This window comes from Variovorax boronicumulans, from assembly GCF_029892485.1.
In the GTDB taxonomy this organism is placed as follows: Bacteria; Pseudomonadota; Gammaproteobacteria; order Burkholderiales; family Burkholderiaceae_C; genus Variovorax; species Variovorax boronicumulans_B.
Window position 1 is genome coordinate 1 of sequence record NZ_JARXVG010000021.1, and the last position, 57671, is coordinate 57671.

The window sequence follows — 57671 nt, forward strand, 5'->3', positions numbered from 1 at the left end:
GAAGAAGGATCACCGGCGCGCCATTGGCCGGACCGGCCTCGAAGTAGCCGATGTTCAGACCGTTGGCCTCGATGCTCTTGAGCGGCTCCAGGCGCTTGAGCGCACCAGCGGACTGGGCGAAGGCCGGCGTGACCGCTGCGAGCTGAGCGGCCGCAGCGCTGAGCGCCGTCGCAGTGAGGAAAGTTCTGCGGGGAAGTTGGAACGACGATGTCATCGGACTCTCCGGAGTGGCGGGTGTGGATGAAAGGACTGGCAGGTGCAAATGTTGCCCCGCGGGATCGGCATTCGACCGATGCTTCGTATCGCTCTGTATCTACTGCTGTCTTTAGGACAATACATTTCGATGTCCAAGCATTGGGTGCGGTGAACGGCCCATCGATATGCTGTCTTGTCGACCTGCCTATCGACGGGCCGCCTCAGGAATCAGCCTATCGGCTCGCGGCTTCAACGATGAGCTTGGTGACCACGTCGGGGTTCGACGTCATCACCACGTGCGACGCGCCCTTGACGACCACCGTCTTCACCGACTTGGCGCGCTCCGCCATGAATGCCTGCGCCGCCGGCGGAATGTTCTTGTCGCCGTCGCCGTAGACGAACCATGAGGGCACCGTCTTCCATGCAGGTTCCCCGGCCGGTTCGCCGAGCGCCGACTCGGCGATGGGGCGCTGGGTTGCAGCCATGAGGCGCGCAGCGGCGGCTGGCACGTCGGCGGCGAATTGGTCGTGGAACCTGTTCTTCAGGATGTACAGGTCCTTGCCACCATCGGGGAGTGCGACCGGTGGTGCCAGCGCCGGCCCGAGCGTGCTACCGGGGAACTTGCCGGTGAGATCGGCTGCCGACTCGCCGGCTTCGGGTGCGAATGCGGCCACAAAGACAAGCGCTTTCACATTGCTCTTGCCGGTCGCGGCGCTGGAGATCACTGAGCCGCCGTACGAGTGACCCACTAGCACCACCGGCCCCTTGACCGCATCGACGATGCCCCCTACATAGGCCGCGTCGGACTTGACGCCGCGCAACGGATTGGCGGCGGCGATCACTGGATAGTGCTGGGCCTCGAGCTTGCGGATGACGCCGTCCCAGCTCGACGATTCAGCGAACGCACCGTGCACGAGCACCACGGTGGGCTTGGCTTGTTGCCCAGTTGTTGCGGTCTGTGCCGAAGCATTGTGCGTGGCGAAGGCGCCAGCCAGTGCCATGAGGCCCACGGCGGCGACTGTACGGGCGAAGCGGCGGCTAAGTGTTTTCATTTCGAATTTTTCCTGCGGTTGAAGTTGAGGGCAAAGAGGAGTGATCGCCCTTTGCAACTCAAGACGAGCGCGGCGGGTGCGAAGCACGGCAGCGTTTATAGGACGCGCCTCCACGCGCACAACAGATGTCTGTATGCCACTGTGTCTGCGGGCTCGCGTGACATGAATGATTACGCGAATGCGTTGCTGGCAAAGACTTCTGCGCTGTCTGCGTCCGAGCACGGCGTGCCGCATGTCAGACGTCGGCGCGCTTGCCAATGGAAACGTAGTGTGATTTCCAGCGGCGCAGATACACGCGCATACGCAGAGCAGCTCAAGCGAGACGATAACGGCGAAAAATTCACGCGCTCAAGTGCTGTGGGCCTTCAACCCCGCAGCGGTTTTCAGTTCACACGGTTTGTCTTATGAATCGATTCGACACGCGACAGGTGCCCACATCGGACACCACGAATAACAATGGCTCTTCGCTCTCCGGCCAAGCGGTACTGACAAAGCTCGGTGGCCTTGGCCTCCTTGCACTCGCGGCGGCATCCGGTATTTTCGTGGTGACCCCAAGCGCTGCGGAGGATGCCAAAACTTCGGATGCTTCGCCCATCTACGGCGTTGTTATTCCCAAGGGCTACCGGCAGTGGCAATTGATAGCGCCTGCCATCGAGGCGGAGCCTTTGAACGAACTCCGCGTGGTGCTTGGCAATGCCAAAGCAATCGATGCGTACGACAAGGGCACGTTGCCGTTCCCGGACGGCACCATCTTCACAAAGCTGGCATGGAAGCACGTTCAGTCACCGGAGTTCGCACCTGCGTCAATCCCTGGTGCGGCAACTACCGTGCAAGTGATGGTGAAAGACTCAAAAAAATACGCCGCTACGGGTGGATGGGGTTTCGGCCGTTTCATCAATGGCAAGCCCGCCGACCTGGCGCAGCACCAGACCTGTTTTGCCTGCCACCAGGCGCTGGTGAAGAACCACGACTACGTGTTCACGCGGCTCGCTCGCTGAACGCATCCCCCAACAAAAAAAGGCGCATGCGCACACGCGCAGTGCCTTCAAAAAAAAGGCGCCTCATGGCGCCGCCCGCGTTGCTCAGGACAGCCCGAGCGCCTTCGCCACTCCCGCGCCGTAGGCTGGATCGGCCTTGGTGCAGTTGTCGATGTGCCGGCGCTTGATGAACTCCGGCGCATCGCCCATGGCGCGCGCGGTGTTCTCGAACAGCACCTGTTGCTGCTCGGGCTTCATCAACCGGAACAGGTCGCCCGGCTGCTTGTAGTAGTCGGCATCGTCCTCGCGGAAGTTCCAGAAGTCCGCATCGCCGCGCAGCTTGAGGGGCGGCTCGCGGTAGTCGGGCTGTTCCTGCCACTGGCCGAAGCTGTTGGGCTCGTAGTGCAGCGTGCCGCCGTAGTTGCCGTCCACGCGCATCGTGCCGTCGCGGTGGTTGCTGTGCACCGGGCAGCGCGCGGCGTTCACCGGAATCTGGTGGTGGTTCACGCCCAGGCGGTAACGCTGCGCATCCGAATACGCGAAGAGGCGCGCCTGCAGCATCTTGTCCGGCGAGACGCTGATGCCCGGCACCAGGTTGTTGGGCGCGAAGGCGCTCTGCTCGACATCGGCAAAGAAGTTCTCGGGGTTGCGGTTCAGTTCCATCACGCCCACCTCGATCAGCGGGTAGTCCTTCTTGGGCCAGACCTTGGTCAGGTCGAAGGGGTGGTAGGGCACCTTTTCCGCATCGGCTTCCGCCATCACCTGCACGTAGAGCGTCCACTTGGGGAAGTCGCCGCGGCCGATCGAATCGAACAGGTCGCGCTGGTGGCTCTCGCGGTCGCCGCCCACGAGCGCCGAGGCTTCGGCATCGGTGAGGTTCTTGATGCCCTGCTGCGTCTTGAAGTGGAACTTGACCCAGAAGCGCTCGTTGGCCGCATTGACGAAGCTGTAGGTGTGCGAGCCGAAGCCATGCATGTGGCGGTAGCTCGCCGGAATGCCGCGGTCGCTCATCACAATGGTGACCTGGTGCAGCGCCTCGGGCAGCAGCGTCCAGAAGTCCCAGTTGTGGGTGGCGCTGCGCATGTTGGTCTTGGGGTCGCGCTTCACGGCCTTGTTGAGGTCCGGAAACTTGCGCGGGTCGCGCAGGAAGAAGACCGGCGTGTTGTTGCCCACCAGGTCCCAGTTGCCTTCCTCCGTGTAGAACTTGAGCGCGAAGCCGCGGATGTCGCGCTCGGCATCGGCCGCGCCGCGTTCGCCGGCCACGGTGGTGAAGCGCGCGAATATTTCGGTCTTCTTGCCCACGGCCGAGAAGAGCTTGGCGCGCGTGTACTTCGTGATGTCGTGCGTGACGGTGAAGGTGCCGAAGGCGCCCGAGCCCTTGGCATGCATGCGGCGCTCGGGAATGATCTCGCGGTTGAGGTTGGCCAGCTTCTCGAGCAGCCACACATCCTGCATCAGGACGGGGCCGCGCGGGCCGGCGGTGAGGCTGTTCTGGTTGTCGACCACGGGCGCGCCGAAGGCGGTGGTCAGCGGGGTGTTTCTGGCAGATTCAGGTGGCTTGCTCATTGGATTTCCTGTCGTCGGTTTTGGAGGCATGGGCACTCTACAAACACTCGGTCAGCGTTTCCATCACCTGTTTGTATGGGTCCGATGCAGACGAAGGAATAGCGCCAAACTGCTGTGCAGGGCGCGGGCTAGGGAAACCTTCGTATAGGACGTTACTCCGGAGTCCAGCATCGGTGGTCACATCCCGATCTGCTGGCTTCTGCCGAATCAACCGCGGAGAAGAAAGCGCTCGCCACGAGCCGCATCGACTACGGCTGGCGCGTCTAGCAGAATGGAATCGAGCGGCGAAGTATCTCCAAGCCACGCGTTAGGCGCGAGAAACCAGAGACACGTCTCCCAGTCGCTGAGCGCCGGAATCAATTCCCGGATTACTGCTGTCACGGATAAGTGCGGAGTCACGGTGAACAAATCGAATTGGAAGAGCGGCAGCAGCGTGCGTGATTGCCATTGAAAGCTGATCACATCGTGGTTAACGATCCATCGCGCCAGTCGCGAAATTGGTTGGTCCGTGCGACTCATAAGGAGGGAGACGATATCGTCGGAACTCACCAGTCCGCCGGTTGCGCGAAAAGCGTGCTCCATCTCGCGGTACTGATGGGTCTGCGCGGCCTGCAACAGCGCGGCGGCGCTGGACCGCGCCGGCAAGCGTCTCTCAAAGCGATGGGGAGAATTGTCGGATGCGAGAACGGCGCTGTCGTGCATGGTGGCTCCTGTTAGGTCAGTGCTCGCGAGCTGAAGCTGGCACGAGCATGGCGATCCACCCGCGATTCAACATTTGTGAGGGTTGAGTTGCTATTAAACAAAGGTGTAGGTGCTCCCGCTCGAGCAAGACGCAATCGAAGACAGCAGCTATGGTGGGTGACAAGTGCTTGCGGCAAACCGCAACGTCCGCATTCGCGAGTGAGGGCAACTGATCGGCCCGCAGGAGGCAAACGATGTGAAGCCCGACGCCAAGAAGTCACTCGCTCGTTCACGTAGTTGGATGAGCGCTTGGCGCCACAGCTCGCGCGGTGCTGGAATGCCGCGCCGGGAACACCACCGGCCTATCCGTGATGCCAGCTTCCTCGAAAAGTACCAGGGCCTTGGACGGAAGCGATCAACGCATCGACGCTTGAAGTGCTCACTGCATCTGCGGACACCAGGTCGCCCTTAATTTAGGAACGTCCTCGCGCACCGGGATTCGCGTGGCGAGGTAGGAATCACACCGGGGCTGCAGTGTGTTCTCAAAAAAAACAGTCTACTTGCCTTGACCCTATACGAACGGCTGATTGAGTCCGTTGATCAGCACCGGTCTACTGGCACCCGCCATCACCCGCAAGACGGAAAACGGTCTGACATCGACTCGTTTCGCGTGCAAAGTCCAGTGCTCGGCATGAAGTTATCTTGCGCTCACATTGCAACATCTACTGGAGCCACTAGTGAATCGACAAATTATTCATACTGACCTTGCCCCTGCAGCCATTGGCAACTACAGCCAAGCGATCCGCTGCGGCAACACCGTGTATTTATCCGGCCAACTGCCGATCGATCCGAAGACTCAAAAGGCCAAAACCGCCAGCGTTGAAGACGAAATTCGCCAGGTGTTCTCCAACTTGCGCGCGGTAGCAGAGGCCGGTGGCGGCGACCTGGCCCATGTGGTCAAGCTCAATCTCTACCTGATCGACTTGGACGATTCGCCCAAGGTCAACAAGATCATGGCCGAATACTTCGCGCGACCTTATCCAGCCCGCGCCGCAGTCGGTATCGCCAGCCTGCCGCAGGGTTGCCGGATCGAGGCAGAGGCCATCATGGTGCTGGACTAAGCCAGCAAGCGGCACAGCGCTCCCCCGCATCAACGGCGTCCGCAGAGCGCGCCAATCATCCCGCTGCCGTGACGCGGCAGTCACCGTCCCGAAGAAAGAAAATTATGCACAAGACTGTCGCGGAACAGTTAGTTGATACTTTGGTCGCCGCCGGCGTCAAGCGCATCTATGGTCTGGTAGGCGACAGTCTCAACGGGCTGACCGATGTGATTCGACGCCGTGGCGATATCGAGTGGGTGCATGTGCGCCACGAGGAAGTGGCCGCCTTTGCTGCCGGCGCCGAAGCCCACCTCACGGGTTCGCTGGCGGTATGCGCTGGCAGTTGCGGACCGGGCAACCTGCACCTGATCAACGGCTTGTTCGACGCGCACCGCTCGCGTGTACCGGTGCTGGCGATTGCCGCGCAGATCCCCTCGGCGGAAATCGGTTCAGGTTACTTCCAGGAGACCCACCCGCAGTCCTACTTCAGCGAATGCAGCCACTACTGCGAGCTGATTTCGAGCAGTGCACAAATGCCAAGAACGCTGCAGATGGCCATCCGTGAGGCCGTCGGCAAGCGCGGCGTCTCGGTGGTGGTGATCCCAGGAGATGTCGCGATGCAGCCTGCCGAAGCCGCGCTCTTAGCAGAAATCGGTAGCTTGCTACCTGCTGCACCTGTCGTGATGCCAACACTCGCACTGCTGCGTCAGCTGGCCGACCTTCTCAACAATGGCCAGCGCATCACTCTGCTCTGCGGTGCGGGATGCGCTGGAGCTCGCGAGCAGATCCTCGCGCTGGCAGAACGGCTGCAGTCACCAGTGGTGCACGCGCTGCGCGGCAAGGAGCACGTCGGCTGGGACAATCCCTATGACGTGGGCATGACCGGTCTCATCGGTGTGTCGTCCGGCTATTACGCAATGCTCGATTGCGACGTGCTGCTGATGCTGGGCACCGACTTCCCTTATCGTCAGTTCTACCCGCAAGGCGATGGTGTGCGTATTGCTCAAGTCGACATCCGCGTCGAGAACATCGGTCGTCGCGCCCATGTCGAGTTGGGCGTCGTCGGCGATGTGTGCGCCACTTTGGATGCACTGTTGCCACTGCTGGACTCGAACCCCAACAGCGATCATCTGGCGCGCGCGCGCGAGCACTACGCCCGCAGCGAGCACGCGCTGGATACGTCGGCCGCGATCACACCCAGCACCCGCCGCATCCATCCGCAACAGATCGTAAAAACCCTCAGTGACCTCGCCGCAGAAGATGCCGTGTTCAGCTGCGACGTAGGCCTGCCAACCGTCTGGGCGGCCCGACACCTGCGCATGAACGGCAAGAGGCGGTTGATGGGCTCGTTCGTGCATGGCTCGATGGCCAACGCCATGGCCCAGGCCATCGGTGCTCAGGCGACCTTCCGCCAGCGGCAAGTCATCTCGCTCTCCGGTGACGGAGGCTTCACCATGCTGATGGGTGACTTCCTCACCCTGGCACAACTCAAGCTGCCGGTGAAAGTGGTGGTGTTCAACAACGGTGCGCTTGGTTTCGTGGAGTTGGAACAGAAAGCCACCGGAATCCTCAGTACCGGCACCGACCTGCATAACCCCAACTTCGCCGCCATGGCCGAAGCGATCGGCATCCGCGGAATTCGCCTGGAACGTCCTGAACAAATTCAAGATGGCATTGCTGAAGCACTCGCCTACCACGGTCCCGTCCTCGTCGACGCCGTCGTCAGCCGAAGCGAGCTGGCCATGCCACCCGCCATTTCCACGGAGATGGCGAAAGGGTTTTCGCTCTACCTGCTGCAGGCGGTGTTCAACGGGCGCACAGATGAGATCGTGGAGCTGGCCGCGAGCAATTTGTGGCGGTAATGCGAGATCTACGTGTTCGTGAGCGTCTGCGTCTGGATCAATGGGTTGGTTGAAAGTTAAGAGAGAACAACATGACTGAATTCTGGAAGATGTCGGCAACCCAGATTGCCGGGCTTGTCCGCGCACGCGAAGTGTCGGCGCTCGAAGTTGCCGAGGACACGTTGCAGCGCCTCGATACCGTCAACCCACAGATCAACGCGATCGTCGAATGTCGGCCTGACCATGTGCGTCTGCAGGCCGAACGCATCGACAGGATGCTCGCGCAAGGCCAGGACCCGGGACCGCTGGCAGGCGTCCCCGTCACAGTGAAGATCAACGCGGACGAAGCGGGATTCGTTACCAGCAACGGCAGCCGCCTGCAGCGCGACCTCCTCGCGGAGCGCAACAGCCCCGCTGTGGACAACCTGTTGCGTGCCGGCGCCTTGCTCGTGGGCCGAAGCAACTCGCCCACGTTTGCGCTGCGCTGGTTCACGGGCAATCTGCTCCATGGCAAGACCATCAACCCTCGAGACCGGCGTTTGACGCCGGGTGGTTCGTCCGGTGGGGGAGCCGCAGGCGTTGCTGCAGGCATCGGCCACATTGCGCTGGGCAGTGATATCGGAGGATCGCTGCGCTATCCCGCCTATGCCTGCGGCATCCAGGGTCTGCGTCCCAGCTTCGGGCGCGTGCCCGCTTACAACCAGTCCTCACCGGAACGCGGCATTGGCCCGCAACTGATGTCCAGTACGGGGCCGATGGCGCGTAGCGTTCAGGATCTGCGTCTTGCGTTGGACGCCATGTCGATGCCGGATCCTCGAGATCCTTGGCATGTTCCCTTGCCGCTGGTCGGCAAGCCAATGCTCAAACGCGCCGCGGTTTGTTTGCGCCCGAGCGGTATCGAGATTGCGTCGGAGGTTGAAGCGGCGCTCAGAGATGCGGCGAATCGCCTGGAGAGTGCTGGATGGAGCGTTGTGGAAGTGGCTGACACACCATCGCTGGAGGAACTTGCAGAGATCCAGCAGCAGCTATGGCTTGGAGACGGCTTCGCAAAGCTGGAGGATGCCGTCAGGCGCGACGGTGACCCGGGCGCTTGGGCCGTGGTCGAGGGCGTGCGTTCCGTTGTTGAAACGATGCCCCTGGACGTTGTGGCAAGTGCCCTGTTGCGCCGCGCAACGGCAGCTCGAATCTGGAGCCTGTTCTTCGAGGACTATGCAGTGCTATTGCTGCCGGTCTCGGCCGAGCTACCGTTTCCGGACGATTTGGACTTGCAGGGCGATGGCGGCTTCCAACGTGTGTGGAATGCACAACTGCCGATGCGTGCTTTTCCCGCTATCGGCCTGCCAGGGCTGGCGGTAACTACAGGCTTCGTGGACGGTACGCCGGTCGGCGTGCAATTGGTCTCAGCTCGATTTCGCGAGGATCTTTGCCTCGACGCCGGGGCAGACATAGAGGCCCGAGGTGAGCCGATTGCTGCGGTGAGTCCCACCCCGGCCGATGCCTTGGGACATCGCTGAAAGCACGCGGGCAACCAGCTTCCGCTCCGACCGGCAAGAAGCCATCTTGAGGCGCGCCGACCTGGTCAGCCCTGCTCGATGCTCCGGATGCCAGTCGATGCGCGTGGTGCACACCTGCTGCCGCCGGTGAACGCGCTCAAGGAGGTCATTTTCGACGCAGCGGCCGGCCATTTACGCAGTCGGCGCGGCGGTCGAATTCGTGCGGGCTACTTTGCGCAAAGGCCAGCAATGAACAAGCCTTCGGCCTCATAACCGTCCACGAGCCGAAACCCTCTCACCATTTGTACGTCCATAGCCTGAGTGCGGTATGCGCCAGAGGTGTCGAGGTCCATCAACTGCCCTTTGAAAAACCCACTCGGTAGCCCGAGACCATGAACCCAGGCAGGCTGTTTGCCTTCTTCACCATGTCGGCGGCTCGCATGTTCATGCGGTGGAGCTCAGCGATCTACCGGCCAGCGGTGGGAACTGCCGCTCAATCCGACGAGGAACGCGTGTGCAGATGCCCTCGAGGAGGTTTGCCGAAATTTGGAGGCGGTGTTCGGCAGGTGCTTCCGCCGACATACAAAGATGCCGCCGCGGTTGAGCGTACCGGCCGCGAAAGCATCAACAACAAGAGAAGGCGGACTTCGAGGCCCGGCGTAACGCCGCCGGCCAGACCTGGCCTACCGCGAGTACGTGGCCTTTACCAAGTCCGGCCACCGCTTTTGGCGCGCTGGCTTGAGCACAAAAGCTACAGCCATGAGATCAAGCTGAGCAGCTTCTATTGCCCGACCATCTGCGTGAGCGACGCCAAGTTGATTGCCGCAGCGCGGAGGAAGAGCCAAACCCAGGCGCGTTGCGTCTTCAAGGTCGGTGAGCCCGGTGGGCTCCCTGCCAACCGCGTGCCGTCGAGCGAACTGACCGAGAAGCAGCATGTCCAGGCCGACGTGGACAGCGAGGCGCGCACAACCGCCGAGCAGGTAAAGATCAAGAGAGAAGCGTAAGGGGCCGGGTGCTCGCGAGGGCCCAGGACGACAAACAGCGCGCCTGGTGCACCACGGAACCCAATCGCCGAGAGTCTTTCTAACGCATCCGGTGTGGTCCCGGACTCACCATGGCCTGCTGAAGGTAGCCGCGAGGCCATCGCAACACACAGGTGGGTGGGGCAGTAGCTTTTTTAACGACAACCGTTGACAAGAGCGACGCGCGCAACCGCGCGTTCAGCAGACAGTAGTGCCCCTCGCCGGAGAGTTCCCACCGGTGCGCTTCATGCACGCGCTTGCGCGCAATGACGCGCGCCGAGATGACATGGAGTCGGCAGGTATGTGTATCCGGCGATTGCCGGATACACGATCGACCCTACTTGCGCAGGGACTTGAAAGCAGACCTCATCTCCTCTGCAAACAGCTGCGGTTGTTCCCACGCCGCAAAGTGGCCACCGCGATCGACTTCGTTGAAGTAGTAGAGCGATGGGTAAGCGCGCTGTGCCCACGACTTCGGTGCCCTATAGATTTCCCCCGGAAAGACCGTGATCGCAACCGGGACCGTGATCTCGGTTGTTCGCTGGGCGGCGGAGCTGAAGTTGTTGTTGTTGTTTTCCCAGTAGAACCTCGACGACGAACTGGCCGTGTTCGTGAGCCAATAGAGCGAGATGTCATCAAGGATCTTCTCCCTGCCCAGCACCGCCTCGGCATTTCCGGAAGGATATGTCCATTCGGTGATCTTCTCGTACATGAAGGCGGCAAGGCCCGCCGGCGAATCGTTGAGGCCGTAACCGACCGTTTGCGGCCGCGTGACCATCATGGCGCCGTAAGCAGCGTTGCGAGCGAAGAACTTGCTCAGTGTTTGATACGCCGTCCGCTCAGCGTCGGACAACCCAGCTGGTGGCTCCTCGCCCGCGTGAATGCCCTTGACGAGCTCGGGCGGCACCGTAGCTGGCATGTTCAGATGGATACCCAGAAGACCCTTTGGTTTTTGCCGGGCCATTGCATCCGAGATCACAGAGCCATGGTCGCCACCTTGGGCCACGTATTGGGTGTATTTCAGGCGATGCATCAACACATCCCATGCCCGGGCCACGCGGTCAGGCCCCCACCCGAGGTCTTTCGGCTTGCCGGAAAAACCATGCCCAGGAATGGCCGGTATCACGACATCGAAGGCATCTTCAGGACGCCCACCAAACGCAGTGGGATCCGTCAAAGGGCCGATCGCGTCGATGAATTCCAGCGGAGACCCTGGCCATCCGTGCGTAAGGATGATTGGCAAGGCGTTCGGATGGCGTGACCGCACGTGAATGAACTGAATATCGACACCGTCGATCGTTGTGACGAACTGGGGCAAGCCGTTGAGTTTTGCTTCAACCTTGCGCCAGTCGTAGTCAGTACCCCAATGCTTCGCCAGCAACTGGAGCTTGGCCAACTGGACGCCCTGGGACGAGTCGTCCACGGTTTCCTTGTCTGGCCATCGCGTTGCTTGCATCCGGACTTTCAGATCCTTCAGCGCCTTGTCCGAGACATGGATCTTGAAAGGACGGATCGCCTCGGACGACGGCGCAGTCTGACTCGCCTTTTGATCGCCAGCTGAAACCCCGGCGCTGGCCTGGCCCGCTGATGCGAGACCCGATGCAATCAAGAGGCTGGCCACGCAGATGGCGGAAGTGATCCGAGCTTTCGGTCGTTGCTGCTGAGCATTTCGATAGTTGTTCACGGGAAGAATCTCCATTGATAAGTGAGCGGGTGGCGGCCTTCAGGCCAGGATGACGAAAATGGATAGCCAGATGCCAATCACGTAGGTCAGCGTTGCGCCCACGGCCCGCAGAGCATTCGGCTGCGACAACGACGAGCAGGTGATCAGTCCAACAGCAAGGAGGACGCGCGCTGCTGTGGCGACTGCGATAAGGCCCAGAGCCAGACGCCCGGGCTGGTGAGCGCCGACGACCAGAAATAGCACGGCCAGGAACGGGACATATTCGGCCGTGTTGCCATGCGCCCGGATGAGGCGATTGAGCAAATGGTCAGGGTAAGGCGCGGTGCCGGTGAAGACCTTGGTCTTGCCACGGACAACCGTCACGGCGAGTCCGAGTCCAAAGAGCAGCAAGCCCAAGATCGCGACACTGATGACTGCGAGAATGCTCATGTTCGACATGTTGGATTCCAAATGGGAGAGACGGTCACTGCGCGTGCGATGAGGGGCACAAGAGCGATCGGAGGGATTGGGCGTCTGACTCCAGGCCGTGCCCTTCATAACTTTTGTCGCCAGGTTCGAGTGATTGCAGAAACTGATTCAGTTCAACTCAAGAAGGCCGTCTACGCGCGGGTCACGTCGATCACGGCCTTCGCAAAAGCCTCGGGTGCTTCCTGCGGCAGGTTGTGGCCGATGCCGCCGCTGGCCAACCGGTGCTCGTAGCGGCCCGAGAACTTCTTCGCGTAGGCGCTGGGTTCGGGGTGCGGTGCGCCGTTGGCGTCGCCTTCCAGCGTGATGGTCGGCACCGTGATCACCGGTGCCTTGGCGAGCCGGCTCTCCAGCGCGTCGTACTTGGCCTCGCCCTCGGCCAGGCCCAAGCGCCAGCGGTAGTTGTGAACCGTGATGGCCACATGGTCGGGGTTCTCGAATGCCACGGCGCTGCGATCGAAGGTGGCCGCATCGAAGTTCCACTTGGGCGATGCGAGCTGCCAGATGAGCTTGGCGAAGTCGTGGCGGTTCTTCTCGTAGCCCGCGCGGCCACGCTCGGTCGCGAAGTAGTACTGGTACCACCACTGCAATTCAGCCTGCGGCGGCAGCGGCGTCTTGCCGGCCTCCTGGCTGCCGATCAGATAGCCGCTGACCGACACCAGCGCCTTCACACGCTCGGGCCACAGCGCGGCCATGATGCACGCGGTGCGCGCGCCCCAGTCGCAACCGGCGACGGTGGCACTCTGGATCTTGAGCGCGTCCATCAGCGCGATGATGTCCACGGCGACCACCGACTGTTGGCCATTGCGCGGCGTGTCGGCCGACAGGAAGCGGGTGGTGCCGTAGCCGCGCAGGTACGGCACGATCACGCGAAAGCCCGCGGCGGCCAGCTGCGGCGCGACGTCCACGAACATGTGGATGTCGTAGGGCCAGCCGTGAAGAAGAATCACCGGCGCGCCGTTCGCCGGGCCTGCCTCGAAGTAGCCGATCCGCAAGCCGTTGGCTTCGATGCTCTTGAGCGGTTCAAGGCGCTTGAGCGCACCAGCGGACTGGGCGAACGCCGGCGTGATCGCTGCGAGCTGAGCCGCTGCAGCGCTCAGCGCCGTCGCAGTGAGGAAAGATCTGCGGGGAAGTTGGAACGACGATGTCATTGAAATATCCTGAGAGATGGACCGTGGCGGAAGTGCTTGCGGGTTCAATGCTGCGCGCAGGAATCTCTCTCTTACCTTGTTGCGTATCGCTCTGTATCTGGGTTTGTTTTTTGAACAATACATTTCAAAATTCCGGATTTCGAAGGCATGCGCTTGGTGACCTTGCCTCCGAAAAACGTATCTCTTGCTGGGCGTGACAATTCAAGCTCAGCGCCGCCGATCGCAAGCGCGAGGACATGACACGCGACATCGTGATCAATGCACTGCACATGGCGTGGGTCAAGCGTCATCCGGGCAAGCACGCCGGACTGATCTTCCACAGCGAGAGGGGCAGTCAACACGCTAGTCACGACCCAGAGCCGTGCTCGCCGAGTGCGGCACTACCAGTTCGATGAGCCGCAAAGGCAACTGTTGGAACAACGCGTGCAGCGAGACGCTGTTCGGGTCATTGAAGGTGGAACGGCTACATGGACGCTGTTATGAAACCAGGCGCGAGGCCGAGGGGAAAATCATCGACTGCACTCGACGCTGGCCTACGTTAGCCCGATGCATTCGGCAAGACTGGCTTTCCAGTCAGCCAAGGCAAGTCAGCTCAAGAGCTCGACTACAAGGTACGGATTCCAGGGGCCAGGTCACCGAACAAGTTAGCGCGAGGACACTCGCGGCTCGTCGAGGTTGCTCGACCTGTGTGAAAGCGACTTCAGTCGTGCTCAAGCGCGCGATTTATCCAAGCTTCCAACTCGCAAGCGTCGATCGGCTTTTCGATCAGACACAGCGCTGTGCTGACCCGTACTCGCTCGCGAACGCGGGTCGATGCGAACGCGGTGATGAACAGCGTGGGAATGCGGATGCCCCGCCGCAAGAGCTGATCCAGCAACTGGATGCCGTCCATCGCCGGCATTTGCACATCGCATACCAGGCAACGTGTACGAGCCGCCATGTCGGAAGCAAGGAATGCCGAGGCCGATGCGAACTCACATGCCTCCCATCCGAGCGAGCGCACCAGACTGCTGGTCGCGGTGCGCACGAATGGATCGTCGTCGACGATAGACACGAGTTCGGTACTGGGGGGATGCAAAGGAAGATTCCGGCTTTTTACCTAGTATGCGGCGGGGCCTGTCCCGTCGTTGCCCGGTGTCCCAGAATACTGCCCCTCGCGGGCAGCGCCATCATATGTAGGTATGGGCGGGCGGCGCCCACCCGATTGGCGGCGTACTCAAGTAAGGTTCTGCACGACGCCTAGCGCTTCCATCTTACGTACCAGTTCCGCGACAGAGCGCGAATTCATTTTTCGCATGGCCTGGCCTCGATGGATTTTGGCGGTGATCTCCGCGATTCCCATGTTGGCGGCGATCTGCTTGTTCATCAGCCCTGTCGCCACGTGCTGCACCACCTCGCGTTCGCGGGGTGTCAGAGAGTTCCAGTTGTCACGCAGTTCACCCAGCATGCGCCTGACCTTAAGGCGCTTCGCGTCGTTGTCCAGCGCGGCGGTGACCGCATCGATCATGTCCTGGTCACGAAAGGGTTTGCTCAGGAAGTCCACGGCGCCGGCCTTCATCGCCTTCACCGTCATGGCGATGTCACCATGGCCGGTCATGAAAATGATGGGAATTGAAGGGAGGTCGAGTTGGAGCAGGCTCTGCTGCAACGCAAGGCCGCTTTGACCACGCAGGCGCACATCAAGCACGAGGCAGGACGGCCCGCCTGCGCGCGGCGCGGCAAGGAATTCTTCGGTAGTAGCGAAGGCACGGACCTCCAAGTCGATGGAGCGCAGGAGACTGCCCAGTGCACCACGCACCAGCTCTTCGTCATCGACGATGTAGACGACCCGGGATTCCTGATCTTCCTGGGATTGTGGCGAGGCGGCCGTGCGCGAAAGCATGGAATTGGGCATTGCAGCGTTTGCAGGTGTCACTCGTGAAGCGGGCCGCATCGCGTCCCTGCTTTAAGTTAACAGAAGCAACGCCATCGCTACATAGCTCGCATACGCAGAGAGGGGGCGACCATACGAACAGATGATGCCGTTTCTGCAGCAGCGAACCAAGGCCATCCGCCCCGCCTCTTCTTCAGACGGACGCGTCGTTCGTCTGGCCCAAAAGCTCTTCCGCGTCTTGTAGATCCGCCGTCTCGAAGCCTTCAGTGTAGTGAGCAAGGACACTTTGTAGCAGGGATTGCGCCTCGCGTTTGCGTCCGCCTGCTTGCCACAGCCGCGCAAGGTCTAGCGCCGTTCGAAGCTCCCACGCGCGCGCGCCTTGATGCCTGCTGCTGGCAAGCGACTGAATGAGACATTCCTCGGCTTCTTCCTTGCGCGACGGCGACACGCGCGACAACGCGCGAGCCTTGGCCCGAAGGAGTTCCGGAAGGTTGTATAGATCGCCCTTTGCATGCACCAACGCCAGGGTGTCGTCCAGAAGTTCAAGTGCGTCGGTTGTCTTCCCCAAGGCGGTAAGTCCCTCGGCGAGCGTGAGGTTGAATGCCGTGGTGAGCAACTCATACCGAGATTCGCGTAGCTCCACCAGGCAGTCCTGAATGGCTTGAACGCCCCGCGTGGCATCGCCTCGCCTGACAGCCAGTTCGCCCTTGACTCCTCGGCCCACAGCCAGGTAGGGCGTGAGGGAATGAGCTTCCGCATAGGCGATAAATCGGTTGATGTCCTGTTCGGCGCGCTCCAGATCGCCGACCCACATGTACACCGATACAGCCCAGATCAATGCGATGCAAAGGGTGACGGGATGGTTCAGTTGCCGCGCTTCGTCGACAGCACGCTGCGCGAGCACGACGGCCTGCGACGGGTAGCCTTGAAGCCACAAGGTCCTGGCCAGCGCAATGCACGCCCGGTTGCGAAGATCGAAACCCGAATAGATGCTGCTGTCCTGTAGCGAGTCGGTCGATCCGGCGATCGCCGCCTCCAGCAGCCGCCTGGCTTGAGGCTGGTCGCCCAACAGATGGTTGCACAGCCCGACCAGAGAGTTGGCGGCCGCGACAGCGGCGGCATCGCCGAGAGTGCTGGCAACCCGGGCACAACGATGCGCATAACTCAACGATTCAACGAAGTCGCCGATTCGTTCGTGAAAAATCTGAAGCCGCCCGAGCAACTGAACTTGGCTGGTTGCGTCGTCGAGCGCCTCGGCCACCTCAAGGCTTCGTTCAAGGGCGGCTCTTACCTCGTCGCTGTTGCCTCGGGTGAACATTTGCGACAGCCCGATGGCTGCCTGCAGGTGCATTTCAATCGCGCTGCAACGCATTGCCGGGGGCAACTGCGCAAGCGCCTGTTTTGACCAGCTGTGGCACTCGGCAAGTAATGACTTTGCCATGAACGCAGGCACCGCCGCCGATGCCAGTGAAACAGCCAACTCCGGCGCGCGGCTGCGCCCAAAGCACCATGTAAGGGCTGCCCGTACGTTTCCCAGGTCGGCCACATCAAATGCATCGCCCGGTGCATGCTGAGCGTTGCGCAAGGACGCTTCGTGGGTAGTTGCCACCTGTTGTAGACGATCGCAAAAGTAGAGTGCATGCCGCAGCGATGCGCCGTCCAAGGTTTCTTCGCCAGCCTTCGAAAGCGCATATGTGCGCGTACTCTCAAGAAGTCGGTACCGGGTAAGGGTGCCCGATTGGTGGATGGCGAGCAGCGACTTCTCCGCCAAGCTTGCGATCGCGTTGACGATCTGTTCCTTGGACAGGTCTTTCGCATCCGCTACGTGACGGGCGGCATCGAGCGAGAAGTAGCCGACAAAGACACACAATCGGCAGAGAACAAGGCGCTCGTGAACATCAAGAAGCTCGTAACTCCAGTCCAGCATCGCCTGTAGCGTCTGGTGCCGAGGCTGTGCACCACGCTGGCCAAGCCATGAGAGCGCGAGCCGCTCGTCCAGGAGCGCAGCCGTCTGGTGCAGTCCATAAGTCGATACGCGGCGCGCTGCAAGTTCGATCGCTAATGCCACACCATCGAGTTTTCTGCAGATGTTCGCGATGACGGGGGCGTCAATACCGTTCAGATCGAGCGTGCTTCCACTTGCCTCAGCCCGGTGCACGAACAGGTGTGTGGCGGGGTACATGAGGATTTCGCGAGCGCCGAGACCGGGGAGGTCGGGCGGGCTGGCAAACGGATTGAGCAGGTGGACATATTCCCCTTGAACCCGCAGAGCCTCCCGGCTCGTTGCCAGAATATGGATGCGGGGTGCTGCCTGAAAGATCCTCTCCACCAGGGAAGCCGCCGCTGCAATCACGTGCTCGCAGTTGTCGAGGATCAGCAGCATTCGGCGCTCGCGCAGGTACGAGATCAGGCTGGGAACCGGATCGGCGGAACGCACTGAGAGCCGCAGCATGGAGGCGATGGCGGTAGGTACCAGAGAAGGGTCGGCGAGTGTCGCGAGATCTACGAAGACGATAGCGCCAGCGAAGTCAGCCAGCAGATCGTGCCCTGCCCGGATCGCGACCGTTGTCTTGCCAACGCCGCCGGTGCCGACCAACGTGACAAAGCGTCCCTTGGTGAGCTGCGCCGTGACTGCGGCCAGATCTTCGGTACGGCCAACCAACAAGCTCGGCTGCGCGGGCAAGCGTGGCTCGAGGTGGGATTCATCCTGTTCCACCTGGACATCCGGCTCACTGGAGGTTCTGGAAATCTTGGCGACGAAGCAGTACCCCCGGCCAACAATATTCGACACATACCGGGCTCCGTCCTGCCCATCGCCGAGCGCCTGCCGCAGCATCGTGATCTGATAGCGCAGGCTGCCGTCCGATATAACCACGCCAGGCCAAGCCTCCGCGAGGAGTTCTTCCTTGCTTACGATGAGATTTGCCTTGGCAATCAGCGCGAGGAGGACATCCATTGCACGACCACCCAGCTCCAATGGCACACCGTTGCGTGTCAGGAGCCGCTCGTTCACACGCAGACTGAACTGGCCAAATGAAACGATCTCATCTGCCTTAACGGGTAGCGCTTTCCTCATGGTTGGTTGATTGTTCTATTCAAGGCTGGACTGAGTTGGCTTTTCTGCGGTTCGACTTGAGCTTGTGCGATGTAGACTTTAGCGCTACCAAAGCACAACCGATGGATAAGGCGCGACGCGTAGGGTGGCTGGCATCACAATCTTGATGGATGGCATGCGGCCAACTTGCATCGGCTTTTGCTCCTATCTTGGTTTAAGAGTTCTGAACGCTTCGTACACGAAAGTTAGCAAAAACTTGTCGATGGCGAAGGCGGCCGCAGTTTACAGCCAGATAAGCGTCCGTTTTGGCGAGAGCACTTGATGGAAGTGGAGCCGGTGCATCGGCGCGAACTCCGGGGAGTTCACGCCTGTTCGAGGGAATGCGGATCGTCAGGAAAGCCGCGTTTTTCCGAACTGTCCATCAACATCTCGGATTCGGATGCCGGCGCTTCACAACTAAAGGCGCAAGACACGCGGCCGGATAGGATGAAGGCAAATTTCAGCCACTAGAGCGGCGCTATCTCGCGCAAGCAATCGGTCTGCGGTGACCACACGGGTGAGCGATCGTAGGGAAAGGCCTGTGCCATTGCCTTCTCGCGCCGACCGCCACCGAGGCCGGATGGTGGCATCGGAAATCGATGTTAATTGAACGGCTGGACTTCGAAGCCATGGCCGACACACGCGGCGCAAAGCACGCGATGCATGGCACCCACTGTGGCTACGCCGCGCCTACGTCACGTGAAATACGCGAAATCCATCCCGCCGAACGAGATGCGGCTCCGGATTGACGTCATGCGACCACGAGCGGGAGCGTCAGCCGTGCCTCGAAGCCGCCGCTGAGGCGGTTCTCCAGATGGAGCTCGCCCTGCATCGACTGCGCCAGACGTCGGGCGATCGCTAGGCCGAGACCGGATCCGGGCTTCTCCTCATGAGACTGCTGCGCCTGAATCCAAGGAGAGAGAACCGCGTCGATCTGCGTCGGCTTGATGCCTGGACCAGAGTCCACCACGGCAAGTACAAGGCACTTTGTATCGACGCGGGCGCATACACGCACGTCAGTGCCGTAGCGCAGTGCGTTGTCGATCAGGTTGGCAAGCACGCGTCGCAGTGCGAGCGGGCACGCGACCACCGGCTGGCCAATGCATCCGTCAAGCGCGATGGCGCGGCCCGAATCGCGGTAGTTGCGTACCAAGTTTCCAATCAAGCCATCAGCGTCGACGCGTTGCAGCGGCTCGTTCATGCTGTGCTGCATTCGCGCACAGGCGATGCTTCCTTCGACCAACTCGCGCATCTCCATGAGATCCCGCTCCATAGCCGTGCGTGCCGCAGAGTCCTCGAGCAGTTCGCAGCGCAATCCCATGCGGGTGAGAGGCGTGCGCAGGTCGTGTGCGTAGGCGGCTTGCACGTCAAGATGCTCCGCCTCGCGCTCAGCCTGTCGGCGACGGACCGTATTGATCGCGCGCGCTAAGCGCCCAATGTCACCTGATCCGGTTTCGTCCAGCGCGGGCATGCGAGCGTCGCCACTGACGCGTTCGAGAGCGCTGGCGAGGCGCCCCGCACCGACACGATGGGCCTGGAATTTGAGTCCCAAGAATGCCGTAACCAGCGTAAATCCCACAAGCATCGACACGGACAGAAGCCAAAGCAGGCCGTCATTTATCGTACAGGGCATCGGCACCAGCATCGAGGCGTGCGTGTTCTGTCCGAGTGTGGCAATGGCGAGAGCGCGCACCGCTGTCAAGGCGATGGCGCGTGAGCGGCGAATCGGCTCAGTGGGACCTGGATCACGGGAGAGCTCTTCGCAAGCGGCCTCCGCATGGCGGGTGCCAATGGACTTCAATGGGCTGTTCGTCATCTCGTGCTCCTGTCACCGACGCAACAGTCGGCATGGGGGAGATGACATCACGGGGGGGAAAAGTGCACCATTGCACCAGCGTTCGGCTGACCCCTACAAACGTTTGTCCTCCCCATGCATCTGTGTGGCGCGGATGGTGCGTGTATCCCCAGGAAAAACCAGATGCAAGGGGTGGCGTAGCACACGCTTTGGCGCTTGAAGCACGCCCGACCCAGGATGCCCTCAGACAGTGAGCAGCTGTGCCCGACGCCAGCTCTCGATGGCTGAGTCTCGATGCGTGCTCAGATTCCGTCCTGCAGGAGCCCAAGCGCGTCCATTTTGCGTACCAGTTCCGCGACAGAGCGCGAATTCATTTTTCGCATGGCCTGGCCTCGATGAATCTTGACGGTGATCTCCGCGATTCCCATGTTGGCGGCGATCTGCTTGTTCATCAGACCCGTTGCCACGTGCAGCACCACTTCGTGTTCACGAGGGGTAAGTGACTCCCAGCGAACGCGACTTTCATGCAGCGAGCGCCTGACCTCAAGGCGCCTCGCGTCGTTGTCCAGCGCGGCGGTGACCGCATCGATCATGTCCTGGTCACGAAAGGGTTTGCTCAGGAAGTCCACGGCACCGGCCTTCATCGCCTTCACCGTCATGGCGATGTCCCCATGGCCGGTCATGAAAATGATGGGAATTGACGGGAGGTCGAGTTGGAGCAAACTCTGCTGCAACGCAAGGCCGCTTTGACCACGCAGGCGCACGTCAAGCACAAGGCAGGACGGCCCACCAGCGCGCGACGCGGCAAGGAATTCCTCGGTTGTGGCGAAGGCACGGACCTCCAGGCCGATGGAGCGCAGCAGGCTGCCCAGTGCACCACGCACCAACTCTTCGTCATCGACGATGTAGACGACTCGGATGTCGCGCGTCGCACGCGTGGCTGTCGAGGGATCGGCGGCAGGATGCATGGGTGGAGCCTTGCAATCGTCTCAGACGGGCGGAGGCACGATCGACGGCAGTTCCGCCGAGTAGGGGCGCGGCAACGTGAACACGGCGCGTGTGCCCGCCGGCTCGCGTGGCAGCAGAGCCAACGTCCCGTCGTGCGCATCGAGGATCGACTTGCAAATCGCCAACCCCATGCCCATGCCGTTGGCTTTGGTGCTGAACAAAGGCTGCAGCAACTTGTCCGTGGTCTCGGCCCCGAGGCCGATACCGATGTCGTCCACCGTCACGCTCACGCGGCTTTCATCGTCGCGCGCGCACGCGAGCAGCAGCCGTCGGGTACTGTGCTCAAGCATCGCCATTGATTCGGCGCCGTTCATCAGTAGATTGACCGCAACCTGCTGCAACTGGACGCGATCGCCATAAACCGGCTCCGGCGAGTCCAAGCCCTGCAATTCGAGAACGATGCCCAGCGATTCGAGTGGACCGGCGACCAGCGTCACCGCTTCGCGCAGCGCTTCATTGAGGTCGAACGTAGCGAATTGCGGCTCGGCCTTGCGCGCCTTGGCCCTGAGGCTCTGGATGATGTTGCGAGCGCGCAATGCGCTCTTGCTGATGTGTATAAGCATCTCGCGCGCTTCGGAAATGTCCGGGGTACTGCGATCGAGCCAGCGCAGTGCTGCACTGGCAGAGGTGTCGACGGCCGCGATAGGCTGGCCGATCTCGTGGACGATGGACGCCACAAGTTCTCCCATAGCTTTCAGGCGGCTTGCACGCTCGAGGTCGGCGAGCGCTCCGCGTAGTTGTTCTTCGGCGAGGGCGCGCTGGTGATTTTGGTCGAGCAATTCTTCGTACAGCCGAGCGTTCTCCAACGCGAAGGCCGCATGCGAGGCGATCACCTCCAGCACTTCGGCCTTGGCCAGCGTGAACACGTGGGCCGCAAGGTTGTTCTCGAGGTACAGCACGCCGACAAGGTTTGCGTGGCGCATCAGGGGCACGCACAACACCGAGCGCGGGCGCCTGCGACGAACGTAGTCGTCCTGCACAAGGGACGGGTCCTCGCGCGCATCGCCCACCACGATGCGCTGCTGAGTGCGCGCGACGGCCTGCACGATTGATACGGGCAGGACCTCGGTGCCGAATACGGTGGGCTCCTGCGCCACCGAGATGGCTCCGTTGAGCACCTGCGCTTGTGCGCGCACCTGCCAAGCACCCTGGCGCAGCAGCGTCAGCGTGCCGCAGTCCGCTCCAGCACTCTCGAGCGCGGTGCGCAGCAGGGTTTCGACCAAACGCGCGGGAACGATGTCGCTCGCAAGCGCGGTCGAAATGCGCAGCACGGCCTGCGCGTCAAGCGCCTGAAGGCGGCTCATTGCGGGTGCCCATGCGTCTTGCTCGAATACCGCGGGATGGTCGGCCTGCAACTGCCGCACCTTCGCCGCAGCGCCCCAACGCTGCCATGCGCCTCGGGCGTAGCGCAAATTGCCATGTGCGGACAGTTCATCGCCACGGCCGGCGTGGAATGCGGCGGCCAGTTCGGCCGCCAGCGCCTCGACCTGGGTAAAGCCGTTTCGGCGGGCGTGCGACACCGCACGGGCGTAGGCCTCACTGGCTTCGAGCGGCTGGCCGCCGACCCGCGCCAGCTCGGCGCGCACCAGGTCGAAGCGGGCCAAGAAATTGTCGGGGCAGGCATCGGCCCAAGCGGCGAGTTGGTTCACATCGCGTTGCAGCGCGGCCTGCTGGTCGGCATCGCGCGCAGGCAGCGCGAGCAGCGTCAGCGCGCCGTAGTACGGCAGCTCGCCGCTTTCGGCGAAGGTGCGCCCCGCCGACGCGCAAGCTTCAGCGCGGCTACGCGCCTCAAGCGCTTCGGGGATCTCGCCGCACAGCAGGCATCCCTGCAACCGGTATACCCAGTACTCGAAGTCCACCAACGTGGGCGGCGCGTCTTCCTGGGGCAGGCTTGGCTGCGCGCCGGGGTCGCCCCGGGTGCCGTCCTGCAGTCTTGCGAGCACAAGCTTCTGGGACAGTAGCGCGTCGACCACGAACTGAAAGTTCGCGTCGCGCGCAATTGCCAGGCCGCGCTCAACCGTGTCACGCACGTCGCCCAGAAACTTGCCCGCGAACAACATGCCGGAGGCCTCGTTGGGGGCGCAATAGATTGCGAAGGTGTGGTCGGCAGTCTCCACCAGAACTTTATAGGCGCGGCGGATATAGTCACGTGCCGCGCGGGCGGGCTGTGTCCAGGGCACGACCATTGTGCCGAAGGCCATGTAGACGCGGCCGCGGTAGCCCACAAGGCCGCGCTCGTCAACCAAGTGCAGCGCCAGCGCGCCGAACTCGCGCGCCGCGGTGTAGTCGCCGTAGCGCACGCCGAAGACCTGCGTCATGCAGACGTACCCGTTCGCGGAGGCGTCCGTGTGCCCGTGCATGATCGCAAGGTTGGCCATGCGCAGCAGGATCAGGTCGACGAGATTCTGGTCGGTGTACAGCGCTGGCGGAATGAGGTCGGCAAAGATGTTGATGATGGCGCGACGCAACGGATCCGTCGCGATCGGCAGGCTCCGAAACGCCTGCATGCCATGGCGCTCAAGCCACGTCTGAAGCTGTGCGTATTCGTGATCGACCGCAGCTTCGTCGGGCTGCATCGGCACATGAATGCCCGACTTGCGCATGAACTCCAGCCCAACGCCCAATGCCAAGTCGAAGCGACTGAGGGTGGTGTAGAGCGCGGCGCGCAAGCGCGCCAAGTCTGCGCCGAAGATGCCATCGCCGGCCACGCGCTCCAATGCTGACAGGCGCGCCTCGGCGACTTCGAGCGCGCCGGTCATGAACTCGGCTTCGCCGCACAGCGCGCGCGCTGCAAGGCCATCGTGGCTGGTGTCATCTTCGCCGAGAAGATCAAGTGCTGCGCGGAAGAAGCCGAGTGCAGAATGGTGTGCCGTTGCGACCTTGGCCTGGCGCCCGGCCTCCAAGTTGAGCTTCGCGAAGTTGCGCCGCTCGTGAGGCGCGCTGATCACAGACCGTGCGAGGTTGGCTTGCGCGGCGATCGCGAAGACCTGCGCGGACATGGCCGGGTGAGCAATCTGACGGCGCGCGATTTCCAGATGAAGAGGTGCTCGATCCTCTGGCGGGATCGAAGCATAGGCTGCTTCGCGGAAGCGGTCATGGCAGAACACCCAGTTTCCGTCCTCGCGGGAGACGTTACCGGCCTGAAGTGCCGGCTCGAGCGTCGCTTCGAGACTGCGCAGCGCATCGGCGCCGGGCGGCAGTTTCGTGGAGATGGCGAGTTCTTCACCCGAGGCGCGGTGACCAAGGCACGACAGCACTCGCAGCACGAACTGCGTCGGGCTCGGCAGTTGCTCGAAGCGGCGAGCCAGCAGGTCGACGACGTTGTCGACACCCGGATGGGCCACGATGCGCTCCAGGTTCCAATTCCAGGCTGCGGTCTGCGCGTCATAGGCGAGCAGGCCTTCGTCTGCGAGCAATCCAAGCAGGTGCTGAGTGAAGAATGGGTTGCGTTCGGTCTTGCGGCCGATCACCTCGGCAAGCGGGCCCAGGGCGACGGTGTCCTGCTGCAGCGCCCGCGCAATCAATTCGCGCAGCGCGCTCTCGTCGAGCGGCCCGAGCTCCATGGTCACTGAGGCAGGCACATGAGCGAGGCGGCCCGCGCGCAGCGGATGGTCTGGACCCACCTCCCTGGTGCGGAACGCGCCGACCAGCAGCAGCGCGTTGTCGGGATGCTGGTGAAGCAGGCGTTCGAGCACCTGCAAGGTGCCGGCGTCAGCCCATTGCAGGTCGTCCAGCAACAGCACCAGGGGCCGCGCGGTCGTTGCAAAGCATGCCAGCAGGCGTGCCATGCCTTGGAGCACGCGCTCCCGTTCGAGTGCTGGTGCCGTGTCGGGTGCCTCAGAGGCCTCGGGTTGTGGGCCGAGAACTAGGGCCAGCGACGGAAGGAAACCGGCCAGGGTGCGATCGACTGCGGTCGTCGCGGCGCGGATTCGATCCTGCCAGATTACAAATTCTGCCTCGGGGCAGCCGAGCACGAACTGCAACAACTGTTCGAGCGTCTGCACCAAGACGGTATAGGGCCTGCCGAGGCTGCCTTCCTCACTCTTGACGGCGGCGAGCAGCGGCGTGCCCGACTGCTGAATGCGGGCGACTGCCTCGCGCAGCAGTATCGATTTGCCGATGCCCGATGGACCCGACACCCAGGCGACGCGCGCGCGCGCGCCATCAGCGACTTCCCGATAGAGCGCGACCAACGCCTGCAGTTCGGCGTTGCGGCCCAGCACCTGCTGCGTGCGCAGAAGCCTGTGCAGCACGGCACGGGCATCGAGGGCGAAAAGCGGAATGCATCCTTGCTGGCGCTGCAGCGCCTCACAGCGACGCAGATCCGCGAGCACGCTCGCGGCCTCGCCATAGCGGTGATCGGGCGTCTTTTCCAGAAGCTTCAAGACCAGCAGCGACAACTGTGCTGGGACGCCTTCCTGCAGTTCGCCGGGTAGGCTGGGTTTCTGCGTTGCATGCGCATGCACCAGTTCCGCAGCGTCCGCGCCCTGGAAAGGGGGTCTGCCGGTTAATAGTTCGTAGAGGATGCAGCCGAGAGAATAGAGATCGGCGCGCGCATCGACGCAAAGGTTCATGCGTGCACCGAGTTCGGGCGCCATGTAGGCAAAGCTGTCTTCGTCCCATGCCAGATTCCCCTCGGGCGGCGCTGCGCTTGCCGAGGCGAGGCGCGCTGCATAGCCGAAGCCGGTCAAGTATGTGCCTGCGTCAGGCGCGACCAGTACGCGGTCGGGGGTGAGCGCTCGGTGCATCACGCCCGCCGCGTGCATCGCGCCCACGGCGGCGGTGAGCCGGAGTGCCAGGGCAATGAATGCTTCTGTGCCGCGAACCGGGGAGCCGGCCCGGCGCAGCAACTCGCCGCCCGGGTCTTTCAGAACCAGCAGCGTCCCTTCGCCGTGTGCCATCAGCGATATCGGCACAGCCGCCCAGTCTTCATGCAACGCGTCGCGGAAGGCATATTCGCGCTGAAGAGTGGCCAGTGTTGTCGGTGCGACTTGGCCGCGTCCTGCAATGAGCCAGGATGCCAAGCCGCGGGCGCCGGCACGTTCCAGGCGCGGTGTCCCTGTACCCAGGTCGCGAAATTCCCGTGACAACAAGCCAGCGCTGGAGAACTGCCGTTCAACGGTCTCCTGCACAGCGTGGCCGTTCTCCAGACCGCTGCGAGCGGGCTCGGCCTCCGCACCGTCGAAGCAAAGGATACCGTCCAGGGTCTCTACCTGGCAGTGCTCACTTGAATTTTCTTGTCGCATGGGAATAGGCTTCCGAAGGAGGTTCGGTTTTGGATGCGCCTTAGTGCGATCCGGATGCCTCTGTCTGCCGGCTATGCATGTTCTTGAGACGTATCCTTCGCTCCGCGCTCATTGGAGCGCAACTCGCTGCGTGACGGCGGTCGGGCGTGTTGGTGTGTGTTAGTTGTTGTTAGACATGGCGTCAATGCAGGCCCCGAAGGCCGCAATCTGCGTCTGCAGGACCCGAAAAACTATGCCTTCAGGCCCTTCACCGTAAACGTCGCAAGTTGCTGCATGTCCTCTACGCTGGCTCCGGCCCGTGCCTTGACCTGCAACCCCATCATGACCATGAGCACAAACGCGGCAGCTTCATCAGCCGCAAAGCTTGGATCGATCTCGTCCATCTCTTGACCTTCACGGATGCGCGCAGCGATTCGACTACGCATCACCGCGCCACCTGCTTCGCTAAGGCATTTCAACTCAGGGTCAGAAGCGCCGAACTCGCCGATCGAACTGACCCCAAAACAACCAAGTGCCCGGACCTTGTCATCCTTGACCGCCAGGCCACCTAAAAGCTTCAAAATTCCCGCCAAGGGTGACGCAGGTTCATTCAGCCGTTCAAGGTGCGCGCCCAGTGAGATTTGTTGATACGAATGCAGCACCTCGAGGTACAGCTGACGCTTGTCTCCGAAGGCGTTATAGAGGCTCTGTCGGCCGATCCCCATCTCTTTGATGAGATCGTCCGTTGAAGTGGACGCAAAGCCTTTCGCCCAGAACAGTTTCATCGCCCGTTCAAGGGCCGCATCCCGGTCGAATTCACGAGGTCTTGCCATTGCTGGAATTTACGCATTCTTGATTGATCGGTCAATAACTATTTGTTGCTGCGCCTGCTTGCGGGATCTTGGCAAGTTGCTTGAATGTCGCCCAAGCAGGCCCCCCAGGCCATTGGGTTCGCATTGCGCTTCTGCGGGTTAGGTGTCCGAGCTCGATTGAAGCGGATGCAGTGATACCGTCGGACTCTCCGATAGAACCCATGGACAACTTCGACCGTCAAATCCGCTACTTCCTGAAGATCGCCGAACTGGGGTCGTTGTCCCGCGCGGCGGAAGATCTCGACCAGACGCAGTCCGGCCTAAGCCGGCAACTGGCCGCGCTCGAGGCGCATGTGGGCAAGTCGCTGTTCTTGCGCACAGGACGCGGCGTGGAGCTGACGCAGGCGGGCCGCAAGCTGCGCGACCTGACGCAGGGCAGCTATCGCACGATCGACGCCGCGTTGGACTCGGTGCGAACACGCGAAGGCATCACGCACGGCACCGTGCGACTCGCCACCGTGCATACGCTGAGCTACTACTTCATGGGCGATGTGGTAGCGCGCTTCGTGAGCCAGCACGACAGCGCCAATCTCTCGCTTATGGGCCGCAGTTCGCCCGAGGTGGTGGAGCTTGTTGAAAGCGGCAAGGCTGACGCAGGATTTGTCTACGACTCGGCCGTGGCGTCCCAGGCGCTGGCTTCCACGCCGCTGTTCGACGACGAGATGTGCCTCGTGGTACAGGACTCGAGCGGCATTGGCCAAGCCATCGATCTGACGCGCGAACTCCCCAGGCTCGTGGGCTTTCCGTCGCATTACGTGCTGCGCCGGATGATCCACAGCAGCGGCCTGGACCCGACCTTCGTGGCCGAGGCCGAAACGGTCGACGCGCTGCTGGAACTGGTGTCGTCGGGTGTTGGCGCGTGCATTCTTCCGCAGCGCATTCCCGACAAGCTGCTGGGAGACCACGGGCTGCGCAAGGTATCGATCGTGCAGCCGGTGCTGCGGCGTCGTGTGGTTGCGATCGTGCGGTGCGACAGGCCGTTGCCGCCGCTGGTCGAAGAACTGATCGCCACGGCGGTGGACATCGCCGGCTAACCCCATGCGCACCGCCGGCCGCGCGCCGGCGCCGCATAGCAGCTATGCGCATTGCTGCATGGCTTGTGCATTTCCCCGTCTCCATACTCGTCCGCAGCAGCCGCGACAGGGCAAACGTGCCTTCGTCGCTGGCCGCCAGACCACGAGGAAAGAGCACATGAAAGACGATCTTCGAACGAAGGAATACTTCGATGCGCGCGCCACCCGCGAGATGGCGCAACACCTGAAAGATGCTCCGCGCGACATGAAGGAGACGCTGGCTTACGCCTGCCGCATCCTGGCCATGACCGGCCAGGAAGCTGGGCTGGCAGGCCAGATCAGCGCCCGCGCCGACAGGCCCGATGCCTACTGGACGCTGCGCTTCGGCCTGGGCTTCGACGAAGCCACGCCCGACGATTTCATCGAGGTGGACCAGGACCTGAACACGCTCACCGGCGAAGGAATGGCCAACCCGGCCACGCGCTTTCACCTGTGGGTCTATCGCGCACGCAAAGACGTGAACGCGATCGTGCACACCCACTCTCCCTGGGCGTCCGCATTGGCGGCCGCCCGACAGCCACTGGTGATTGCCCAGATGGACATGACGCCGCTGCACGACGACTGCGCATTCCTCGCCGACTGGCCGGGCGTGCCGATCGCTGACCACGAGGGCGTGCTGATTTCAGAAGCACTGGGTGCGAAGCGGGCAATCATCCTGGCGCACCACGGCTACCTCACGGCTGGCCAGACCATCGAGGAGGCGACCTACCTATCGGTGTACCTGGAGCGTGCCGCGCGCATGCAACTGCGCGCGCAAGCCGCCTACGGAGCGCTTACGCCGGTAGACGATGCCCTGGCGCGCGAGGCGCACGACTACCTGCTGAAGCCGTCGATCGTGAACGGCACCTTCAACTATTGGTGCCGCCAGACGAAGGCTCTGCCCTCGGCGGCGCGCTGATCGTTTTTTCCATCCGCACCCACGAAGGTCAAGGCGATGAACACTCAAGAAAAGCCCTCGGGCAACGAGACAAACAGCACCCGCAAGGGCTACGTCACCGCTGGGCTCGCCAGCATGATGGGCACCACTATTGAGTGGTACGACTTCTTTCTCTACGGCACGGCGGCGGCGCTGATCTTCAACAAGATCTTCTTCCCGTCTTTCGACCCGATCACGGGCACCATGGCCGCGTTCGCGACCTACTCGGTTGGCTTCTTCGCGCGGCCACTGGGCGGGATCGTGTTCGGCCACTTCGGCGACAAGGTCGGGCGCAAGTCAATGCTGCTCATCACGTTGTTGATGATGGGCATCCCGACCATCCTGATCGGACTGATCCCGTCGTACGACCAGATCGGTTACTGGGGCGCCGTGCTGCTGGTGCTTATGCGTTTTCTGCAGGGCATCGCCGTCGGCGGCGAATGGGGTGGCGCGGTGCTGATGGCGGTGGAACACGCGCCGCCAGGCAAGAAAGGCTTCTTTGGCAGTCTTCCGCAGGCCGGGGTTGCGCCAGGGCTCATTCTGTCGTCGCTGGCCATGGGCGCGGTGGCCAAGATGCCCGAGGCCGACATGCTGTCCTGGGGCTGGCGCATTCCGTTCCTGGCCAGCGTGGTCCTGCTGCTCGTGGGCTGGGTCATCCGCGTCAAGGTGGCCGAGTCGCCAGACTTCGAACGCATGGAGAACCGCGGAAAAAAGGTCGAGATTCCCGTCATGGAAGTGCTGCGCAAATACCCCCGCGAAACGCTGGTGGTGGTGGGCGCCCGGCTGGCGGAAGTGACGTGGTTCTACACCACGGTGACCTTTGCGCTGGCCTATGCCACCGGCACGCTCGGCATTGCGCGCACGGTGATGCTGGACGCCACGATCTGGGGGGCCGTCGTGGCGCTGGTCATGATGCCTGTGTGCGGCATGCTGGGCGACAAGATCGGCCACAGGTGGGTATTCATGCTGGGAACCCTCGGCATCGTGGTGTGCGCGCCGTTGTTCTTCGATTTTCTCCACACCCGGGAAGTCTTTTGGATCAACGTGGCCGCGGTGATTGCCATTGGCCTGGTCTATGCCTGCCTGTACGGGCCCGAAGGCAGCCTGTTCTCCAGCCAGTTTCCGCCAGAGGTGCGCTACACAGGCATCTCGCTGGCCGTGCAAGTCTCCGGTGCCATCGGCGGCGGGTTGGCCCCGATCATGGCGACATGGTTGCTGGCCAAGGGCGGCGGCGACCCCGCGTACGTGACCTGGTATCTGAGCGCGCTGGGCGTGGTGGCCTGCATCAGCGCATTCAAGATGCACGGGAGCGAACGCTTTGCTGGTTTTGCGAAGCCTTTGGCCAAGCCCACGCTGCAAGGGCCGACGCCATGAACAAGTCGATCGACTGCTACCTCTGGATGAACTCCGACTGGGCCTACCTGGGCGCCGACCGGCTCGATGCGCTGGCGCAACGGCATGGCGCCACGGTGCGGTACTTGCCGGTGGATCTGCCAGCGGTGTACGCGCGCACGGGAGGCATCCTGCTGCCCTTGCGAGCGCCCGAGCGGCAACAGTACCGGGTGGTGGAGTTGCGGCGCTGGTGCCTACGCCTCGGCATCCATGTGAAGCCAAGCCCGAAGTTCATGTGCCCCGATGCCACACTGGCCTCGCGCATCGTCATTGCGGCAGGCACCAGTGGCCCTGAGGTCGTGGCGCTGTACAAGGCCATCCTGCATGCCGAATGGTGCGAAGACCGGGACATCTCGAACCCACAGACGCTTGCCGACATCGTGACCGCCTGCGGCCTGGATGCGCAGGCCCTGATGCACCGTGCGCGCACCGATGAGGTCGCACGCACCTACGGCGAGTTCACCGACCGCGCGGTGGCGGCTGGGGTTTTCGGCTCGCCGTCTTACGTCTACCGTGGCGAGCTTTTCTGGGGACAGGACCGCTTGGATTTTCTCGAGGAAGCAGTGGCAAGGTCCGATTGAGAACGCGGGCTGCCTTCAAGGCATTTATGCATGAAACCATCCAGCAGAGTAGTGCGACAGCGGTGGCCGATGCACAGCTGCACTCACAACGCCAGGTTCAGGAGGTGATGGTCCCAGCCGTCGTAACTGCGCGCCTGCATTTCGCGAGCCATTCCGCGTCGCCAAAAATGCACATCTAGCCGCCGGAGAGATGCGAATCGGAGTTGTGGCCTGTCTCGGCGACGCATTGCCCGCGAGTAGCGCCGTCGTCTATCTCTACCTGGACGGGCGTGGTCAGCTAAATCGAAGCGCCGACAGCAATACCGCGCAGGATGACGTCTAGCAGCCGACTGGAGCCGTCCGGGTCCCGGAATTGTTCAGGGAGGGCGGCGATGAGGCTGAGGAGTTCGGTAATGTCGACGTCCCTGCGTACACGCTCCGCTTCTTGAGCACGCTCTAGCAGCGTGCCGGCGCGCACTTTCATTGGCCCGCAGTCCGCAAAGATTGCCGACCCCTCGTCGGCAATGCCCGCGCTCACGACGGCACGAAGGCCTCTGTACTGCTGGGCGCTGCGGTCGTAGTCGCGCAACCATTCCTGCAATGCGGCATAGGCATCTCCAGACTCTTGAAGAAGCGCTTCGGCTTCGGCGGTCAGGCGGCTAAACCGGTCACGACTGACGGCGGCGAATACATGGTCGCGGGTCGGGAAGTGGCGATACAGCGTTCCTTTGCCCACGCCCGCGGCCCGGGAGAATCCGGCGGAATTGGCGGATTTCAAGGCGCTCGCTCGTTCTGAGTTGGTTTTGCAAGGGAAAGACGTGCGGCCGTTCTTGAGAGAAGGCGCAATGCTCGCGACCCTGCAGCCACACCTGACAGGAATCGTTGACGATGTTCAGCAACTCTTGCTGGACGCTCTAGGACTGTTTAGTGAGATCGGTGACGCGAGTGAGCAGTTCGACCGGGCACACTGGGACCTTCCTTCCATCAGTGATCATCACCAGAATCGCCACTTTCATGACTGGACGGTACTCATCGAGCTGCTGCGCGACGCATGGCTGGAGATGAAAAAAGCGGATCCGGCCTTGGCCCAGCGGCGTGCCGCGGATTGGTGGTCCAAGCCGTATCCCGTATTCAAGCGACTGGCACTTTTCGCCGCCGGTGAGGGCGGAGTCTCTGCCGAGCAATGGGTTGAATGGCTTGTATCGGACAGAGCCTGGTGGCTGTGGTCTCTGGAAACGCACCGCGAGGTGCTGCGCCTTCTCGTCTTGCAAGGCAACACCCTAACGGCTCGCTCTCGAAATCGATTCGAACGCGCAGCAATGGCGGGCTCACCGCAGGATATGTTCTCGTCCGACAAAGAACCAAGTCACTGGGAGGAATTGGAGGACGGCATGGTCTGGCTCCGTTTGGCGAAGTTCGCGTCGTCTGGCGCAGCCCTAAGCCAGCGTGGATCACGACGACTTGCAGCCTTGGCGAAGAAGTGGCCGGACCTTCAACTGGAAGAGGACTTCAGTGACGAATTTACCCATTGGATGAGTGGGACCGGGGACCCAGGCTTTGAATCTCAGATGCGTTCTGAGCGCGCGCCAAGGGAGCTCGATCAGTTGTTGGTTTGGCTCCAGATAGAAACAAGCAAAGACCCGTTTGTGACCGACGATTGGAGTACGGTATGCCGCGAAGATTTTTCGCTCGCGATGAAAGCACTCAATAATCTCGCGAGCCAAAAAATCTGGCCAATCCGACGGTGGCGTCAAGCGCTTCAGGTTTGGAGCGATGACGTCTTTCGGGTTCGGTCATGGCAAGGCGCGTCTACCTTGCTGACGAAGATGCCGGCCACGACCCTAAAAGAAGTCGCGCCGAGCGCCTCGTGGTGGTTTGGCGCCGTCTCGCAGTCTGTTGTCAACCAGGATCAAAGATTGTGGCGACTCGCAGATCGATTCTTGTCACTGGAGTACGAAGATGGCGGTGGAACCGACCGGGCCGTTGGAAGCGCGCTGAACCACCCAGTGGGTCAAGTGACTCAGGGCCTGCTTTCCCATTGGTTCGGCAGCAAGCCCGTTGACGACCAAGGCCTTCCTGGCGGGTTAAGAAAACTTTTTACCAAGTTGCTTGACGCGACGCCGGTATCACTCAAACATGGCCGAATCTTCCTCGCAACCAACGTCATCGCCCTGTTTCGCGTTGATAGGGCCTGGTGCACCAACTACGTCTTGCCGCTCTTCGAGTGGAAGCGTTCGAACGAACAGGCTCTCGCAGCTTGGGAGGGATTTCTTTGGTCACCTCGTCTTTATCTTCCATTGTTTGAGGCGTTCAAGACGGACTTTCTGGATACAGCGAACCACTATCAGGCCCTCGGGGAGTACGGAAGGCAGTACGCATCCATATTGGTCTATACAGCGCTTGACGTGAGCGGAACGTTCACGAAAGATGAACTTGGCGCAGCGACGGCGGCCTTACCCGTGGCCGGACTCAAAACTTCAGCGCAAGCATTGGTGAATTCAATTGACGGCGCCGGGGACAAGCGCGAAGAACATTGGAAGAACAGAATTGAGCCCTACTGGCGCGCAATCTGGCCAAAGGCCAACGAGCTTGTTTCGCCTCTGATTGCGGATCCTCTGGCCCGGCTCGCAATCGCTGCTGGTGAGGAATTCCCCGACGCATTGAGGTTGATTCGCCCATGGTTAGTTTCTCTTCGGAATGCGGACCACTGTGTTCGAACTCTGGCCGGCGCGTCTCTGTGCAGGCCCTATCCGGAGACCGCCCTCGAGTTGCTGAGCGCGATCGTTAGCGATCAACCTTTTCTTCCCCAAGAGCTTGGAAATTGCCTGTCGGAGATTGGTGTTGCCATGCCGAAGCTCAAGAGTGATCCTCGGTACATTCGTCTTGCCGACTACTTGAAGAAGCGGCAAAGCTGAGCAAGGAGCTTGAGGTCTGGATACCTTCATGAACAGATCCGACTTTGCAACTGGGCGATGACCATCAAGAATCGGAGGATGGGTTCCTCTACGACGACTCACTTTTAACAAAAGAGTATGAGCATGCCGATCGAACTGACGCCACGTGAAATTGAACTTCTCCTCGAGTCCGCTGGATACTCAATCCAGCGCATTGGAGACGGAACCGCTCCTCACGCGCTGCGGCAATCGAAGCAATCTGAGCTTGAGGCTATCGTAAAAAAGTTGCGTGATTACAGCGCTTCTTCTGGAATGCAAACCTAGTTTGGCTTTAATCCGTAAACGTCAGGCCGACTTCTCCCTGCCAGCGGAGGCCTAGCTCGTCGGCGATCGAGCACGGCAAGAGGTCGTCGATGCGGTTGGCGAAGCCAGGGCATTTCAGGTAGAAACACGTTGCGATCCACAAGATAGTGAACGCAATACCGAGGTCGCGGCAGCAGGCCGTGACTGCAAAATCGGCCTAACGGCACGGGGAGAGGGGAATGGTGGAGCTAGCTGCGCGTGCGGATGCGCCCGGGGGTGGGCGCGTGAACCGATTGCGGTCGCGTCCCTTACCCATGGTGGGCTGGGTGATGACCTCAAGATCGGAACTCGCGCAGGCCCAGCGCCTGCTGCTGGGCGAGCAGGATGGCGTCGTGGATGAGTTAGGACTGCTGGCGGTCCATCAAGCTGTTTCCGACCGACTGTTCCCCGGCACCTCGGTGCTGCACACGCGTCTGCGCTACGCCTTGTTCGTGCCCTGGCTGATGCGGCTGGCGGCGCTCGAACGGGACCCCGCTAGGTCGTTGCGCGACCTTGAGTTTGCCCTGACAGGTCGGCTGCTCCATGGAACCGCAGGGGACAGGGAGGCGCGCAGGGGGATCATCGGCGGACGCATTCATCCGGTCAGCGCTGCGGCGCAACCCGCGTCGTATTCCTACTGGACGGCTCTCGCGGTGTGGGGGCTCATTGGCCCGCAGTGGACGGAAGCGATTCCTTCGCGCGAAGCGGTTCTTGAGGAACTGTCGAACCTGGGTACTTCGAAGCTCGCGCTGGATGCCGATGGACAACCCCTGGTGGAGCGCGCGGTTCCATTCCAGGCATTGCCTCTGATCCCGGACCAACTTCTGAAGGCCAGTGCCGGTGTCAGTTTCAGGCTGGAACGTGCGGAGCGCGAGTTTCTCCGGCGTCGCCTTTCCGTCGTCAGAGCCCCGCTCACCGGGCCAGGCGAATCGCCACATCTGTCGCTTCTGGCCAAGCTGGCTTCGCGGCGTTTGAAGCTCGATCCCTCGCTTCAACCCTGGCTGGACGATCGTGTGATGGCAGCGGCAGAGACGCATGACCAAGAAGTTTTGGCTCTGGCGGAAGGACTGTCGGCTGTCGCGGGCCTTGCGCGGGCCGCCTACCTGGCAATGGTCGAGGGTGCTTGCAGCACCAAGGGATCGACGGTAGGGAGCCGGCACCGAGCGTGGTTTGATGAGATGAAGGCGAATCTAGGTCGAGCAGCGCTCAGGTTGGACATGGCTCGCGTGCAGCAACTGGGACTGGCTGGGTCCGGCGGGCCGGTAACTGGACTGCTGCAGGAGACCCAGCGGTATCTGAGGGGGCAAACGACGATGTCGAGCCTGAAGGCCGTCTACGTTGCGGTGGAATCCGCACGCAAGGGGCCACGAGCGAGGCTCTCGGGAACGCGTGGCGCCGCCGTTCATCTGCGGGACTGGGCGCGCACGGCGGCGGAGATCAGGCTGGCGGAGCCGTTGCACTTCCGGTGGCCCAACGTGGTCAGGCTTTTGAACGACCTCCATGGCAAGTAGACAACGGCAGCGGGAGGCTGAGCCTGGCCATACGGCGCAGGCGGTTGCGTCGCACCTCCCTTCCTCGGCGCTCCTCGATGCTCTGGTCCCACCGAGAGGTTTCAACTTGGACCGCGCGTTGTGCTCGACGTACTCGGCACAGTCCACGGTGCTCGTAGCCATGCTCATGGCCATGACGCGCTACGCGACGGTGGAGGGTACAGGTGGGTCGCGTGCGGCGCTGGCCAGGTCATTGCGCCTCCTGCGCGAACGTGTACACATCCTGGTCCAGCACGGGCACTGGACCAGTCCTCGCAGGCATCTACCCGCACTGCACATGCTGGACCGCTTTGTCGTGCAGGTGAAATGGGATGAGAGGCAGCGTTCGTGGCACCCCAAGGTGTGTCTTCTGCGGTTCGTGTCTGCGGACGGAAAGGGGGACGTTCGCTGGCGTCTCTGGCTGGGAAGCCGAAACTTCACCCGGGATCGGTCTTGGGACCTGGCGCTGGTGCTCGATGGTGCTCCGGCAGGTAAGGGCACGCCATTGGCCGGTGTCGGGACGCTGGCGTCGCGCTTGGCTTTGCAGGCAGGCGTAGAAAAGCCTTGGCGGGCGAGTATCAAAGAGCTGGCCGACGTGCGCTGGACAGCCAGCCCTGGCATCAAGATCGACCAAGTCCAGCTAGATCTGCCGGGCGACGACAGGAAGGTGCCCGTCTTGCCTGCCGACACGACCCGCGTGGTGGTTGTCTCGCCGTTCCTGGATGCCAGAGCGCTGCGAATCATCAAGAGTGAACTCGCGAAGCGAGGCCCCCTCAAGCAGGGCGTACTCACGCTCGTATCAACTGAGGCTGCACTTGCGGACATGAAGCTTCGCAAAGGTGCCCTTGATGGGTACGACCTTCACGTCTTGCCGCCATCAGACCAAGAGGCTCCTAGTCAGATTGACGCCGACGACAACAGGTCGGAGGATGTCGAGTCCGAGGCGATTGGGCTTCACGCGAAGTTCTTTTGGATCGAGCGGCCAGGCCAAGTGCGGTTGCTGCTGGGCAGTACCAACCTGACTGCTCGAGGCTGGCTTGAGAACGCGGAAGCGCGCGTCGAACTTTCCATGCAACGCCGTGGATCGCGAGAAGCTCTCGAACTTCGCGGAGGGATCGAAGCGTTTCTGAATACCTGCACCAAAGTTGAAGTCGCCGACCTGCCGACCGTCGATACGGTGGCAAGACGGACAGAGAGTCGATTCAACCGACTGCGCAACGCGCTGTCGGCGCAGTTGCTTCTACGACAGCTGATGAAGGGCGACGGCACGGTGCTCGTCACGTCCGAACGCGCGCCACAACTGCCTTCGAATGCGCAGCTGCGAATTGCCCGGCTGGGCGATGCCTGGCTCGACTGGCCTGTGGGAACATCCAGCGTAGAACTCCCCACAGCGGCGGACCACGACAACAGCGATTCCCTTCAACTCGAATTGGAATGGGGGCGTCACGTCTCGAACTGGCTGCAGTCTGCGCCGTTCAATCCGCCCCAGGACACGGAGAGTCGCGACCGTGCGCTGCTACAAGGAATGCTCGGACTGGAAGGCCTGCTGGCTCTTCTCAATGACATGCTGGGAGGCGACGCGGCTGGCAGCAAGGGCGCCCGCCAGCACTGGGATGAGGAGTCGCAACCGAAGGGGCAGTTTGTCAGGCTGCTCGGCATTGAAGCTGTGCTCGCGGCCTGGGCGCGCAACAAGGAAACTTTGAGAGAGGTCGCTCAGATCGTTGCCATGACCCGCGACTTTCAACCGCGCGATGTGCGCGAGCAAAAAGCGCACGCCCAATTGCAGGAATTCCTGGCGAGCTGGGACGCGGTCGAAAGCGAGTTGCTGAGAAAATGACCCCGAAGCCGTTCCAGGAAGCAACCATTCGTGCCGTATTGGCGGCGTTCGGGCGCGACGGAGGCACGCGCAGGTTCCTTGTTGCCGACGAACCTGGGCTTGGGAAGACCGTAGTGGCCCGTGGCGTCATCGACTGCATGGTCACACCTGAGAAGTCGGGGTCTCTGAAGGTTCTGTATGTCTGTAGCAACCAAGCGATCGCCGCTCAGAATGTCGAGCAACTGATGGGCAGCAGCGCCCGGGCGCGCACAGGCTCAGCCGATCGCCCTGCGTTGCTTCCCCTGGAATGGCCGCGGCCTACTTCCACCGGAGTTCATCCCCCGGAACGTCTGGCTGTGTATTCACTGACGCCGAGCACCGCGTTCTCCAGCGCGCGGCACCCTGGGCGAGGCAGAGTGGAGGAGCGCGCCTTCGCCTGTGCGCTGATCGATCAGCGGGCGGGGTACGAGCTTGGCGTTGTGCACGATTCGCTGCGGCAAGGGACAGCACGTTTCGACGACGAACTGCATGAGAAGAAGCTCCTCATCAGGCAGCGTGCGGCCGATCCAGCGTTCATGCGCTTTGCAAGTGAGTTCGAGCGGCTGCTCAGGGCCAGCCTGCCAGGGCCAAAGTCGGCGACGACTTGGAAGCGGCTTGAGGGCATGGCCATCGAGTCCATGAGCAACAAGCACGCGCTTGCAGTCACTGCACTGTGCCGCAACTGTCTCTCGGCGGCCGCCCTGTCCGAACTGAAACCCGACCTTGTGATCTTCGACGAGTTCCAGCGCTTCCAGGAGCTGCTCGAAATCGACGACGCAAAGGGGCCCACCACGCCTGCGGAGGCCCGCATCCGCGAAGTCCTCACCGCTGGCAGGCGGGGGAGGCTGCTGATGCTCTCGGCAACGCCTTACGAAGCGCTGCGACCCGCGCTGGCTGCCGTGAAATCGACGCCGGCGAAGCGCCGCAAACAGCGGCCTGCACGCGTGCGTCGCGACTTCTATTACCTGCTGCGGTTTCTGTGGCGCGACACGGCTGCATCTGTTCCTCACAACGACGTGCGCGTTCGGCGGCTCTTCGAGATCCGAGACGGCGAACTGAGCAAGGGGCGGCCAGACTCGAAAGTGGCCCGCAGGGCACTGGACGAGCTGACCGCCTTGCTCAGCCAGGTGATGTGTCGTACCGAGCGACCCATCGATCCGCAGCCACGTCCACCGCAGCCGGCCAGCTTGCCCCTGGGCGCCAGAGACTTGCAAAGCCTGCGCGAGTTCTCGAAGTGGACCAAGCGAAGGCGCAAGGACAAGCTGGAGCACCTCGAGCACGCGCAGTGGATCGTCCCCTTGTGGAGTTCGGTTCCTCTGGCGGCGCAGGCGCTGGGTGCACGCTACGCATGCTGGTCGGCCGCAAATTGCGACCCTCTTCCGGTCGAGTTGCGAGCCGGCAACTTGCGGGACTGGAGACCGCCCGAGTGGTCAAACGTCAAGCTGCGCTGGCTCCTGCAGGCGCTGCCGCGGCGCACTGTCTCCATGCCCTGGATCAAGCCAACCGCGCCGTGGTGGCCTCTGCGAGCGGGTTGGAGCGAAGCGGCGCAGCCGCACCAGATCGATGGCAAGGCCCTGGTTTTCAGTCGGTTCTCCGCCACGCCGGCCGTGGTCGCGGGTACGGTGAGCTTCGACTTGGAGGCCAGTGCGGTCAGGAGCAGCGCGCGTGCAAAGGCGGCGTACGGAGATGGTTCCAGGACCAGCTTCCGGGCCGGAGGGGCGAGTCCGGCGATGTTCCGGCTCTTCTTTGTGTGCGAGCCGCTGGTCAGGCTGGATCCCCTGGAAGGTGGTGGACCGGAGACTCTTGAAGGCGCGCGAGCGCGCGTGGCGACGCAGTTGCGTGTCTTCCTCCGGGATCTTGGCATTGCTGTCAAACGAAAGTTGCGACGGGCACCGCTCAGCCTGGAGAGCTGGCTCCTGTACCTCGCGCTGCCTGAGGAAGGCTCTGACCGACTGGATGGGACGAACGTCTCGGTCCAAGCCTGGACGCAGGCCGTGCTTCTGGAGCGCGGCAAAGCTGCGAATGTCAGCGCCATCCACGCGAGGCTCGCGAAAATGCTGGTCGGTGGTGGCCGGCCCTGCGAGATCGACTTGGATCGGGAGTTCAGGCCACTGGTCGAACTGGCACTCAGCTCGCCCGGAATCGTTCTGGCCAGGAGCCTACTGCGGCATTGGCGCGAGCAAGGTAGGCCCATCCCCCTCGACTCAAGAGTCGAGGGGGTCAATCGTCGCTCGATGGTGACGCCGCGTCAGTTGCTGCAGACGCTGGCATTGGAGGGATTGCGTCGCTACCTCGACAGGCCATGGTTCGCTGCGGCTCTCACGGGTCGCGCGAACATCCAGTTCCCCGATGCAATCCAGCAAGCCGTGCTTGATGGAAACTTGGAGGGGGTACTCGACGAGCACTTCTGGTTTGTGTCGTCCACCAACGCAAAGACTTGGCCCAGGCGGATTGACGAGTTGCAGAAGGCACTGACACTCAACGGTGGCCGCGCCATCCTGCACACGAGCAAGAAGGACACCCTGCGCGTCAGATCCAATCTGGCACTGCCGCTGCAACCAGCCAAGGACGAGGTGCGCAAGGCAGCGAAGGGCAAACCCGACCAAGCCAAGAGGCAACGTGCCAAGGAACTGGAGGCGCGGCCGGACACCGTGCGACACGCATTCAACACGCCGTTCTGGCCGATGGTGCTCACCACGACATCCGTCGGGCAAGAGGGGTTGGACTTCCATGCCTGGTGCAAGACGATCGTGCACTGGGATCCTGCAGCAGGGCCGGTGGAACTGGAACAGCGTGAAGGCAGAATCAACCGCTACGCCAGCCTCGCCGTCCGGCAGGCCGTGTGGACCCAGGCGTCCGTGGTCGACAGCGCTGGATCGGGCGGCAAAGGGGCGGATCCAGGTTGGCGAGGCATCTCGTCGTTTGCCGACCGTGACCTTGCCCGGCAGGATGACCTAGGATTGGCGCCGTGGTGGTGCGCACCGGGGGCAGGCTTCCATCAGTTCTACCCGTACCCCACCGGCAGCCGCGAGCGATTGCAGCGAGAAGGCCTGGAGCGCCAGCGCGCGCTGTACCGGATGGTGCTGGGTGCATCGGAACCCCTTTGGCTGCTCGACGAACTGGATGCTGCCGCGTTGGACTTGACGCCCGACCGCGTTGCGAAGTCCACCCTTCGATTGGGTGCGTGGGAACTGGAGCAGTCAAATCGCGACGAGACCGAAACTCCCGAGAAGGTCCAGCGCAGGCAGAAGTGACGCACCCATGAAAACACGACCATGACCTGCCTAAGGGAGTTTTTCAACACATTTGGCCGAACCAGCCGTTCGCCCGGTCGGGCGAAATCTAGCCAGAAACTGGCCGTTCGCTCCGCCGGCCGATGTGGTTGGCGTCGCAGCTGCACTGGACGTACGTCAAGGTGGACCTCTGAAACCATTTCCGCAACCCGATACCAATACGCTGACCGCCGGCGAGCTCTGGGCTCACCGGGAGGCAATGGAGGCCGCCGCCGCATCCTTGCTCGGGCACATGCTGTTCGAGTTCTCTCGCATCGACGTGAATCTCGGCCTTTGCCTCGTGTGGGTCGATAGCGGTGCGAACCTAGAGAGCCTGACGCCGAAGGTTGCCGAACTGTCGTTTCACAGCAAGCTCAGAGAGCTTGCGAAGCATGTGCAGCTTAAATTGCCGGCAGGTTCGAAACGCAGGGCAGCGTACGACCGCTGGATTGATCGCATGCACATGGCCAGGGCCGAGAGAAATCGACTTGTCCATGGACGGTGGGGCATTGAGGCGCACCGAAACAAGGTCGTAAACGTTGTCGGCTTGCCTACAGGCGGTGGTCAGCAGGAGATCGAGTACTCCATCGACGAACTAGCCGCAGTCAATGAAGAACTGAGGTCACTTGAGCTCGAGTTGCGGCGGCTTAGGACTCACTGGCCGCTCTGACAGAGACGATCATTCGCGTCCCGCGGACTGCCTCGGCCGTGGCAATTTTGGGGGAGGGCCAAAGTCACGCATGTCCAGTTGGCTGTTGAGTTCGCCGATCTCTGACCCTTTTAGCGCCGGCGCGCGGCGGCGGCCAACTGGAAGTCCACCTTGGCCCTGCCAGCTGTCAACGCCTCCGCACTGGTGCGATACCTCCGGGAGGTGCTCACCGCCTTCGAAGTGTCCTCCACCCCAGGGGGCAAAAGCTTACAAACCCAACCTTCGGAGGTGAATGCCCAGGAGGCGTACCAGCGGGCGTGCAGCGTCCAGTCCTTGTAAGACTCGCGAACGACTGACGATGAGTTCAGGGAACGGACGGCCATTGTGCAGGCTGGGGTTGGAGGATGAAGGGCAACGCGATAGCGCTGCGCTTACGCAAGCCGATCCTTCACGAAGGCATGTAGCAGAGTCATTGGCTGTGGATTGCAGTTGACATCATCGACGTCGTGCTGAAAATGCCAAGCCTTTGCTTCCCCCATATGTGCCCGCAGGGGGCGGTTGCATTGAGGACAGGAGCATCCGCACAGGCGACCGTGCGCAGTGGCAGGGTTTAGATCGCGGATGTTGACGAGCCGGTCATCACGACGGCCATAAATGAAGTGCGCCGGCATTCGAGGGGATGCTGGCTAGCCTGCTCGCAGGTGAACGAACCAGATGGCGCCGAACAATGTCAAAAGCGCTAGCACTGTGATCTGCTGGCTTTGCAATTCCTCGCCAAGCAGCAGCGTTGCATAGTGCTCGCAGTTGAACTTCACAAGGTCATAGGCTGGCGTACGCCCAATCGACATAGAGGCACGCCATTGAATTTGCTGATAGCTTGTGATTGAAGCCGCACGCTCGAACATCACGGGCTTTTCCTGGGCGAACTCGTCAAAGCTCACCAGTTCGGCGCCCGTGCGTGTCATGTGAGCGACCTGGCCTGAGGGCAACAGAACCCCGACGTGTTTGCCGGCACCCGTTAGCTTGGCCCGAGAGACGAGGCCGACAAAGTTAGGTTGATTCGTCGAAAACATAGCGATCCTATTTTCCTGATCCAAGTAGCCAGACCAATGCAGCGACGACGCCGGCGCCGACCAGTAGCTGCTTGAGTTGTTCCTGAGCTTGTTCTTTCTTCTGGTCGGCCGTCCGCTGAAACTGATCCATCAGGGCCAGTTGGTACGCGGTTGGCGACAACAGCCCGCGCTCCCATTTGCTGACTGTCATCGCATGCACGCCAAAGAGCTGGCCGAACTCAACCTGCGATAGGCCGAGTGCGCGGCGAAGAGAGGTGATGCTTGTGGGTGGCATAAGCCAGATGATAACCCAAAGGCTAAGCCATAGCTTATATTTTGGCGACTCAAGGAGGAAATTCTGAAAGGGTGTCGGTGTGCCGGAGACTGACGGCGCGATTCGGTCGTGGCGATGTGGTGCGCTGGTTAGCGAATGCCCCTGTGAATAGTGCGCATGCAATTGGACGCCTGAGGCCGTTCACAACCGGTACTGACATGGCTTGCTCATCGAGCGACGGATGCGTATGGCCTCATCGAGCGTTCGATACTTCTTCACGAGGGTTGGGTCACTCCATTCGGATTCGGCGCGCGTTAGCCCCTGGCACCCACCACTGCTCGCGCCGCGGCCAGAGCTTCCCGGATCCTGCGGACTTCGGAGGCCGCCGCCTCGTTGATCTCTGCATCGCGCTGCGCTTTTGCCTTGTCTCGGTCGCCGCGCCTAAGTACGCGGAGAAAGACCCAGCCACCAGCACTTCCGACCACCCCCGCGAGCCACACGACCCAGGCAAAGTGGATGAGGAAACCGGACGTGACGTCCTTGTTCATCAGCGCAATCATTGAAAAGAAGCCAACGGACGAGACGATCATCATCGTGATGACGGCATTGGCCAACTTCGTCCGGTCCGGGACGCGGATCGGCGTTGCGATCTGACGTTTTCGGTCTGCGTCGACCTCGAGCAATTCGCGTTCGAGTCGCGGAATGGCCAGCTCTGCCGCGGTTTTGTCCGTGCCGCGCTGAACAAGCGCAATGGCGTCCTCCAACTTCTGGAGACGCACGACACCACCACGTCGAACTACTTCCTGCTGGGTGCGGCAGTAGCCGCAGGTCAGGTGGTCGACGTCAGGTTCGACCTCGAGATTCGCCCCGCACCCTGCACAGCGCAGAGCCATCGCGCGATGGTGGTTAGAGTCGCCGATACGCTCGCGCGCCCTCGTCATTTGTGCTTCGTCCATGTTTCCCGTCCTCGCGCGGCAGTGTATCGGCGCGAAGGACGCGGCGGCTCCGAAGCCAGCAGGATCTGGCAGTTTTTGAAGACGTGGTGGAAGGGCTAACGCCTCGTCCGAAGACGCGCCACCAGGCACCGCCAATTTTTTGAATCCTTGCGGGTCTGTCAGACGTGATGTTGAAATTTTCTAGGGAGAGGAAACATGTACATCCTTAAATCGCCAGACCCTGTCTGGCGAATCTGCCAAGCAAGAAGAACATGTGCATCTGCCGCAAGTTCTGGCGGCTGAACCTCCGACCGAATTGACCATCAGGCCAAAGAACGCCCCTCGGTTGGCTGCTCGCATAGCCCACTCGCCACCTGCATTTCTGCTGGCCTCGACGACGCGGCGACCGACTTCCCAGTAGCTTGCCGTCATCAATGAATTGACGTTCCGAGCAGCCGCCTGCCTTGGCAGCATCCAACAGTTCGACGATGTCGCCCCGGATAGCGGCGTATCCGCTCGGCAAGGTCGCGGCGCTTGCCTTGGAAGAAGGAATTGCGTTCCTCATGACGTGGCCCCTTCCGATCGAGATCCGGCGGGGGTATGCCACTGCAACGCGTCAGCACTGCTCTCGGAATCAGGCATCAAGATGGGCAACGCACCGGCAAGAGAGCCCCCTCCACCACGCTCATCTTATCTCCCTTGCTGTCGCGAACTCCGTGCAACCGGGCATCGCCAACGTCTTGCCCGCAGTCAGATCATCGAGCAGATCCGCCCACAACTGGATCATCTTGCGCCGCTGATTCAGGAAAGTGGCGCGGTCATAGGCGCTACCCAGTTCCTCATCGGAGCCATGTGCCAGATGCCGCTCGATCACCTCACGATCGCATCCCAGCAGTTCACGAATCAGGGTCCGGGCGGTGGCGCGGAACCCGTGGCCCGTGATCTGCTCCTTGGTGTCGTACCCCAACGTGCGCAGCGCACTGTTGATAGTGTTGTCGCTCATGTAGCGCGTCTTCTCTGAACGCTTCGACATGCTTCGGAAGATCGGCCCGCTGGGACCCGTCAGCGGATAGATGTCGCGCAGGATTTCGACCGCCTGCGTCGGTAGCGGCACGAGGTGAGCCGGCGTGCGTACATCGCGCTTCTTCCACTCCCGCAGCTTCATCTTCTCGGGCGGGCAACGCCACAGCGCCTGGTCGAGATCCACATCTTCCCAGTGCGCCAGCCGCAACTGACCTGGCCGCTGGAACAACAAGGGCGAGAGCTGCAGCGCCGCGCGGGTGATGATGTTGCCGTTGTAGGCACGTATGTCACGAAGCAACTGGCCGAGCTTCTGCGGGTCCGTGATGGCCGCGTAGTGGCGCGTTCGAGGTGGCGGCAAGCCAGCCGTACGGCTGTTCACGAAGTTCTTTGCCGGCTCCAACGCCCCCACATCGACGGCGTACTGGAACACGTGCTGCACCGCCTCACGAACGCGCTGCGCCGTCTCGAGATTGCCGCGCTCCTTGATGCGGTGAAGGCATCGGACGACCTCGGTCGGCAAGATGGCCTCCATGGCCAGCGCACCGATCCACGGGAAGATGTGCAATTCCAGATGGCGCATCACCTTCTCGGCATAGCCGGCGGACCATGTGCGGTCTTTCCACGCCTGCGCGTGCCATGCACGGGCAGTCCGTTCAAAGGTATTGAGGCGGGCGACGCGAACACGCTCTCCCTCCACCCGCCGTGCCTCGCGTGGATCGACTCCATCGGCACGCTTCTCGGCCTCGGCACGCGCCTTCCTGCGCGCAGCGGCAAGCGTCACGACCGGGTAGTGCCCGATGCTGAGCTTGGCCTCCTTGCCATGCCGCTTGTAGCGATAAACCCACGCCTTGCCGGTAGGGCGCACGCGAAGGTAGAGACCGTCGCCGTCCGCCAGCAAATATTCCTTGTCCCGCGGCGCTGCCGCCTTGATCAGAAGCTCGTTGAGTTGCCCCATGGTGTACCCAAAATCGACTGCGATTGAAAAGCAGTCTGGGGTACACCGTGGGGTACGCGCAAGAACGGGACTTTGTGAGATTCGGTGATGCCGCTTGAGCCGCCTTTTTGAGGCTAAGTCCTTGATGTACAAGGACTTTTGAGCTGTCTTGGGATCTACCGAGAAAGAAAAATGGTGGCCTGGGGCGGAATCGAACCACCGACACGCGGATTTTCAATCCGCTGCTCTACCAACTGAGCTACCGGGCCATTGTGTGCAGCCCTAGATTATACAGCGCTTCTGCGCCCTCTTGAAAGATCGACGCCAAGTTGTTTGAGCTTGCGATAAAGATGGGTGCGTTCCAGGCCGGTTTTCTCGGCGACGCGAGTCATCGAGCCGTTCTCCATCGCAAGGTGGAATTCGAAGTACGCCTTCTCGAAGCCGTCGCGGGCATCGCGCAGCGGGCGGTCGAGGTCGAAGCTCTGCGTCGACTGCGGACCGACATCGGGCACCGGCACCGAAGCCAGCGAGGCCATCAGCAGGCTGTCGCCCGTCGTCGTGATCGCCGCTGCCTGGTGACCGCCGACGGGCGTGGGCACCACGCCGGCCGCGGCGCGCCGTGCGCTCTCGCGGGCAAGCCCCTGCTCCACGGCCTTGAGCAGCTTCTGCAGCGTGATCGGTTTTTCGAGGAAAGCGAAAGCGCCAATGCGCGTGGCGTCGACTGCCGTATCGATGGTGGCGTGGCCGCTCATCATGATGACGGGCATGCTCAGGAGGCCGGCTGTGGACCACTCCTTGAGCAGCGTGACGCCGTCGGTGTCGGGCATCCAGATGTCGAGCAAAACGAGGTCGGGCCGCGCGCGTTGCCGCGCGGCGCGTGCCTCGGCGGCGTTCTCCGCGAGCTCCACGTTGTGGCCTTCGTCATTGAGAATTTCGAAGAGCAGGTCCCGGATGCCCAGCTCGTCATCGACCACGAGAATGTTTGCCATGAGTGCTGCTTGTTGTGTGCGCTGGTATGTGTTTGTCCGCTGGCCCATCCAGCGCCCTCGCGCTGGAATTTGTTGGCGCTCAGGCGGTGGAAGACTTCGAGTCTTCGGTGTGAGCGGCCGCTGCCCGCGGCTCGCCTGCCAGCGCGAATGATAGCGAGACTTGCGCCCCTGCCACAGTCCCGTCGACAACGCGGTTGGAAAGCTCGATGCGCGCGCCGTGCTCGTCGGCGATCTTCTTGACCACCGCGAGCCCCAAACCGGTACCTTTTGTTTTCGTCGTGACGTAGGGTTCGAAGGCGCGCTTCAGGATATTTTCTGCAAAGCCCGGGCCGCTATCTTGCACTGTCAGCCGCACACGCTGGCCCGAATCGCCCAGCCGGGTGCGGATGACGACTTCGCCCGCCCTGCCCGTGCTGCTGGCAGCGGCTTCCGCGGCATCCTGCGCGTTCTGCAGCAGGTTGTGGATGACCTGGCGGATCTGCTGCTCGTCGCCGCGGATCGGCGGGCAGCGCTCGTCGAGCTCGAAGCGCAAGGCGATGGGCAGGTTCTCGGCGTTGTAGAGCTGCAGCACGTCGGCCAGCAGCGCATTGAGATCGACCGGCTTCAGGTCGGCCGCGGGCAGCCGCGCGTAGTCACGGAATTCGTTCACCAGCCGCTTCATCGCATCGACCTGGTCGACGATGGTCTTCACCGACTTCACCAGAATCGCCTGCTCGGGCGCCGCCACCTTGCCCGAGAGCTTCATCTCGAGTCGCTCGGCGGAAAGCTGGATCGGCGTGAGCGGATTCTTGATCTCGTGCGCCAGGCGCCGCGCCACCTCGCCCCAGGCCTGCGCGCGTTGGGCCGACACGATCTCGGAGATGTCGTCGAACACCAGGAGCCGCGCGGCACCGGGCAACTCCGCACCGCGTGCCACGATGTTGATCGCGCCGTCCTGCTGGGGCAGGTCCATGCCGGTGGCGTGCAACTCGAAGGCGTGCTGCCAGTGGTCCAGGCCGTGCTGCATGCGCTCGACCTGGAACTCGTCGAACTGCTGCTGCACCTTGGCGCCGAAGTCGGCCAGGCCCGGCACGTCGATGAGCGCCTGGCCTTCGTAGGCGGCCAGCGGCGCGCGCAGCACGCGAGTGGCGCCGGGATTGGTCGAGAGCACGGTGCCCTTGGCGTCGAGCACGATCACGCCCGAGGTCAGGTTGTCGAGGATGGTCTGCAGATTGGCGCGGGCTGCGTCGAGTTGGCCCATGGTCTTCTCGACGGCCCCGCGGGCGTCGGCCAGCTGCTGCGTCATGACCGCGAACGAGCGCGTGAGCCCGCCCAGCTCGTCCTTGCCTTGCAGCACGGCGGTGGGTCGCAGGTCGCCGGCCGCCACCTGGCGCACGCCGTCGGCCAGCACGAGCAGCGGGCGCGCCAGCTGGTTGCCGAACAGCACGGCCAGCAGCACCGCGCCGAACACGGCGAGGAACAGGCTCAGCGTGAGCGTGCCGATGTACATGCGGCGCAGCCCCCCGCGTGCAAGCGCTCGCTCCTGGTATTCGCGATTGGCCTCTTGCACGTCCAGCGCGTTCTTGACCACGGCCGGCGGCAGCGGCCGCGTGACCTGCAGGTAGCGCGGTGCGGTGTCGAAGTCGAAGCCCGGCCGCTGCACCATGGCGAGCGCGCGCACGCTCGCAACGGGCTGGGTGGCGCCGGGCGCCGCGGTTTCGTCCAGCCCCTCGACGTGCGCTAGCGGGCGGTCGGGGCGCACTTGGCGAAACTGCTGCGCCGTCGGCCGCTCAGGGTTGAGCTGGAAGCGCGAGGTGCCCGCGCCTGCGATGAGCTGGCCGGAGCCGGTCCACAGCACCACGTCGCTCGCCTCGAGCTGGTCGCGGATGCGCTCCAGCGCGAGACCGGCGCTCGCATCGGACACCGACGACAGCTGCGCGCTGGCGACACGGGTCTTGGCCGCGAGGTCGTCGGACAGCGAATCGAGCGTGGCGCGCCCGAGATTCAGGCCGGCGTCCAGCGCCCCTTCGACCTTGACATCGAACCAGCTCTCGATCGAGCGCTCGACGAACTGGTAGGACACGACGTACACCAGCGCCCCCGGCACCACGCCCACCAGCGCGAAGATGGCGGCCAGCTTGATCAGCAGCCGGCTGCCGAACTTGCCCTGGCGCAACCGCCGCAGGAGCCGGAAGGCGACCCAGCCGATCACCAGCACCAGCAGCACCGCCACCACGACGTTGATGCCGAACAGGCGCACGTAGTAGCGCTCGTACAGCTCCCGGTTGTTGGTGGCCTGGGCCAGCAGGAACATCAGCACCAGGCCGATGGCCGTGACCATGGCCGCGCCGACGCTCACGGCCCAGCGCATCGCGCGCGAGCGGCGTGCGGCAGGCGTGGCCGCTGCGCCGCTGCGCGGCTTGGTGCTCACTGCTGCTTCTCCAACGTCAGCCGCGCGGTGCGCTCGGCCGAGATGTTCCAGTCGGCCTGCCCGACCACGCCGATCTGGAACGGCCGCGGCAGCTGGGACGTGTCGAGCCGGAAGCGGAACATCACCTGGTGCTGCGTGTCGTCGCCGATCTCGGCGGCATCGCCCATGCGCAACCGGCCGATGCGCTTGATGGCCTCCAGCGCATCGCCGAGGCTGTCGAAATTCTGGTTCAGCGAGATGCCGAAGCCGGCAGCACCGGTGATCGGCACCGGCGACACGTTGAGCCGCCAGCGGCGGGTGAGCGGCTGGTAAGCCAGTCGCATGTGGCGGGTGACCTGGGCGACCTTGCGGTCGGTCCAGTACCAGCGCTCCTGGTACATCTCGGCCTCGGCCACGAAGTAGATGGCGATGCCCTTGTCGAGCACTTCTTCGACCAGCGAGGGCAGTTCGAACTGCACGCCAGCGCTCAGGTAGACGCCGTCTTCGGACTGCTCCAGGCGCATCTGGGTGATCGACGCACCCGGACGATTCTGCGCGGCCGCCGGGGCCGGCAACCATGCCAGCAGCACGGCCCAGACCAGCAGGAAAACGGCCGCGAGGACCGGTCGGCGCGGCCGAGCGGACTCAGCGCTTTTCAAGCAGGGCGTAGAAGAAGCCGTCGTGGTCACCTGAGGGATTGTCCGGGACGCCACGGACATTCCCCCCGCTTTGAGGCAGCAAATGGCCTGGGGACGGTTGCAATCGTGCGTCAGTGTTGTGTGCAAGAAACGCATCAATTTGTTGCGAGCCCTCTTCCCGGAACACGGAACAGGTGCAGTAAAGAAGCCGGCCGCCGCGGCGCACGAGCGGCCAGAGTGCGGCCAAAAGCGCAGCCTGCTGGGACGCCAGTTGGGCGGTGTCGCTCTCGCGGCGCAGCCAGCGGACGTCGGGGTGGCGGCGCACGATTCCCGAGGCGGTGCATGGCGCATCGAGCAGGATGGCGTCGAAAGGCGTGCCGTCCCACCAGTCGGTGGGGCGCGCCGCATCGGCCACCACCACCTTGGCCTCGAGGCCGAGGCGGCTCAAGGTTTCGTCGATGCGACGGCTGCGGAGGGCATCGACCTCGAGGGCGATCACCTCGGCAGCGCCGGGGCCGGCCAGTTCGAGCAAGTGGGCGGTCTTGCCGCCGGGCGCCGCGCAGGCGTCGAGCACGCGCAGTGGCGCGGCACCGGGCTTCAGCGGCAGCAGGCCTTCGAGCAGCAGGGGCGCGGCCATCTGTGCGGCTGCGTCCTGCACCGAGGAGGCGCCGTCCGCGAAACCGGGCAACTGCTGAACTGGCCGCGCGCGTTCCAGCTGGAGGCCGCTGGCACCGACGCGCATGGCCGGGAGCCCTGCGGCTTCCAGCTCTGATAGATAAGCAGCGGCCGTCGATTTCCGGGTGTTGACGCGCAAAGTCATCGGCGCCTGTGCGTTATCCGCATTCAGGATCCGCTGCCAATCACGCGGATGGTCGCGCTTGAGCTTCTCGATCCACCAGCGCGGATGGTTCCACTGCGCAACCGGTTCCTGGTCGGTGATGGCGACGAGTTCGTCGCGCTCGCGCAGGAACCGGCGCAGGCACGCATTGATGAAGCTGGCCTGCGCCCGGGTCGCCGGGTTGCGCTTGGCCGCTTCGACGGCCTGGTCGACCAGCGTGAAGGGCTCGTAGGGCGCGCGTTCGGGGTCCCAGGCCAGGCCCAGCGCGGTGCAGAGCAAGGCGTCGGGCAGCGGCGGCGGCGTGCGCTTGGCCAGGTGGCGGCGCAGCGCCTCTGCGCGGCCGAGCCAGCGCAGCACCTGGAAGCCGAGCGCCTGCACGCCGGGCCGCAATGCGGGCTCGACAGCCTCGAACGCAACGGAGCCCGAGGTGCCGGCGCGGATCGACGCGAGCGCCCCCGCCGTCAGTTGCAGTTGGCGCCACAGCGGTGGCTGCAGCGAGGGCGCTGCGTTGCCGGGGGAATCGGAAGGTAGTTCGGACAAGTTGGGGCGGATGGTAACGGGCGGGCCAAAGGCACTACGCCGTGCAATACAAAGAAGGAAGGCGCCTTTTCATTCAGCGCAAGGGTGCGGCCGGGCGCAGACGCACGGCCCATGCCACCAGCAGCGCCGGGAACTGGACGATCGCGTCGTTGTAGTGCCCCACCGCCAGGTTGAACTGGCTGCGCGCGATTTCCGCCGCCGCCGAGGGCTCGGGCCAGGCGATCGGCTCGGCCGCATTCGGCGGCGCCGCGACGGCGTTGGCGCCGGCCTGGGCCGGCGCCGGCCGCGAGAGCGTCCCGTCCGCATCGAAGACCGTCACCGCATCCGGGTGCTGGCGCTGCCACGCAGAGAGCAGCACCTGCAGCGCGGTGCCCAGCGCGGCCATGCCGCCGGCGTCGAGCGGATGCAGCCGGGTCGCGCCCAGCAAAGTGGCCAGTTGGGTGGTGGCCGCCTGCAGCGGCGCGATCGACGACAGCATCTCCTGCGAAGGAGGCTCCGCCTGCGGCGCGGCGCTGATGCTGGCCTGGACGAAATCGAGCTGCTTGCCCAGCGCGGCATCGAGCGTCGCATAGGCCTGCAGAACGGCCGCACGCAGGCGCACCAGCCGGTTGTAGGCACCGACAAACCAGAACAGCAGCACCGCAATGACGATCCAGCTGACCAGCGATTCGGGCAACACACTCATCGGGGACGAAACCTCATGGGAAGCACAAAGAAAAACGCCCCCCAACCTTGGGGGGTCGAGGGGCGTGGGGTACCGGTCATGGCCGGTGATGCTAGCCGCTTATTCGGTTGCGGCGCCTTCGCTGGCGTCGGCCGTGCTCGTCGCATCGCTCGAGGAACCCGCCAGTTCGGCGGCTTCGGATTCGGCGATGGCGCGGCGCTCGGCGTCGTCCATCGCGTCCTTGGCCCTGCGTGCCTGGTGGTACGCCATGCCGGTGCCCGCGGGAATCAGGCGGCCGACGATGACGTTTTCCTTCAGGCCGCGCAGCTCGTCGCGCTTGCCCATGATCGCGGCTTCGGTCAGCACGCGCGTCGTTTCCTGGAAGGAAGCGGCCGAGATGAACGAGTCGGTGGACAGCGATGCCTTCGTGATACCCAGCAGCAGGTTCGTGAACGTCGCGGGGATCTTGCCTTCGGCGCGCAGGGCGTCGTTGGTGTTGAGCATTTCGCTGCGTTCGACCTGTTCGCCGGAGATGTAGTTCGTCTCGCCGATGTTGTCGACCACCACGCGGCGCAGCATCTGGCGAACGATCACCTCGATGTGCTTGTCGTTGATCTTCACACCCTGCAAGCGGTACACGTCCTGCACTTCGTCCACGATGTAGCGCGCGAGCTCTTCCGAACCCAGCAGGCGCAGGATGTCCTGCGGATCCGCCGGACCGTCGACCACGGACTCGCCCTTGTTCACCACCTGGCCTTCGTGCACCAGGATGTTCTTTTCCTTGGGCACGAGGTCTTCGTAGACGCCGCCTTCGGGATCGGTGATCTGCAGGCGAATCTTGCCCTTGGTCTCTTTACCGAACGACACGGTACCGGTCATTTCGGCCAGCATGCCCTTGTCCTTCGGCGAACGGGCTTCGAACAGCTCGGCCACACGCGGCAGACCGCCGGTGATGTCTCGCGTCTTCTGGCCTTCGACCGGGATACGGGCCAGCACTTCGCCGGGGCCCACGTCCTGGCCGTCGCGGATCTGGACCAGCGAGCCGATCGGGAAGCCGATCGTCACCGAGTGGTCGGTGCCCGGGATCTTCACTTCGGCGCCGGAGGCGTCGATGAGCTTCACCTGCGGGCGAACGACCTTGGCGGCGCCGCGGCGCTTCGGGTCGATCACGACCAGGGTCGACAGGCCGGTCACTTCGTCCACCTGCTTGGCAACCGTGAGGCCTTCCTCGACGTTCTCGAACTGCGTCTTGCCGGCGAATTCCGTGATGATCGGGCGCGTCAGCGGATCCCAGTTGGCAAGCACGTGGCCGGCCTTGATCTGCTGGTCGGCCTTGACGGCCAGGATCGCGCCGTACGGCACCTTGTGGCGTTCGCGCTCGCGGCCGTGTTCGTCATGGATGACGATCTCGCCCGAACGTGCAATCACCACCAGCTCGTTCTTGCTGTTGGTCACGTAGCGCATCGTGGCGTTGAAGCCGATCGAGCCGTTCGACTTGGCTTCCACGCTCGAAGCGATGGCCGCACGCGAAGCGGCACCGCCGATGTGGAAGGTACGCATCGTCAGCTGCGTGCCGGGTTCGCCGATCGACTGCGCCGCGATCACACCGACGGCTTCGCCGATGTTGATCAGGCCGCCGCGGCCCAGGTCGCGGCCGTAGCAGGTCGCGCAGATGCCGAAGCGGGTTTCGCAGGTCAGCGCGGTGCGGACCTTGACTTCGTCGACGCCCTGGGCTTCCAGGACTTCGATGTTGTCTTCGTCGAACATCTCGCCGGCCTTAAGCAGCACCGAACGGTTTTCCGGGTGCAGCACGTCGTCCGCAGCCGAGCGGCCGAGGATTCGGTCGCGCAGCGACTCGATCACTTCACCGCCTTCGACGATGGCGCGCATCAGGTAACCGCCGTGCGTACCGCAGTCCTGCTCGGTCACGACCAGGTCTTGCGTCACGTCGACCAGACGACGGGTCAGGTAACCCGAGTTCGCCGTCTTCAACGCCGTGTCGGCCAGACCCTTACGGGCACCGTGGGTGGAGATGAAGTACTCCAGCACGTTCAGGCCTTCGCGGAAGTTCGCGGTGATGGGCGTCTCGATGATCGAGCCGTCCGGCTTGGCCATCAGGCCCCGCATGCCGGCCACCTGGCGAATCTGCGCTGCGGAACCGCGGGCGCCGGAGTCGGCCATCATGTAGATGGAGTTGAACGACTCCTGCTCGACTTCCTTGCCGTGGCGATCGATGACGCGCTCCTTGGAGAGCTTGGCCATCATGACCTTCGACACTTCGTCGCCGGCCTTGCCCCAGATGTCCACCACCTTGTTGTAGCGCTCGCCGGAGGTCACGAGACCGGAGACGTACTGCTGTTCGATCTCCTTCACTTCCTTGGCGGAGCGCTCGATGATGCCGTGCTTCTCGGCGGGCACCAGCATGTCGTCGATCGCGATCGAGATACCGGCCTTGGTCGCCAGGCGGAAGCCGTTCTGCAGCAGCTTGTCGGCGAACACGACGGTCTCTTTCAGGCCGCACTTGCGGAACGAGACGTTGATGAGCTTGGAGATTTCCTTCTTCTTCAGCGCCTTGTTGATGTTCGAGAACGGCAGGCCCTTGGGCAGGATCTCGGACAGCAGCGCACGGCCCACGGTGGTGTCCACGAGCGAGGTCGACGGCGTGAAGACGCCGGTTTCCTTGTCCTTGGTGTATTCCGTGATGCGCACTGCCACCTTGGCGGTGAGCTCGACTTCGTTGGCGTCCAGCGCGCGCTGCACTTCACCGATGTCGGAGAAGATCAGGCCCTCGCCCTTGCCGTTGATGCGGTCGCGGGTCGTGTAGTACAGACCCAGCACCACGTCTTGCGAAGGAACGATCGACGGTTCGCCCGAAGCCGGGAACAGCACGTTGTTGGAGGCCAGCATCAGCGTGCGGGCTTCCATCTGCGCTTCCACCGACAGCGGCACGTGAACAGCCATCTGGTCGCCGTCGAAGTCGGCGTTGAAGGCCGCGCAAACGAGCGGATGCAGCTGGATCGCCTTGCCTTCGATCAGGATCGGCTCGAACGCCTGGATGCCCAAACGGTGCAGCGTGGGCGCACGGTTCAGCATGACCGGGTGTTCCTTGATCACTTCTTCCAGGATGTCCCAGACCACCGGCGTGCCCGATTCGACTTCCTTCTTGGCAGCCTTGATCGTCGTCGCGATGCCCATGGCTTCGAGGCGCGAGAAGATGAAGGGCTTGAACAGTTCGAGCGCCATCAGCTTGGGCAGGCCGCACTGGTGCAGCTTGAGCGTCGGGCCCACCACGATGACCGAACGGCCCGAGTAGTCCACGCGCTTGCCCAGCAAGTTCTGGCGGAAACGACCGCTCTTGCCCTTGATCATGTCGGCCAGCGACTTGAGCGCGCGCTTGTTGGCGCCCGTCATGGCCTTGCCGCGACGACCGTTGTCCAGCAGCGAGTCGACAGCCTCTTGCAGCATCCGCTTTTCGTTGCGCGCGATGATTTCCGGAGCCTTCAGCTCCAGGAGGCGGCGCAGACGCGAATTGCGGTTGATGACGCGGCGGTACAGGTCGTTCAGGTCGGAGGTCGCAAAGCGGCCGCCGTCCAGCGGCACCAGCGGACGCAGGTCCGGCGGCAGCACGGGCAGCACGTCCAGCACCATCCACTGGGGCTTGATGCCCGACTTGCGGAAGGCTTCCAGCACCTTCAGGCGCTTGGAGTTCTTCTTGACCTTGACTTCGGAGCCGGTCAGGTCGCCACGCAGGCGTTCGATCTCGCTGTCGAGCTCGATGCCTTCCAGCAGGTCCTTGATGCCTTCGGCGCCCATCTTGGCGACGAATTCGTCACCGAATTCCTTGCGCTTGGCGTCGTAGTCGTCCTCGGACATGATGCCGAACTTCTTCAGCGGGGTCATGCCGGGGTCGGTGATCACATAGGCTTCGAAGTACAGCACGCGTTCGATGTCGCGCAGCGTCATGTCGAGCACGAGGCCCAGGCGCGAAGGCAGCGACTTCAGGAACCAGATGTGGGCGCAGGGCGCGGCCAGGTCGATGTGACCCATGCGCTCGCGACGCACCTTGGTCTGCGTGACTTCAACGCCGCACTTCTCGCAGATCACGCCGCGGTGCTTCAGGCGCTTGTACTTGCCGCACAGGCACTCGTAGTCCTTGATGGGGCCGAAGATCTTGGCGCAGAAGAGACCGTCGCGCTCGGGCTTGAACGTGCGGTAGTTGATCGTCTCTGGCTTCTTCACTTCACCGAAAGACCACGAGCGGATCTTCTCGGGCGAAGCCATGCCGATCTTGATGGCATCGAAATGCTCATCGGGCGTGAATTGCTTGAACAGGTCGAGTAGCGATTTCATAAGACTCTTTCCCTTTTCAAATTAAGAACGCTCGAGCTCGATGTCGAGCCCCAGCGAACGAATTTCCTTGACCAGCACGTTGAACGATTCCGGCATGCCGGCTTCGATCGAGTGCTCGCCCTTGACGATGCTTTCGTACACCTTGGTACGGCCTTGCACGTCGTCGGACTTCACGGTCAGCATTTCCTGCAGGACGTAGGCGGCGCCGTAGGCTTCCAGCGCCCACACTTCCATTTCCCCGAAACGCTGGCCGCCGAACTGCGCCTTGCCGCCCAGCGGTTGCTGCGTGACGAGCGAGTACGGGCCGGTCGAACGGGCGTGCATCTTGTCGTCGACCAGGTGATGCAGCTTCAAGAAGTGCATGTAGCCGACAGTGACGGGACGCTCGAACTGGTCGCCGGTGCGGCCGTCGTACAGGTACGCCTGCGTGCGCGTATCGGTCAGGCCCTTGAGCTTGGCGATGTCGTCCGGGTAGGCGAGCTTCAGCATGCCGCGGATTTCTTCTTCCGAGGCGCCGTCGAACACCGGCGTGGCAAACGTCGCGCCGCTTTGCAGGTTGGCTGCCATGGCGAGCACGTCGGTGTCGCTCAACTGGGCGAGGTCTTCCGGACGGCCCGAGCCGTTGTACAGCTGCTCCATGAACTTGCGCACTTCGGCCACCTTGGCCTCTTGCTGCAGCAGGTCGCCGATGCGCTGGCCGATGCCCTTGCCGGCCCAGCCCAGATGCACTTCGAGCACCTGGCCCACGTTCATCCGCGAGGGCACGCCCAGCGGGTTCAGGCAGATGTCGCACGGCGTGCCGTCGGCCATGTGGGGCATGTCTTCGACCGGAACGATCTTGGACACCACACCCTTGTTGCCGTGGCGGCCGGCCATCTTGTCGCCGGGTTGCAGGCGGCGCTTGACGGCCAGGTAGACCTTGACCATCTTGAGCACGCCCGCAGGCAGCTCGTCGCCCTGCGTGAGCTTCTTGCGCTTCTCTTCGAACGCGAGGTCGAAGCTGTGGCGCGTTTGCTCGAGCGAGTTCTTGATCGACTCGAGTTGCGTTGCCACTTCGTCTTCCGCCGGGCGGATGTCGAACCAGTGGAACTTCTCGACCGACGCCAGGTAGGCCTTGTCGAGCTTGGTGCCCTTGGCCAGCTTGTTCGGGCCGCCGTTGGCGACCTTGCCGGTCAGCAGCTTCTCGATACGGTCGAACGCGTCGGCTTCGACGATGCGCAGCTGGTCGTTCAGGTCGAGGCGGAAGCGCTTGAGTTCATCGTCGATGATCTGTTGCGCGCGCTTGTCGCGCGTGATGCCTTCGCGGGTGAACACCTGCACGTCGATCACGGTGCCTTGCGAGCCCTGGTCCACGCGCAGCGAGGTGTCCTTCACGTCGGAAGCCTTCTCGCCGAAGATGGCGCGAAGCAGCTTCTCTTCAGGCGTCAGCGTGGTCTCGCCCTTCGGCGTGACCTTGCCGACCAGCGTGT

At 62.8% G+C, this 57671-nt stretch carries 40 protein-coding genes, 1 tRNA gene and 2 pseudogenes (1 of these 43 running past the window's edge); 16 read left to right on the plus strand and 27 right to left on the minus strand.

The features are described 5' to 3' along the window. Together M2282_RS29515 and M2282_RS29520 are read right to left on the minus strand one after the other, a co-directional pair. Positions 1-214 (minus strand): annotated as a pseudogene (locus tag M2282_RS29515) (alpha/beta hydrolase); the annotation flags it as partial. Between the two features lie 214 nt (positions 215-428). Next, entirely contained in the window at positions 429-1247 is an 819-nt protein-coding gene (locus M2282_RS29520) for an alpha/beta fold hydrolase (protein WP_280812330.1), read from the minus strand. A 404-nt stretch (positions 1248-1651) separates the two neighbouring features. Here M2282_RS29520 and M2282_RS29525 point away from each other — a divergent pair, with 404 nt between their 5' ends. After that, a complete protein-coding gene (locus tag M2282_RS29525) occupies positions 1652-2245 on the plus strand; it encodes a cytochrome P460 family protein (protein ID WP_280812331.1) in 594 nt (197 codons plus the stop codon). An 84-nt stretch (positions 2246-2329) separates the two neighbouring features. Here M2282_RS29525 and M2282_RS29530 read toward each other — a convergent pair whose 3' ends face one another. Both M2282_RS29530 and M2282_RS29535 read right to left on the minus strand, forming a co-directional pair. Next, a complete protein-coding gene (locus M2282_RS29530; RefSeq protein ID WP_280812332.1) occupies positions 2330-3790 on the minus strand; it encodes a catalase in 1461 nt (486 codons plus the stop codon). A gap of 207 nt (positions 3791-3997) precedes the next feature. Further along, positions 3998-4492, minus strand: a complete 495-nt coding sequence (locus tag M2282_RS29535) for a hypothetical protein (RefSeq protein WP_280812333.1) — start codon at positions 4490-4492, stop codon at positions 3998-4000. A gap of 716 nt (positions 4493-5208) precedes the next feature. On the opposite strand from M2282_RS29535, the gene M2282_RS29540 reads away from it, so the two are divergent. From M2282_RS29540 to M2282_RS29555, 4 genes are all read left to right on the plus strand, one after another. Next, positions 5209-5592 (plus strand): Rid family detoxifying hydrolase, encoded by a 384-nt coding sequence (locus tag M2282_RS29540; RefSeq protein ID WP_280812334.1) that lies wholly within the window; start codon positions 5209-5211, stop codon positions 5590-5592. A 104-nt stretch (positions 5593-5696) separates the two neighbouring features. Then, positions 5697-7433 (plus strand): ubiquinone-dependent pyruvate dehydrogenase, encoded by a 1737-nt coding sequence (poxB, locus tag M2282_RS29545; protein ID WP_280812335.1) that lies wholly within the window; start codon positions 5697-5699, stop codon positions 7431-7433. A gap of 71 nt (positions 7434-7504) precedes the next feature. Further along, the gene (locus tag M2282_RS29550; protein WP_280812336.1) at positions 7505-8926 is read left to right on the plus strand and encodes an amidase family protein; all 1422 of its coding nucleotides are present in this window, start codon (positions 7505-7507) and stop codon (positions 8924-8926) included. A 704-nt stretch (positions 8927-9630) separates the two neighbouring features. Beyond that, positions 9631-9909: a hypothetical protein gene (locus M2282_RS29555; RefSeq protein ID WP_280812337.1), complete on the plus strand. Its 279-nt coding sequence runs from the start codon at positions 9631-9633 to the stop codon at positions 9907-9909. Between the two features lie 355 nt (positions 9910-10264). Here M2282_RS29555 and M2282_RS29560 read toward each other — a convergent pair whose 3' ends face one another. From M2282_RS29560 to M2282_RS29570, 3 genes are all read right to left on the minus strand, one after another. After that, entirely contained in the window at positions 10265-11611 is a 1347-nt protein-coding gene (locus tag M2282_RS29560; RefSeq protein ID WP_280812338.1) for an epoxide hydrolase family protein, read from the minus strand. 39 nt (positions 11612-11650) lie between these two features. Then, positions 11651-12040, minus strand: coding sequence for an MAPEG family protein (locus tag M2282_RS29565; RefSeq protein WP_280812339.1), 390 nt, complete (start codon positions 12038-12040; stop codon positions 11651-11653). 170 nt (positions 12041-12210) lie between these two features. Then, positions 12211-13227, minus strand: coding sequence for an alpha/beta fold hydrolase (locus M2282_RS29570; RefSeq protein ID WP_280812340.1), 1017 nt, complete (start codon positions 13225-13227; stop codon positions 12211-12213). A 230-nt stretch (positions 13228-13457) separates the two neighbouring features. Between M2282_RS29570 and M2282_RS29575 the strand changes: the two are divergent. Continuing rightward, a pseudogene (locus M2282_RS29575) lies at positions 13458-13807 on the plus strand (IS3-like element ISPsy28 family transposase); the annotation flags it as partial. A 120-nt stretch (positions 13808-13927) separates the two neighbouring features. On the opposite strand, the gene M2282_RS29580 reads toward M2282_RS29575, so the two are convergent. The 7 genes from M2282_RS29580 to M2282_RS29610 form a co-directional block, all read right to left on the minus strand. Next, positions 13928-14305: a response regulator transcription factor gene (locus M2282_RS29580; RefSeq protein WP_280812341.1), complete on the minus strand. Its 378-nt coding sequence runs from the start codon at positions 14303-14305 to the stop codon at positions 13928-13930. A gap of 138 nt (positions 14306-14443) precedes the next feature. Continuing rightward, positions 14444-15109: a response regulator transcription factor gene (locus M2282_RS29585; RefSeq protein WP_432422953.1), complete on the minus strand. Its 666-nt coding sequence runs from the start codon at positions 15107-15109 to the stop codon at positions 14444-14446. Between the two features lie 184 nt (positions 15110-15293). Further along, a complete protein-coding gene (locus M2282_RS29590; protein ID WP_280812343.1) occupies positions 15294-18176 on the minus strand; it encodes an ATP-binding protein in 2883 nt (960 codons plus the stop codon). A gap of 769 nt (positions 18177-18945) precedes the next feature. Further along, on the minus strand, positions 18946-20010 hold the full coding sequence (locus M2282_RS29595) for an ATP-binding protein (RefSeq protein WP_280812344.1): 1065 nt from the start codon (positions 20008-20010) through the stop codon (positions 18946-18948). Positions 20011-20291: 281 nt separating this feature from the next. Then, complete coding sequence (locus M2282_RS29600) at positions 20292-20957, minus strand: response regulator transcription factor (RefSeq protein WP_280812345.1); 666 nt, start codon at positions 20955-20957, stop codon at positions 20292-20294. 21 nt (positions 20958-20978) lie between these two features. Then, positions 20979-26243 (minus strand): trifunctional serine/threonine-protein kinase/ATP-binding protein/sensor histidine kinase, encoded by a 5265-nt coding sequence (locus tag M2282_RS29605; RefSeq protein ID WP_280812346.1) that lies wholly within the window; start codon positions 26241-26243, stop codon positions 20979-20981. Between the two features lie 230 nt (positions 26244-26473). After that, positions 26474-27055, minus strand: coding sequence for a TetR/AcrR family transcriptional regulator (locus M2282_RS29610; RefSeq protein WP_280812347.1), 582 nt, complete (start codon positions 27053-27055; stop codon positions 26474-26476). Positions 27056-27255: 200 nt separating this feature from the next. On the opposite strand from M2282_RS29610, the gene M2282_RS29615 reads away from it, so the two are divergent. The 4 genes from M2282_RS29615 (at position 27256) to M2282_RS29630 (ending at position 31056) form a co-directional block, all read left to right on the plus strand. Continuing rightward, positions 27256-28128, plus strand: a complete 873-nt coding sequence (locus M2282_RS29615; protein WP_280812349.1) for a LysR family transcriptional regulator — start codon at positions 27256-27258, stop codon at positions 28126-28128. 157 nt (positions 28129-28285) lie between these two features. After that, positions 28286-29065 carry an aldolase gene (locus M2282_RS29620; protein WP_280812350.1) on the plus strand — a complete coding sequence of 260 codons (780 nt, stop codon included), beginning with the start codon at positions 28286-28288 and terminating at the stop codon, positions 29063-29065. Between the two features lie 36 nt (positions 29066-29101). Continuing rightward, positions 29102-30457 (plus strand): MFS transporter, encoded by a 1356-nt coding sequence (locus tag M2282_RS29625; protein ID WP_280812351.1) that lies wholly within the window; start codon positions 29102-29104, stop codon positions 30455-30457. Continuing rightward, a complete protein-coding gene (locus tag M2282_RS29630) occupies positions 30454-31056 on the plus strand; it encodes a 2-hydroxychromene-2-carboxylate isomerase (RefSeq protein WP_280812352.1) in 603 nt (200 codons plus the stop codon). The genes M2282_RS29625 and M2282_RS29630 overlap by 4 nt, the downstream gene beginning before the upstream one ends. A 277-nt stretch (positions 31057-31333) precedes the next feature. On the opposite strand, the gene M2282_RS29635 is transcribed toward M2282_RS29630, so the two are convergent. Further along, complete coding sequence (locus M2282_RS29635; protein ID WP_280812353.1) at positions 31334-31813, minus strand: TetR/AcrR family transcriptional regulator; 480 nt, start codon at positions 31811-31813, stop codon at positions 31334-31336. Here M2282_RS29635 and M2282_RS29640 point away from each other — a divergent pair. The 6 genes from M2282_RS29640 (at position 31800) to M2282_RS29665 (ending at position 41597) form a co-directional block, all read left to right on the plus strand. Then, a complete protein-coding gene (locus M2282_RS29640; RefSeq protein WP_280812354.1) occupies positions 31800-33950 on the plus strand; it encodes a hypothetical protein in 2151 nt (716 codons plus the stop codon). The two genes, M2282_RS29635 and M2282_RS29640, sit on opposite strands and share 14 nt — an antisense overlap. Before the next feature lie 123 nt (positions 33951-34073). Beyond that, entirely contained in the window at positions 34074-34253 is a 180-nt protein-coding gene (locus M2282_RS29645; protein WP_280812355.1) for a hypothetical protein, read from the plus strand. Between the two features lie 308 nt (positions 34254-34561). Continuing rightward, the gene (locus tag M2282_RS29650) at positions 34562-35782 is read left to right on the plus strand and encodes a DUF6361 family protein (RefSeq protein ID WP_280812356.1); all 1221 of its coding nucleotides are present in this window, start codon (positions 34562-34564) and stop codon (positions 35780-35782) included. Between the two features lie 172 nt (positions 35783-35954). Next, positions 35955-37637, plus strand: a complete 1683-nt coding sequence (locus M2282_RS29655; protein ID WP_280812357.1) for a phospholipase D family protein — start codon at positions 35955-35957, stop codon at positions 37635-37637. Beyond that, on the plus strand, positions 37634-40909 hold the full coding sequence (locus M2282_RS29660) for a hypothetical protein (RefSeq protein ID WP_280812358.1): 3276 nt from the start codon (positions 37634-37636) through the stop codon (positions 40907-40909). The genes M2282_RS29655 and M2282_RS29660 overlap by 4 nt, the downstream gene beginning before the upstream one ends. A gap of 52 nt (positions 40910-40961) precedes the next feature. After that, positions 40962-41597 carry a hypothetical protein gene (locus M2282_RS29665; RefSeq protein ID WP_280812359.1) on the plus strand — a complete coding sequence of 212 codons (636 nt, stop codon included), beginning with the start codon at positions 40962-40964 and terminating at the stop codon, positions 41595-41597. Between the two features lie 665 nt (positions 41598-42262). Here the strand turns inward: M2282_RS29665 and M2282_RS29670 are convergent. The 12 genes from M2282_RS29670 to rpoB form a co-directional block, all read right to left on the minus strand. Beyond that, positions 42263-42541 (minus strand): hypothetical protein, encoded by a 279-nt coding sequence (locus M2282_RS29670; RefSeq protein ID WP_280812360.1) that lies wholly within the window; start codon positions 42539-42541, stop codon positions 42263-42265. A gap of 115 nt (positions 42542-42656) precedes the next feature. Further along, positions 42657-42923 carry a helix-turn-helix domain-containing protein gene (locus M2282_RS29675; RefSeq protein WP_280812361.1) on the minus strand — a complete coding sequence of 89 codons (267 nt, stop codon included), beginning with the start codon at positions 42921-42923 and terminating at the stop codon, positions 42657-42659. 293 nt (positions 42924-43216) lie between these two features. Then, complete coding sequence (locus M2282_RS29680; protein ID WP_280812362.1) at positions 43217-43858, minus strand: hypothetical protein; 642 nt, start codon at positions 43856-43858, stop codon at positions 43217-43219. A gap of 664 nt (positions 43859-44522) precedes the next feature. Beyond that, entirely contained in the window at positions 44523-45815 is a 1293-nt protein-coding gene (locus M2282_RS29690; RefSeq protein WP_280812363.1) for a tyrosine-type recombinase/integrase, read from the minus strand. A 172-nt stretch (positions 45816-45987) separates the two neighbouring features. Then, a tRNA-Phe gene (locus M2282_RS29695) sits at positions 45988-46063 on the minus strand. An 18-nt stretch (positions 46064-46081) separates the two neighbouring features. Further along, positions 46082-46783, minus strand: coding sequence for a response regulator (locus M2282_RS29700; protein WP_280812364.1), 702 nt, complete (start codon positions 46781-46783; stop codon positions 46082-46084). A gap of 79 nt (positions 46784-46862) precedes the next feature. Beyond that, positions 46863-49193 (minus strand): sensor histidine kinase, encoded by a 2331-nt coding sequence (locus tag M2282_RS29705; protein WP_280812365.1) that lies wholly within the window; start codon positions 49191-49193, stop codon positions 46863-46865. Further along, on the minus strand, positions 49190-49756 hold the full coding sequence (locus M2282_RS29710; protein ID WP_280812371.1) for a DUF4390 domain-containing protein: 567 nt from the start codon (positions 49754-49756) through the stop codon (positions 49190-49192). The genes M2282_RS29705 and M2282_RS29710 overlap by 4 nt, the downstream gene beginning before the upstream one ends. Positions 49757-49817: 61 nt before the next feature. Next, positions 49818-51143, minus strand: coding sequence for a 16S rRNA (cytosine(967)-C(5))-methyltransferase RsmB (gene rsmB / locus M2282_RS29715; protein WP_280812372.1), 1326 nt, complete (start codon positions 51141-51143; stop codon positions 49818-49820). A 118-nt stretch (positions 51144-51261) separates the two neighbouring features. After that, positions 51262-51873, minus strand: a complete 612-nt coding sequence (locus M2282_RS29720; protein ID WP_280812366.1) for a lema family protein — start codon at positions 51871-51873, stop codon at positions 51262-51264. Between the two features lie 99 nt (positions 51874-51972). After that, a complete protein-coding gene (gene rpoC, locus M2282_RS29725; protein ID WP_280812367.1) occupies positions 51973-56202 on the minus strand; it encodes a DNA-directed RNA polymerase subunit beta' in 4230 nt (1409 codons plus the stop codon). A 21-nt stretch (positions 56203-56223) separates the two neighbouring features. Continuing rightward, positions 56224-57671 carry the end of a DNA-directed RNA polymerase subunit beta gene (gene rpoB / locus M2282_RS29730; RefSeq protein ID WP_280812368.1) on the minus strand. The gene runs 2677 nt beyond the window's last position, so only the last 1448 of its 4125 coding nucleotides appear in the window; its start codon lies off the right edge, out of view; the stop codon is at positions 56224-56226.

Excerpts from the sequence above, each read along its gene's own strand:
- M2282_RS29600 (WP_280812345.1), bottom strand. The coding sequence starts at position 20,957 with ATGCATCCTGCCGCCGATCCCTCGACAGCCACGCGTGCGACGCGCGAC.
- M2282_RS29690 (WP_280812363.1), bottom strand. The coding sequence starts at position 45,815 with ATGGGGCAACTCAACGAGCTTCTGATCAAGGCGGCAGCGCCGCGGGAC.
- M2282_RS29535 (WP_280812333.1), bottom strand. The coding sequence starts at position 4,492 with ATGCACGACAGCGCCGTTCTCGCATCCGACAATTCTCCCCATCGCTTT.
- M2282_RS29720 (WP_280812366.1), bottom strand. The coding sequence starts at position 51,873 with ATGAGTGTGTTGCCCGAATCGCTGGTCAGCTGGATCGTCATTGCGGTG.
- M2282_RS29550 (WP_280812336.1), top strand. The coding sequence starts at position 7,505 with ATGACTGAATTCTGGAAGATGTCGGCAACCCAGATTGCCGGGCTTGTC.
- M2282_RS29565 (WP_280812339.1), bottom strand. The coding sequence starts at position 12,040 with ATGAGCATTCTCGCAGTCATCAGTGTCGCGATCTTGGGCTTGCTGCTC.
- M2282_RS29630 (WP_280812352.1), top strand. The coding sequence starts at position 30,454 with ATGAACAAGTCGATCGACTGCTACCTCTGGATGAACTCCGACTGGGCC.
- M2282_RS29615 (WP_280812349.1), top strand. The coding sequence starts at position 27,256 with ATGGACAACTTCGACCGTCAAATCCGCTACTTCCTGAAGATCGCCGAA.
- M2282_RS29660 (WP_280812358.1), top strand. The coding sequence starts at position 37,634 with ATGACCCCGAAGCCGTTCCAGGAAGCAACCATTCGTGCCGTATTGGCG.
- M2282_RS29570 (WP_280812340.1), bottom strand. The coding sequence starts at position 13,227 with ATGACATCGTCGTTCCAACTTCCCCGCAGATCTTTCCTCACTGCGACG.
- M2282_RS29700 (WP_280812364.1), bottom strand. The coding sequence starts at position 46,783 with ATGGCAAACATTCTCGTGGTCGATGACGAGCTGGGCATCCGGGACCTG.
- M2282_RS29680 (WP_280812362.1), bottom strand. The coding sequence starts at position 43,858 with ATGGACGAAGCACAAATGACGAGGGCGCGCGAGCGTATCGGCGACTCT.
- M2282_RS29650 (WP_280812356.1), top strand. The coding sequence starts at position 34,562 with ATGACCTCAAGATCGGAACTCGCGCAGGCCCAGCGCCTGCTGCTGGGC.
- rpoC (WP_280812367.1), bottom strand. The coding sequence starts at position 56,202 with ATGAAATCGCTACTCGACCTGTTCAAGCAATTCACGCCCGATGAGCAT.
- M2282_RS29530 (WP_280812332.1), bottom strand. The coding sequence starts at position 3,790 with ATGAGCAAGCCACCTGAATCTGCCAGAAACACCCCGCTGACCACCGCC.
- M2282_RS29610 (WP_280812347.1), bottom strand. The coding sequence starts at position 27,055 with ATGGCAAGACCTCGTGAATTCGACCGGGATGCGGCCCTTGAACGGGCG.
- M2282_RS29585 (WP_432422953.1), bottom strand. The coding sequence starts at position 15,109 with ATGCTTTCGCGCACGGCCGCCTCGCCACAATCCCAGGAAGATCAGGAA.
- M2282_RS29655 (WP_280812357.1), top strand. The coding sequence starts at position 35,955 with ATGACGCGCTACGCGACGGTGGAGGGTACAGGTGGGTCGCGTGCGGCG.
- M2282_RS29520 (WP_280812330.1), bottom strand. The coding sequence starts at position 1,247 with ATGAAAACACTTAGCCGCCGCTTCGCCCGTACAGTCGCCGCCGTGGGC.
- M2282_RS29525 (WP_280812331.1), top strand. The coding sequence starts at position 1,652 with ATGAATCGATTCGACACGCGACAGGTGCCCACATCGGACACCACGAAT.
- M2282_RS29590 (WP_280812343.1), bottom strand. The coding sequence starts at position 18,176 with ATGAGGAAAGCGCTACCCGTTAAGGCAGATGAGATCGTTTCATTTGGC.
- M2282_RS29620 (WP_280812350.1), top strand. The coding sequence starts at position 28,286 with ATGAAAGACGATCTTCGAACGAAGGAATACTTCGATGCGCGCGCCACC.
- M2282_RS29595 (WP_280812344.1), bottom strand. The coding sequence starts at position 20,010 with ATGACGAACAGCCCATTGAAGTCCATTGGCACCCGCCATGCGGAGGCC.
- M2282_RS29670 (WP_280812360.1), bottom strand. The coding sequence starts at position 42,541 with ATGACACGCACGGGCGCCGAACTGGTGAGCTTTGACGAGTTCGCCCAG.
- M2282_RS29645 (WP_280812355.1), top strand. The coding sequence starts at position 34,074 with ATGCCGATCGAACTGACGCCACGTGAAATTGAACTTCTCCTCGAGTCC.
- M2282_RS29625 (WP_280812351.1), top strand. The coding sequence starts at position 29,102 with ATGAACACTCAAGAAAAGCCCTCGGGCAACGAGACAAACAGCACCCGC.
- poxB (WP_280812335.1), top strand. The coding sequence starts at position 5,697 with ATGCACAAGACTGTCGCGGAACAGTTAGTTGATACTTTGGTCGCCGCC.
- M2282_RS29675 (WP_280812361.1), bottom strand. The coding sequence starts at position 42,923 with ATGCCACCCACAAGCATCACCTCTCTTCGCCGCGCACTCGGCCTATCG.
- M2282_RS29605 (WP_280812346.1), bottom strand. The coding sequence starts at position 26,243 with ATGCGACAAGAAAATTCAAGTGAGCACTGCCAGGTAGAGACCCTGGAC.